This is a genomic window from Buttiauxella sp. AC142, from assembly GCF_979253435.1.
In genome coordinates, this window is sequence record NZ_CEEDCH010000004.1 from 1 (window position 1) to 57,671 (window position 57,671).

54 protein-coding genes, 1 tRNA gene and 10 pseudogenes (1 of these 65 running past the window's edge) are annotated in these 57,671 nt (G+C 48.4%); 22 read left to right on the plus strand and 43 right to left on the minus strand.

Annotated elements, in window-relative coordinates; genetic code table 11:
• The 7 genes and pseudogenes from AC0IWZ_RS23520 to AC0IWZ_RS23550 all read right to left on the minus strand — a co-directional run.
• A partial coding sequence (locus AC0IWZ_RS23520; RefSeq protein ID WP_471680545.1) for a FimD/PapC N-terminal domain-containing protein occupies positions 1-571 on the minus strand: 571 nt, incomplete at its 3' end.
• Between the two features lie 12 nt (positions 572-583).
• Entirely contained in the window at positions 584-1,258 is a 675-nt protein-coding gene (locus AC0IWZ_RS23525) for a fimbrial biogenesis chaperone (RefSeq protein ID WP_471679169.1), read from the minus strand.
• Positions 1,259-1,344: 86 nt separating this feature from the next.
• Positions 1,345-1,887, minus strand: coding sequence for a fimbrial protein (locus AC0IWZ_RS23530; RefSeq protein WP_471679170.1), 543 nt, complete (start codon positions 1,885-1,887; stop codon positions 1,345-1,347).
• Between the two features lie 22 nt (positions 1,888-1,909).
• Entirely contained in the window at positions 1,910-2,461 is a 552-nt protein-coding gene (locus AC0IWZ_RS23535) for a fimbrial protein (RefSeq protein ID WP_471679171.1), read from the minus strand.
• A 367-nt stretch (positions 2,462-2,828) separates the two neighbouring features.
• On the minus strand, positions 2,829-3,371 hold the full coding sequence (locus tag AC0IWZ_RS23540) for a fimbrial protein (RefSeq protein ID WP_471679172.1): 543 nt from the start codon (positions 3,369-3,371) through the stop codon (positions 2,829-2,831).
• Positions 3,372-3,393: 22 nt separating this feature from the next.
• Complete coding sequence (locus AC0IWZ_RS23545; RefSeq protein ID WP_471679173.1) at positions 3,394-3,948, minus strand: fimbrial protein; 555 nt, start codon at positions 3,946-3,948, stop codon at positions 3,394-3,396.
• A 318-nt stretch (positions 3,949-4,266) separates the two neighbouring features.
• Positions 4,267-4,675 (minus strand): annotated as a pseudogene (locus AC0IWZ_RS23550) (DDE-type integrase/transposase/recombinase); the annotation flags it as partial.
• Between the two features lie 14 nt (positions 4,676-4,689).
• Between AC0IWZ_RS23550 and AC0IWZ_RS23555 the strand changes: the two are divergent.
• Positions 4,690-5,229: pseudogene (locus AC0IWZ_RS23555) on the plus strand (transposase).
• Between the two features lie 124 nt (positions 5,230-5,353).
• Here AC0IWZ_RS23555 and ydiK read toward each other — a convergent pair.
• The 18 genes and pseudogenes from ydiK to AC0IWZ_RS23645 all read right to left on the minus strand — a co-directional run bounded on the left by ydiK (position 5,354) and on the right by AC0IWZ_RS23645 (position 20,985).
• Positions 5,354-6,445 (minus strand): AI-2E family transporter YdiK, encoded by a 1,092-nt coding sequence (gene ydiK / locus AC0IWZ_RS23560; protein WP_471679174.1) that lies wholly within the window; start codon positions 6,443-6,445, stop codon positions 5,354-5,356.
• 370 nt (positions 6,446-6,815) lie between these two features.
• Positions 6,816-7,058: pseudogene (locus AC0IWZ_RS23565) on the minus strand (transposase); the annotation flags it as partial.
• 23 nt (positions 7,059-7,081) lie between these two features.
• Positions 7,082-7,971: pseudogene (locus AC0IWZ_RS23570) on the minus strand (transposase); the annotation flags it as partial.
• A gap of 300 nt (positions 7,972-8,271) precedes the next feature.
• Positions 8,272-9,306 carry an IS110 family RNA-guided transposase gene (locus AC0IWZ_RS23575; protein WP_471679175.1) on the minus strand — a complete coding sequence of 345 codons (1,035 nt, stop codon included), beginning with the start codon at positions 9,304-9,306 and terminating at the stop codon, positions 8,272-8,274.
• Between the two features lie 82 nt (positions 9,307-9,388).
• A pseudogene (locus AC0IWZ_RS23580) lies at positions 9,389-9,715 on the minus strand (transposase); the annotation flags it as partial.
• A gap of 79 nt (positions 9,716-9,794) precedes the next feature.
• Positions 9,795-10,463, minus strand: a complete 669-nt coding sequence (locus tag AC0IWZ_RS23585; RefSeq protein WP_471679176.1) for a helix-turn-helix domain-containing protein — start codon at positions 10,461-10,463, stop codon at positions 9,795-9,797.
• 266 nt (positions 10,464-10,729) lie between these two features.
• Positions 10,730-10,807: transfer RNA gene (locus AC0IWZ_RS23590), tRNA-Arg, on the minus strand.
• A 782-nt stretch (positions 10,808-11,589) separates the two neighbouring features.
• Positions 11,590-13,326: a PglL family O-oligosaccharyltransferase gene (locus tag AC0IWZ_RS23595; protein ID WP_471679177.1), complete on the minus strand. Its 1,737-nt coding sequence runs from the start codon at positions 13,324-13,326 to the stop codon at positions 11,590-11,592.
• Positions 13,327-13,330: 4 nt separating this feature from the next.
• Complete coding sequence (locus tag AC0IWZ_RS23600; RefSeq protein WP_471679178.1) at positions 13,331-13,954, minus strand: fimbrial biogenesis chaperone; 624 nt, start codon at positions 13,952-13,954, stop codon at positions 13,331-13,333.
• A 64-nt stretch (positions 13,955-14,018) separates the two neighbouring features.
• Positions 14,019-14,540 carry a fimbrial protein gene (locus AC0IWZ_RS23605; protein ID WP_471679179.1) on the minus strand — a complete coding sequence of 174 codons (522 nt, stop codon included), beginning with the start codon at positions 14,538-14,540 and terminating at the stop codon, positions 14,019-14,021.
• 9 nt (positions 14,541-14,549) lie between these two features.
• A complete protein-coding gene (locus tag AC0IWZ_RS23610) occupies positions 14,550-15,134 on the minus strand; it encodes a fimbrial protein (protein WP_471679180.1) in 585 nt (194 codons plus the stop codon).
• A 96-nt stretch (positions 15,135-15,230) separates the two neighbouring features.
• Positions 15,231-16,121 (minus strand): fimbrial protein, encoded by an 891-nt coding sequence (locus AC0IWZ_RS23615; protein WP_471679181.1) that lies wholly within the window; start codon positions 16,119-16,121, stop codon positions 15,231-15,233.
• Complete coding sequence (locus tag AC0IWZ_RS23620) at positions 16,121-18,121, minus strand: fimbrial biogenesis usher protein (protein ID WP_471679596.1); 2,001 nt, start codon at positions 18,119-18,121, stop codon at positions 16,121-16,123. Before AC0IWZ_RS23620 ends, AC0IWZ_RS23615 begins: the two co-directional genes overlap by 1 nt.
• On the minus strand, positions 18,100-18,702 hold the full coding sequence (locus tag AC0IWZ_RS23625; RefSeq protein WP_471680546.1) for a FimD/PapC N-terminal domain-containing protein: 603 nt from the start codon (positions 18,700-18,702) through the stop codon (positions 18,100-18,102). The genes AC0IWZ_RS23620 and AC0IWZ_RS23625 overlap by 22 nt, the downstream gene beginning before the upstream one ends.
• Positions 18,703-18,782: 80 nt before the next feature.
• Entirely contained in the window at positions 18,783-19,517 is a 735-nt protein-coding gene (locus AC0IWZ_RS23630) for a fimbria/pilus periplasmic chaperone (protein ID WP_471679183.1), read from the minus strand.
• Between the two features lie 84 nt (positions 19,518-19,601).
• On the minus strand, positions 19,602-20,153 hold the full coding sequence (locus AC0IWZ_RS23635) for a fimbrial protein (protein WP_471679184.1): 552 nt from the start codon (positions 20,151-20,153) through the stop codon (positions 19,602-19,604).
• Between the two features lie 341 nt (positions 20,154-20,494).
• Positions 20,495-20,644 (minus strand): annotated as a pseudogene (locus AC0IWZ_RS23640) (IS3 family transposase); the annotation flags it as partial.
• Positions 20,645-20,709: 65 nt separating this feature from the next.
• Positions 20,710-20,985 (minus strand): hypothetical protein, encoded by a 276-nt coding sequence (locus tag AC0IWZ_RS23645; protein ID WP_471679230.1) that lies wholly within the window; start codon positions 20,983-20,985, stop codon positions 20,710-20,712.
• 85 nt (positions 20,986-21,070) lie between these two features.
• Between AC0IWZ_RS23645 and AC0IWZ_RS23650 the strand changes: the two genes are divergently transcribed.
• Positions 21,071-21,832, plus strand: a complete 762-nt coding sequence (locus AC0IWZ_RS23650; protein WP_471679185.1) for a tyrosine-type recombinase/integrase — start codon at positions 21,071-21,073, stop codon at positions 21,830-21,832.
• 20 nt (positions 21,833-21,852) lie between these two features.
• Here AC0IWZ_RS23650 and AC0IWZ_RS23655 read toward each other — a convergent pair whose 3' ends face one another.
• The 3 genes from AC0IWZ_RS23655 to AC0IWZ_RS23665 form a co-directional block, all read right to left on the minus strand.
• The gene (locus AC0IWZ_RS23655; protein WP_471679186.1) at positions 21,853-22,209 is read right to left on the minus strand and encodes an RES family NAD+ phosphorylase; all 357 of its coding nucleotides are present in this window, start codon (positions 22,207-22,209) and stop codon (positions 21,853-21,855) included.
• A 96-nt stretch (positions 22,210-22,305) separates the two neighbouring features.
• Positions 22,306-22,749: a type II RES/Xre toxin-antitoxin system antitoxin gene (gene parS / locus AC0IWZ_RS23660; protein ID WP_471679187.1), complete on the minus strand. Its 444-nt coding sequence runs from the start codon at positions 22,747-22,749 to the stop codon at positions 22,306-22,308.
• 589 nt (positions 22,750-23,338) lie between these two features.
• Positions 23,339-24,346, minus strand: coding sequence for a RepB family plasmid replication initiator protein (locus AC0IWZ_RS23665; protein WP_471679188.1), 1,008 nt, complete (start codon positions 24,344-24,346; stop codon positions 23,339-23,341).
• Between the two features lie 836 nt (positions 24,347-25,182).
• Between AC0IWZ_RS23665 and sopA the strand changes: the two genes are divergently transcribed.
• Together sopA and AC0IWZ_RS23675 are read left to right on the plus strand one after the other, a co-directional pair.
• Positions 25,183-26,349 (plus strand): plasmid-partitioning protein SopA, encoded by a 1,167-nt coding sequence (gene sopA, locus AC0IWZ_RS23670; protein ID WP_471679189.1) that lies wholly within the window; start codon positions 25,183-25,185, stop codon positions 26,347-26,349.
• Positions 26,349-27,311 (plus strand): ParB/RepB/Spo0J family plasmid partition protein, encoded by a 963-nt coding sequence (locus tag AC0IWZ_RS23675; RefSeq protein ID WP_471679190.1) that lies wholly within the window; start codon positions 26,349-26,351, stop codon positions 27,309-27,311. The genes sopA and AC0IWZ_RS23675 overlap by 1 nt, the downstream gene beginning before the upstream one ends.
• Positions 27,312-27,717: 406 nt before the next feature.
• On the opposite strand, the gene AC0IWZ_RS23680 is transcribed toward AC0IWZ_RS23675, so the two are convergent.
• The 3 genes from AC0IWZ_RS23680 to AC0IWZ_RS23690 form a co-directional block, all read right to left on the minus strand.
• The gene (locus tag AC0IWZ_RS23680) at positions 27,718-28,992 is read right to left on the minus strand and encodes a Y-family DNA polymerase (RefSeq protein ID WP_471680547.1); all 1,275 of its coding nucleotides are present in this window, start codon (positions 28,990-28,992) and stop codon (positions 27,718-27,720) included.
• Entirely contained in the window at positions 28,992-29,420 is a 429-nt protein-coding gene (umuD, locus tag AC0IWZ_RS23685) for a translesion error-prone DNA polymerase V autoproteolytic subunit (protein WP_471679192.1), read from the minus strand. The genes AC0IWZ_RS23680 and umuD overlap by 1 nt, the downstream gene beginning before the upstream one ends.
• A 174-nt stretch (positions 29,421-29,594) precedes the next feature.
• Positions 29,595-30,275: an SOS response-associated peptidase family protein gene (locus tag AC0IWZ_RS23690; protein WP_471679193.1), complete on the minus strand. Its 681-nt coding sequence runs from the start codon at positions 30,273-30,275 to the stop codon at positions 29,595-29,597.
• Between the two features lie 411 nt (positions 30,276-30,686).
• Between AC0IWZ_RS23690 and AC0IWZ_RS23695 the strand changes: the two genes are divergently transcribed.
• The 9 genes and pseudogenes from AC0IWZ_RS23695 (at position 30,687) to AC0IWZ_RS23735 (ending at position 36,052) form a co-directional block, all read left to right on the plus strand.
• A complete protein-coding gene (locus AC0IWZ_RS23695) occupies positions 30,687-31,451 on the plus strand; it encodes an N-6 DNA methylase (RefSeq protein ID WP_471679194.1) in 765 nt (254 codons plus the stop codon).
• A 355-nt stretch (positions 31,452-31,806) separates the two neighbouring features.
• Positions 31,807-31,992, plus strand: coding sequence for a hypothetical protein (locus tag AC0IWZ_RS23700; protein ID WP_471679195.1), 186 nt, complete (start codon positions 31,807-31,809; stop codon positions 31,990-31,992).
• Between the two features lie 202 nt (positions 31,993-32,194).
• Positions 32,195-32,749 (plus strand): annotated as a pseudogene (locus AC0IWZ_RS23705) (DGQHR domain-containing protein); the annotation flags it as partial.
• A gap of 17 nt (positions 32,750-32,766) precedes the next feature.
• The gene (locus AC0IWZ_RS23710) at positions 32,767-33,492 is read left to right on the plus strand and encodes a hypothetical protein (RefSeq protein WP_471679196.1); all 726 of its coding nucleotides are present in this window, start codon (positions 32,767-32,769) and stop codon (positions 33,490-33,492) included.
• A gap of 53 nt (positions 33,493-33,545) precedes the next feature.
• Positions 33,546-34,262, plus strand: coding sequence for a plasmid SOS inhibition protein A (locus AC0IWZ_RS23715; protein WP_471679197.1), 717 nt, complete (start codon positions 33,546-33,548; stop codon positions 34,260-34,262).
• Positions 34,263-34,439: 177 nt separating this feature from the next.
• Positions 34,440-34,541: pseudogene (locus tag AC0IWZ_RS23720) on the plus strand (DUF5431 family protein); the annotation flags it as partial.
• A complete protein-coding gene (locus AC0IWZ_RS23725) occupies positions 34,498-34,656 on the plus strand; it encodes a type I toxin-antitoxin system Hok/Gef family toxin (RefSeq protein WP_209439646.1) in 159 nt (52 codons plus the stop codon). The pseudogene AC0IWZ_RS23720 and the gene AC0IWZ_RS23725, both read left to right, overlap by 44 nt.
• A gap of 504 nt (positions 34,657-35,160) precedes the next feature.
• Positions 35,161-35,667, plus strand: a complete 507-nt coding sequence (locus AC0IWZ_RS23730; protein ID WP_471679199.1) for an antirestriction protein — start codon at positions 35,161-35,163, stop codon at positions 35,665-35,667.
• Positions 35,668-35,749: 82 nt separating this feature from the next.
• The gene (locus tag AC0IWZ_RS23735; protein ID WP_471679200.1) at positions 35,750-36,052 is read left to right on the plus strand and encodes a hypothetical protein; all 303 of its coding nucleotides are present in this window, start codon (positions 35,750-35,752) and stop codon (positions 36,050-36,052) included.
• A 44-nt stretch (positions 36,053-36,096) separates the two neighbouring features.
• Here the strand turns inward: AC0IWZ_RS23735 and AC0IWZ_RS23740 are convergent, their stop codons facing one another.
• The gene (locus AC0IWZ_RS23740) at positions 36,097-36,366 is read right to left on the minus strand and encodes a helix-turn-helix domain-containing protein (RefSeq protein ID WP_471679201.1); all 270 of its coding nucleotides are present in this window, start codon (positions 36,364-36,366) and stop codon (positions 36,097-36,099) included.
• A 730-nt stretch (positions 36,367-37,096) separates the two neighbouring features.
• Between AC0IWZ_RS23740 and AC0IWZ_RS23745 the strand changes: the two genes are divergently transcribed.
• From AC0IWZ_RS23745 to AC0IWZ_RS23775, 7 genes and pseudogenes are all read left to right on the plus strand, one after another.
• Positions 37,097-37,522, plus strand: a complete 426-nt coding sequence (locus tag AC0IWZ_RS23745) for a hypothetical protein (protein ID WP_471679202.1) — start codon at positions 37,097-37,099, stop codon at positions 37,520-37,522.
• Positions 37,523-37,609: 87 nt separating this feature from the next.
• Complete coding sequence (locus AC0IWZ_RS23750; RefSeq protein WP_471679203.1) at positions 37,610-37,855, plus strand: hypothetical protein; 246 nt, start codon at positions 37,610-37,612, stop codon at positions 37,853-37,855.
• Positions 37,856-37,926: 71 nt separating this feature from the next.
• A protein-coding gene (locus AC0IWZ_RS23755) for an IS3 family transposase (RefSeq protein ID WP_471678448.1) occupies positions 37,927-39,284 on the plus strand; the annotation gives its coding sequence in 2 pieces (ribosomal slippage) (positions 37,927-38,389 and positions 38,389-39,284; 1,359 coding nt in all).
• Between the two features lie 122 nt (positions 39,285-39,406).
• Positions 39,407-39,970, plus strand: a complete 564-nt coding sequence (locus tag AC0IWZ_RS23760; protein WP_471679578.1) for a DUF5983 family protein — start codon at positions 39,407-39,409, stop codon at positions 39,968-39,970.
• A gap of 444 nt (positions 39,971-40,414) precedes the next feature.
• Positions 40,415-40,558: pseudogene (locus AC0IWZ_RS23765) on the plus strand (DUF932 domain-containing protein); the annotation flags it as partial.
• Positions 40,559-41,207: 649 nt separating this feature from the next.
• On the plus strand, positions 41,208-42,920 hold the full coding sequence (gene ltrA / locus AC0IWZ_RS23770; RefSeq protein ID WP_471679205.1) for a group II intron reverse transcriptase/maturase: 1,713 nt from the start codon (positions 41,208-41,210) through the stop codon (positions 42,918-42,920).
• An 82-nt stretch (positions 42,921-43,002) separates the two neighbouring features.
• Positions 43,003-43,695, plus strand: a pseudogene (locus AC0IWZ_RS23775) (DUF932 domain-containing protein); the annotation flags it as partial.
• An 89-nt stretch (positions 43,696-43,784) separates the two neighbouring features.
• On the opposite strand, the gene AC0IWZ_RS23780 reads toward AC0IWZ_RS23775, so the two are convergent.
• Positions 43,785-44,123, minus strand: a complete 339-nt coding sequence (locus AC0IWZ_RS23780) for a molybdopterin-guanine dinucleotide biosynthesis protein MobC (protein WP_471679207.1) — start codon at positions 44,121-44,123, stop codon at positions 43,785-43,787.
• A gap of 280 nt (positions 44,124-44,403) precedes the next feature.
• On the opposite strand from AC0IWZ_RS23780, the gene mobA reads away from it, so the two are divergent.
• Together mobA and traI are read left to right on the plus strand one after the other, a co-directional pair.
• A complete protein-coding gene (gene mobA, locus AC0IWZ_RS23785) occupies positions 44,404-44,748 on the plus strand; it encodes a plasmid mobilization protein MobA (protein WP_064556358.1) in 345 nt (114 codons plus the stop codon).
• 1 nt (position 44,749) lies between these two features.
• Positions 44,750-46,666, plus strand: a complete 1,917-nt coding sequence (gene traI / locus AC0IWZ_RS23790) for a TraI/MobA(P) family conjugative relaxase (protein ID WP_471679208.1) — start codon at positions 44,750-44,752, stop codon at positions 46,664-46,666.
• Positions 46,667-46,799: 133 nt separating this feature from the next.
• On the opposite strand, the gene AC0IWZ_RS23795 is transcribed toward traI, so the two are convergent.
• The 10 genes from AC0IWZ_RS23795 to AC0IWZ_RS23840 all read right to left on the minus strand — a co-directional run.
• Positions 46,800-46,994, minus strand: a complete 195-nt coding sequence (locus AC0IWZ_RS23795; protein ID WP_064556360.1) for a hypothetical protein — start codon at positions 46,992-46,994, stop codon at positions 46,800-46,802.
• Positions 46,995-47,203: 209 nt separating this feature from the next.
• On the minus strand, positions 47,204-47,731 hold the full coding sequence (locus AC0IWZ_RS23800) for a phospholipase D family nuclease (protein ID WP_471679209.1): 528 nt from the start codon (positions 47,729-47,731) through the stop codon (positions 47,204-47,206).
• Positions 47,664-50,000, minus strand: coding sequence for an F-type conjugative transfer protein TrbC (trbC, locus tag AC0IWZ_RS23805; protein ID WP_471679211.1), 2,337 nt, complete (start codon positions 49,998-50,000; stop codon positions 47,664-47,666). Before trbC ends, AC0IWZ_RS23800 begins: the two co-directional genes overlap by 68 nt.
• Positions 50,001-50,012: 12 nt before the next feature.
• Positions 50,013-51,011, minus strand: a complete 999-nt coding sequence (locus tag AC0IWZ_RS23810) for a thioredoxin domain-containing protein (RefSeq protein ID WP_471679212.1) — start codon at positions 51,009-51,011, stop codon at positions 50,013-50,015.
• 2 nt (positions 51,012-51,013) lie between these two features.
• Entirely contained in the window at positions 51,014-52,273 is a 1,260-nt protein-coding gene (locus AC0IWZ_RS23815) for a secretion/conjugation apparatus DotM-related subunit (RefSeq protein WP_471679213.1), read from the minus strand.
• Between the two features lie 94 nt (positions 52,274-52,367).
• A complete protein-coding gene (locus tag AC0IWZ_RS23820) occupies positions 52,368-53,039 on the minus strand; it encodes a hypothetical protein (RefSeq protein ID WP_471679214.1) in 672 nt (223 codons plus the stop codon).
• A 67-nt stretch (positions 53,040-53,106) separates the two neighbouring features.
• Positions 53,107-55,248 (minus strand): DotA/TraY family protein, encoded by a 2,142-nt coding sequence (locus AC0IWZ_RS23825; RefSeq protein ID WP_471679215.1) that lies wholly within the window; start codon positions 55,246-55,248, stop codon positions 53,107-53,109.
• Positions 55,249-55,305: 57 nt separating this feature from the next.
• Positions 55,306-55,812 carry a conjugal transfer protein TraX gene (gene traX / locus AC0IWZ_RS23830; protein WP_471679216.1) on the minus strand — a complete coding sequence of 169 codons (507 nt, stop codon included), beginning with the start codon at positions 55,810-55,812 and terminating at the stop codon, positions 55,306-55,308.
• Positions 55,809-57,005 carry a conjugal transfer protein TraW gene (traW, locus tag AC0IWZ_RS23835; RefSeq protein WP_471679217.1) on the minus strand — a complete coding sequence of 399 codons (1,197 nt, stop codon included), beginning with the start codon at positions 57,003-57,005 and terminating at the stop codon, positions 55,809-55,811. Before traW ends, traX begins: the two co-directional genes overlap by 4 nt.
• 13 nt (positions 57,006-57,018) lie before the next feature.
• Positions 57,019-57,671: the final stretch of an ATP-binding protein gene (locus tag AC0IWZ_RS23840; RefSeq protein WP_471679218.1), read on the minus strand. It continues 2,425 nt past the right edge of the window; only the last 653 of its 3,078 coding nucleotides appear in the window; its start codon lies off the right edge, out of view; the stop codon is at positions 57,019-57,021.

Here is a 57,671-nt window from a genome sequence, read left to right on the forward strand (position 1 = left end):
CCTGGCTATCTCCATTGCTATCAAGATCTCGTGTTTGTGAACCGTTATAATGATAATTAAGCAGAAAAGCGTTAACACCATCGTCCCATAATTCAGGCGAAACGCTGCCTTTCGGCACCCTATCCATATTGACCTGCGGAACCGAGATCTCAAGCCTGAGATTTTTCACACTAAAGTTAGTTGTCGACGCTGGAATATATTTTTCCAGACCTTGAGGCAACGGTTCACTTGAATTTGCAGATGACACAGGAACGGTCAGACGGATCCCCATAGCCGAAAGTTGTTCAGGTGTGAATTCGGGGCGGATCGCTCCCTTATTATTTTCGTCCGCAACAAAGTTCAGTCGACGAGTATCGACATAGTTCTGATTCAAATATACGTCAACATCATAAGCACCTGGGACTTGACCACCTTGCTGTGAGAAATAATCTAGATCAATATCTTGTACGCTATCACTACCCAAACCTAGCATTCTGGGATTAAATTTTACGTCTTGTGCATGGCTAACAAATGAACTAAAGACAGTGCACATAGATAGTAACACATGAAGTCTTATATATTTATTTTTCATATGTGATTCACTTTATAGATTCACTGAAGATTCATTTGTAACACCACCAAAATCATTGATCCCTGACCACGTAATTCTCGAATTGGCCGTTTGCTGAATATCCAACCCTCCCATAGGTGGAATAGTAATCGCTTTATTTTTGACTTGTATATTATCGAATTTCATCTGAAAAACATTAATAAAATAAGGTGTTGGGTTTTCCACATGCACTGAATTTGCTTTTTTAGTAAATTTCAGCTGGGTGTAAGCATTCTGGACTACATTTTTGTTATCAATACTGGTTGGCCTATAAATTAACTTAATCTTAGTATTCAGAGAAAATTGGAGTTTATCCCCTTTTTTTCCTGACTGTGGGGGTACAGCCATAACATTCAACCAAAATAAGGACTCTCTGTCTTTTGGCAGCGCTGAGGTGTCAGTTTTCGAGATACGGATAGCATTTTCCTGCCCACTGTCAATTCTGAACAGTGGTGGCGTGATCGTGAAAGGGGCATTGCCCTTATCTTTATCAATCCAACTACGTATTAAATAGATGCTCCCATCATCAGTATTATGAACAGTTATAGGTGTTTCTTTGTTACTTTCTTTATAGATAATTCGAGTTCCACTTATTGAAATGGCAGCTTGAGTACTAATTGAGAATAAAGTCGATAACGAGAATACTGCAATAGCTATTGATTTACGCATTATGTTTTTCCAGATAGTGGTATGACAATTTAAAATGGGGGAGTACTCTGACATACTCCCCCATTAATACAAAAATCAACTATAATTTAGTTATATACAATCGAGAAACCAGTCACGGCAGAGAAGTCACCACCAATCAGGGTGTCACTGCTCTGCACCACAGAGGCACTCAGGTTGATATTCGCTGCACCACTGGTCACCGGATAGGTTGCGGTCGCAGCGCTGTTCGGCAGAATTTTGGCACCGGCTGAAGCCGCATCATAAATAGCAATACCCACACCTTTAGCCAGTGAAGCATCATCCAGTTTATAAAGGGTGTTATCGTCACTGTCTGCAGTGCCGTGTGTCACACCTGCGGTCGTGAAGCCCACCGAGGTGGTGGCCGCCGGGCAGTCCACCAGTTTAATGGTGAACGGCACACGCGCGGACTCGGAGCCTTTACCGGTCAGCGTGCCGCGGGCAATTGTGCCCATATCCACCGTCATGTCGCGGGTGTCATTGCTGACAGTACAGGAATTCGCCTGCACCAGAGCATGAAGGTGAACAGAGCCGCCGTCGGCCATGGCCATATTACTGAACCCTGCCAGAACGGTACCGGCAATTAACGTTGTCGCAAAAATCTTTTTCATTTTAATTAATTTCCGGTAAGTATTAGTTATAAGTCACAGAATAGGTAGCATCGCCTGTCAACTCGCCGACCGAAATATTCGGATATGCACTTGAAAACGCTGCTGTATAGGTCAGGGCATTGTCACCAGCAACAATAGTGTGTGCAGTCACCTCTGGAGTTCCGTCAAAGGAGACAAAATCGTCGGTACCGACGCCATTGGTAGTATCCACGCCAGGATAAATTTGCCAAGATACAGTGCCGTTAGTAATCGGCACGCCGTCCATATAAACCATAAGATTCCTAACACCACCCACTTTTTCACCAGTCCATGAAACGACTGCTGAAGTGACAGATGATGGGCAATCAGTTAGATTGATATCGAAATGTTTCTTAACATTATTCCCCGAGCCTGCAAGTGAAGAATTGATACTTCCGAAGTCCACATCAATAGCCTGGCTGTCTGGCGCAATAGCACAGGTCCCGTCTTCAATGGCACCCGTGAAGGTGATGGTCCCGTCTTCCGCCTGTGCACCACAGGCAGCTCCTGCCAGCAGGGCCGACAGCGTAAAACTTAATAGAGTTTTGCGGTTCATAGTATTACCTGATTCTGTGTTAATGATTGAATAACTTACTGTGTGAGGGCTAATCCACTTATCAGTAAGTACGGTTCTCTGAATTACTGTGGCTGAACGTTACATTATCTCTAGAATATAAGCGTAGCTCAGAAGGCGCGCAGTATATTCACCGGCCAATAAAAATAAAGTCTCATATGAGAGACGATAAATATTGCCGTGATAAAAAACTCAATATGTCAGGAACTTAGCAGTCCTGATTTTATCGCAGCCCTGTGATATTTTTTTGCCGCAGCGCGTATAAACCCCGGGGGTCAATTCACTGACATAATAATTACAGCCAGAAATATAAGCCTACTTCGATTATTCACACACTCATTCAGGATTATTAGTTATATACAATCGAGAAACCGGTCACGGCGGAGAAGTCACCGCCAATCAGGGTGTCACTACTCTGCACCACAGAGGCACTCAGGTTAATATTTGCCGCACCACTGGTCACCGGATAGGTCGCGGTCGCAGCGCTGTTCGGCAGAATTTTGGCACCGGCTGAAGCCGCATCATAAATAGCAATACCCACACCTTTAGCCAGTGAAGCATCATCCAGTTTATACAGGGTGCTATCGTCACTGTCTGCAGTGCCGTGTGTCGCACCTGCGGTCGTGAAGCCCACCGAGGTCGTGGCCGCCGGGCAGTCCACCAGTTTAATGGTGAACGGCACACGCGCGGACTCGGAGCCTTTACCGGTCAGCGTGCCGCGGGCAATGGTGCCCATATCCACCGTCATGTCGCGGGTGTCATTGCTGACAGTACAGGAATTCGCCTGCACCAGAGCATGAAGGTGAACAGAGCCGCCGTCGGCCATGGCCATATTACTGAAACCTGCCAGAACGGTACCGGCAATTAACGTTGTCGCAAAAATCTTTTTCATTTTAATTAATTTCCGGTAAGTATTAGTTATAAGTCACAGAATAGGTAGCATCGCCAGTCAGTTCACCAACCGGTGGCATGGTCGCTCCAGAATGTCGAATCATTGCAGTATATGGTATTGAGTTATCGCCTGGGGTGAGTGGCAGCGGCGTTCCAGGAGTGTTATCAAATAAAACGTATGTACCACCAGATCCTCCTGTACTTGCCACATCCCCTTCTTTAATACTCCAAGCGTTAAATCCTCCTTGTAGAGCAGTACCATCCTGATACATATTTAACTTCTGAGTATTGCCGGTTGCTGAGGTATCTCCAGCCCAAGAAAACACAGCAGCAGTCACACTTGCCGGACAATCACTAAGATTTATCTTAAACAATTTTGATACAACGCCATCAGCATTGTTTGTAGTACTTACCGACCCGAAATCCACATCAATGGCCTGGCTATCGGTTGCAATGGCACAGGTACCATCTTCAATGGCACCCGTGAAGGTGATGGTACCGTCTTCCGCCTGCGCACCGCAGGCAGCTCCTGCCAGCAAGGCTGACAGCGTGAAACTTAATAGAGTTTTGCGGTTCATAGTATTACCTGATTCTGTGTTAATGATTGAATAACTTACTGTGCGAGGGCTAACCCACTCACCAGTAAGTACGGTTCTCTGAATTACTGAAGTTTATCGTTACATTATCTATAGAATATAAGCGTAGCTCAGAATCCGCGCAGTATATTCACCGGCAGATATAAATAAAGTCTCATATGAGAGGCGATAAACATTGCTGAAATAAAAACACAATATGTCAATAGATTAGCTAACCCGAACTTACAGCGGTGCTGTGACATTTTTCTGCCGCAGCGCGTATAAACCCCGAGTGCCAATTCCCTGACATTGAAGTGGCCAACAAAAACTGGCCACAGCTTTAGAGTTTTCCAGAACAATCGCTCTGATTCATTGGGTGTTAAGCCACCGTTATATTGGTGGGGTCTGAGTTGGCTGTAATAACCAATGATGTAATTCGTTATTGATCTATTTGCTTCGCTAAAATTAGCGTATCCACAGTTCGGTACCCATTATGATTTCAGGCTGCGAAAAAATCGTTCCATTGGGCTGATGTCCCAGCAGTTCCCGTGTCGACTTATGCTTTGCTTTATACGATAACGCCACAGTAACCTTCTGAATTCCCTGCTGGTATAGTGACTTTCCTGGTCAGAATGATACATAACGTCAGCCGGTTTTCCCTGGCTTCCCAGGCCATCGTGAATGCATTTCCTGTCAGTCCTGAGTCCGGAGAAAACGACATCGCCCAGCCTGGAGAGGTGACTAATGACAAAATCAGCATCAACCAATAAGAAACCCCGCAAACAGCATACGCCTGAATTTCGTAACGAAGCCCTGAAGCTTGTGGAACGTATCGGTGTTGCTGCTGCTGCCCGGGAATTCAGCCTGTACGAATCCCAGCTCTACGCATGGCGCAGTAAGATTAACAATGCCCCAGATCTTCCGAACGTGAGCAGGAAATGTCCGTTGAAATTGCCCGTTTTAAGCGCCAGCTGGCAGAACAGGGATACTTACAAAACGACCACAGAATGTTATCGTTTACACCGAGCGTGGCGGGCGGTACTGCTCAGCGGACTATCAGGGGTTGCTGAGGAGGCATAATCTGCGTGGGAGTGTGAGTCAAAAGGCTGCTGTTATGACAATGCCTGCGTGGAAAGCTTCTTTCATTCGCTGCAGGTGGAATGTATCCACGGTGAACGCTTTATCAGCCGGGAAATAATACGAACGACGGTGTTTCGCTGGCACCGACACAGTGCGTGTGGTGGCCTCAGTCCGGAACAGTTTGAAAAACAGAACCTCGCTTAGGGCCGTGTCCACTATTCGCGGGTAGGATCAGACCGCTGTATTATCAGGCTTTCTGCCTGAATTAAACGCAAACAGCAACACCGCGTATAATTCATTGATAATACAGGTGGTCTTATGGGTACTCTTACCGTACCTGACGCTCAGGCTCTACGACCAAAGACGCCGGGACGGGCACTTCACTGACCCAGGCCGACATCAGACGATAGGCCACGGCTAACACAGCGGGGCCAATAAACAAACCAATCATACCAAACGCCAACAACCCACCAATAACACCGGTCAGGATCAGCAGCATGGGCAAATCTGCTCCCATCCGGATAAGTGCCGGGCGAAGGAAATTATCGAGCCCTCCGACAATAATACTCCACACGAGCAATACGCTGCCCCATGTAGTATCACCATGCCAGAATAACCATGCCGTTGCGGGTAACATCACCAGCACCGGTCCTATCTGGGCCAGGCACAAAATAAACATCAGCACCGTCAACAATACGGCACCCGATACACCGCAAACAGCCAGGCCAATACCGCCGAGAACTGACTGCACGACTGCCGTGACGACCACGCCCATGGCAACTGCCCGAATAGACTGGGCCGCCAAAATCACCGCTGCATCACCACGCTCTGAGGCAAGCCGTGTCGCAAAGTGGCGTATGCCCTGACTCACCGACTCCCCTTTGGCATACAAGAGTGCGCTAAATAACAACATCAGAATGCCATGAATCAAAAGCTGTCCAAGATGGCTCAGCTGGACGATTGCCAACGCCGCCCATTGACTCAGGTGGGGCTGCAACGTGGTGAGCAATGCATGACCATGATCAACCACAACAGATTGCCACTGGGCATACAGCTTTGTACCAATAACCGGAATGGATTTCAGAACAATCAAATCCGGCAATGCCTGGCCTTTGAGTGATGCAATTTTGGTCATGACCATTGAACTGCTGTCTATAATGGTATTTGCCATCAGGACTAACGGCAGAAAGAACAGTACAATCAGTAGTAGCGTTAACACGGTTGCAGCAAGTCGACGGCTACCGTGCAGCCAGCGCTGGAGCATCATCAGCAAAGGCCATGTGGCAATCACCACTAACCCCGCCCAAATAAAACTTAACATAAACGGCCTGGTGACCCACAGGCACGTGATGATCATCAGTAATATAAATAGACATCCGAACATAATACGGGGTAAATCATACTTTGGAAAGTTATCCATTATTTAAAAAAGTTCCTTTCAGATCACTTCATTCTCGCTGATACTTACGTCGTAAGTTCGCTTCCAATACAATACCACTATGGCACTGATACGAGGAAGTATATAAAAAACAGAAAGTGTTTATTTGGCTAAAATGATACAAAACGTTTATTTATCTGAATTATGGATTTGTTGAAATAGGATAATAGATCCAGTGAATATGTTCTGTAGGCATATGAAAATAAAAGCGTGCTTATCCTGTTAGCGTAAAGCTACTGCCGCTTGTTGTTCATATCCCGGGATCGCTAATTAAGAAGGAACTCTATTGATGGACAATATCACCGGATGGCAACCGAGAACCTGTCCTTAATTCTGTGTAACTGCCACCTTATTAAAGGTGATCGCTCAGGTGGTCACAGAACTCGATAATAAAACGACTCATCGCCAGATAAATAACCTTTCGCACGGACTCGTCTGTCGGGAACACTTTGCGTTTCTTTATCGCCTGCCGGGCCACGCTGTTCAGCGATTCGATGGTATTGGTGGTGTAGATGGCTTTGCGGATATCAGGTGGGTAGCCGAAGAACGTATTGAGATTTTCCCAGTACGCGCGCCAGCTTTTGCTGTGTAGCGGATCACAAAATCAGGACACCGGAACCACTTTTCTTCATGCAGGTAAAGCGATAAACCACCATTGTTCGTATGAGGGCGGTACATGTGGTAATAGCCATTTATCCACTGGTTTATGTCGCGTACCGCATGGCTAAAATCACCATAACCACCTTTGGGAAGCCATTAACTTTTAAGGCTGCGAAAGACTCTTTCCATCGGCGAATTATCCAGGCAATTACCTCTGCGACTCATACTTTGCATTACCCCATAGCGCCAAAGTAACTTCTGTATTTATTACTTTTATATTGAACCCCTTGATATGAATGAAACAGAAGACGTTCATTACGCGGTCGTGTTTCCAGAGCATTACGTAAAGCCCGGCACACCAAATCAGCATCAGCGGTTAATGAGAGGGCTGAACCGATAATCCGGCGTGAATAGAGATCAACGACAAGTGCGAAGCGCCACGACTGAGAGCATGGAATGCTCTCACCCGACTTCGTAATGCAATTCTTTGCACATTAACCGGATGCTTCACCAGCGCGTAATAAACGCTACGGTGAATACCGAATAAATGACAAAGAACCTGCACAGGCCACTTTGCTTTCAGCCGTGTGATTAGCGCGATAACTTTCCGGGGCTTCGCTCATCAGCACGGCAGCCTGCTTTAGTATTTCTTTTTCCATCTCAAGACGATTTAACTGGGCTTTAAGCTGCTGAATTTCGCGTTGTTCAGGAGTAATAGCATTGCCGATGGGCTCAATACCCAGAAGTTCCTGCTTATAAAGCCGTATCCATTTGCGCAAATGGTCAGGGTTGAGTTCGAGCGCCTGAGCGACTTCCCGGGCAACGCGTTGGTATTTAACAACCTGCTCGATAGCTTCGAGTTTAAACTCCGGGGAAAATGTGCGTTTAGTCCGACGAGTTTTGATCATGCATCACCTCATGTTCACTGTTTTAACATTAACAGGATTAAGAGGTGTCCTGAATTACTGACCCATATATGGACGCCCCGGGTATTACAAGTACTGGTTCGATACGGTTTGCGACCATATATCCGGCGTCATTAGTAGGTTAAGTTACCCGCGCCATGATGTTATCCGAACCCTGTTTCCTTATCACTACACCGGTATAAAATTACCCAGGATCACTTCAGGCTGTTACAGGGACGGTAGCCGTTTTCTCATCAGTGCCTGCAAACTCAGAGAGACATGTTTCCTTTAACACTGTATTAGTTAACTCACAGCGAAAGCCTTGTTCATATTAAAATCAACACCATCGGTCAGTATGCGCCAGATAATCCGGGTCAGTTTGTTCGCTAAAGCTACTGTGGTTTTCAGAAAACCTCGTCGGGCCTCCAGCCTTTTCAGCCAATGACCCATGTTGTCATCACGTTTTTTCACGCATCGCATCACTGAGCGTGCGCCATGGATGACCAGTGTTCTCAGATTGCGATTGCCATTTTTTGTCACAGAGGACAATTTTTGTTTTCCTCCCGAACTGTGCTGCCGGGGAACCAGACCGCACCAGGCGGATAATTCTCTGCCACTGGAAAACTGCACTGCATCCACTTCACTGATAAAAGCAGCAGCAATAAGCGGGCCGACACCCGGGATCGTTAATAAATGACGATAGGCTGTCTGTTGTGAAGATAATGCCGCAATTTCTTTATCCAGACAGGTGACTCGTTCATTCAGTGCCTGCATATCTTCCCGTAATGAAGAAAGTAAACGGCGAAGCGTGAAAGTTAAGTCATTAGATGCATCTTCAATAAGTTCAGGTAGCTGCTGCTGGAGGCACTGAATTCCAACAGGAATAATGAGACCATATTCAGCGAGCAGAGAACGAAGCTGGTTAGCCAGCGCGGTTCTCTGCTCAACCATAAGCTGACGGGTATTTCGTAGTGCTTTGCTATCCTGCTGTTCAGTGGTTTTGACTGGAACAAAGTGGATGCCCGGGCGGCATGCTGTTTCACAAATTGCCAAAGCATCGTTGGCATCGTTCTTCTGGCTCCGGACAAATGCTTTCACGTGCTGGGCGGGGATAAGTCTTACGCTATATCCCATGGAACCGAGGGTTCGCCCCCAGAAATGAGAAGTTGAACAGGCTTCCATCGCAATTAAAGTACCGGGTTCAAACTGGCGAAGCGTACCCAGCAATTTCTGACGCGATATTTTTCTATTCCAGGCCACGGAACCATCAACCATCCAGACACATACCTGAAAAACTGATTTAGCAATATCGATACCAACAACTCTGATCGTGTTCATGTGATGTTACTCCCGGATTAATGCAGTCAGTAAAAGTATGGCACTGGCTACTTCAGGAAGGGGCGTCCATCACATCACTACATTTGGCGTACAGGGCTAAAATCTGGTTGTCCATCTGCGTGATACGCGTCTGGCTTTTCTTTATCAGCTGCGGCTCGAAGGTGTTCTCACGGTCGCGTGGTGTGTTCAGTTCAATCCTGTCATCATCGCATGACGAGTATCCGTTACGGGTATTTGAGCCTGTTTTAGGGGCGTTTTTCTCGTGTCCGCGATGGTCAGTCAGCTCTGCATTGAGAGCGGTTTCGACGGTTAACTTCGTCAGCATTCGGGAAAACGCATTTAGGTCGGCTTCGGTTTTAAGGTCTTTGGCCAGTTCAGCCGCAAGGGCTTTGAGTTTGTTTTCATTCATAGTTTGCCTGTCTCCGTTAGTGGAGTGAACATATCAAAAACAGGCAATTACACAATTTTTATTACAGTCTCTATTTAAATCAATATCTTTCAGGTAACTTGTTCAGGTTAATCAGTTTTCCAGAGGAAATTTCTATATATTCGCCTTTTCTTAACTCTGCGAGGATTTTCATTATTTGTGATCGTGAAATACCACTACGGCGATTGATGAAATCCTGAACATTCACCTGACAGCGATAGTTCTCCGGATATGCCCATAATTCAACCAAAAGAGCATGAATGGTTAAATATGCATCAGTACCGACAAGTTCCTGAGCCTTCGCACTCATGACTAATAATCTATGAGCTAGAATTTTAGCTATATCATGCCAAAGACAGAATTCGTCAGTTTTCTCGACAAATAATTTAAGCGGAAGAAAATAACCTAAACAATCTGTTTCAGAGAAGATATAGTGCCCCGGTCTAAAGGGAACATCGTAAAAAAGACTATAATTATCTACCAACCCAATGACTGTTGGTGCAAAACCTGTCCCCATATGAGAGTAGTTCTCAATGTGACATATGGAGTACACACCCTGGGTAATTAAAACAATCCCGGCATTTTCCTTTTTTGTGCCGAAGTGAAACTCTCTATTTTGGGGTAAAGAAAATGGTTTACTAAATGGGATCAACTTATCATGTAAGTTTTGAATTGCATCATATGGCGTTGTTTGTAATGCAAAGATAAAAGAATGAAGTTTATCTACCATAGATGTTAACCCTTACGATTTTCTTTGAATTTGATACTGTAGTATAGTCTATTATTAACATTGCGCACAAGATGAAGAGATAAACATGTAATATAAACAAAAGGTTAGATGAAGATCAATTTCATCTCCACTGACCATAAACTTGCCTATAGGTATTAGACCCACAACATATTCCCACCTAAAAAAGAATACATGGATGGGTGAACAATCTGTATAACCAGGAAAATACAACATCCTCGGGAAACATATAAATACAATAAAACAATTGGACCGCCATCGAGGTCTCGAACCCCGAACCTACAACTCGAAATAGTTGCTTGCTCTTCCTGCTGAGCTAATGGCGGTAACAATATAGGTATAATAGAAATTAACGTTTATAATAGATGAATGGCTCGAGAAAATTGTGGTGAAGTAATTATTCGATGAAGTATAACTTTGTTCTTTAACTCTAACTTCTTGATGATACAGTATTTTTTATGACTCATTCTACTCCTTTCGTTTTCTCTAAGTTTTAATATTGTTTCTTGACAGAAATCGTTACGATGAAGTTCACATGCAAAAAGTTTTTCCTTCTTAGATAGCAGTCGTGACTTTCCCCTCATCGGGATAATATCCCTCCAGTCGTTCAGGTTGTCATATGCCTCCATGAAAGTATTAATAGCTGCGTTTTGGGGGAGGCAAACAAAACGACACTCTTCGTTAATAAAACGTCTGGCTATTTTTTCAGTAATTATACTTGATAGTATAATTATCCTGTCATTAAATTTGTTGAAATTCTTATCTTTTACGTATAGTAATGCTTCCAACGGGTTTGAATCATTAGCAATGATAAAGTTGATCTTGGGCTCCGGAGATTTAACGCAACCACTAATACCCCGACTCGAGAAAAACTCACGCACGGAACACACCAAATGATTGTTTTGAGTTAAAGGAATTATATTCAACATAATAACCAACCAGTAATTTATGACGAAAAATTAAAAACTTACAATCCAGTTAAAACCTGTTATTCCATATGCAATTCCTTTATATGACTTACCCCTCCCGAAGTAATCCCAACCACAACACTCTTCACATATAAAAAAGTCGTGACCTGTAGAAATCGTACCACACACGGGAGTTATTATTAATTAAATCGACCATCCCATGGAAACATACCTCTTGCTTTAACCCTATATTTCTCAGCTAATTCATTTTCATTAAAATATAGACATACTACGATTTGATTATAGTATGCATCAGGGTCAGCATGAATTGATAACCACGCAGCATTTTCTTTCTCAAATAAATGCAGCGTGAGATCATTTTTATTAATTCGAAAATCAAGCAGGTTTAATAAATTAAGGTCATGTTCCCAACGTAATTTCTCGAATAAGGAAACATCAATTTTCACGATGCTATGAGGATCATCTAATTTCGAGAGCTCGAATTTCGAAAGTAGTAAACTAGTATATAGTGATGTCCATGACAAGTAACCCATGGTTAGCAACATACAGAACATAACTCCCTTCATAACAGGTATTGCTTTCAAAAAGATTAACTGCTCGAGCCTGTCCCGCACAATACTCGCTGAAGATACAGGTTTAGTTATTGCCATTATTATTAACAATATAAACAAATGCGGTACAGAATAATATAATGGGTATTCAAATTGCGTATGTAAGATGATCGGCATCATGCATAGCAGTAATACATATTGATAGGCATTAGTTGCTTGAAGAATTCGTAATAAATAAAATGCCATCCATAATAAAAGTCCCACAACTGCAGGAATCCCCCCTTCTATATATTGAAACAAGAATTCATTATGGGGGAAGTTCATTACCTCAGCCCCGGGATTCCCGCCAGGTAAAGCAGCCAAAAAATTCTGGTAGGCAACTTCGTACACACCTGCTCCATAACCTAAAAAAGGGTGAAGTGATGCCATACGTAACCCGTACAATAGCGTAATTATTCTCTGTTGGTTTGAAGCTGAATGTTCCTGAAGAGCCTGACTAAAAGATACGTCCTGAAAAAATACCCCACAGAATACACCAAGGGCTACCAGCAGGAGCAACAGCAATCTTCTATGCACCTCTCGTTGAAATGAGGATAAAGTAAAAATCCATAGCGTCCCTGTTACAACAAAACAGCCGCCTAACCAACCAGTGCGTGACTTAATTAACACAAGTAAAGCACACAACATTATAATTATACTAGACAGGAAAAAACTGCGTAATTGCTCATAAGCTTTATTCGTTAATCGTGCAGAACGAAGCCCCAGTAAAAGCATTGATGTTCCGAGTGTCGTTGCAAGAAAACTTGCTGTAACATTCACCTGTTGAAAAACACCAAGACCAGCCCTTCCATTTTCATCTATGAGTAATTTCCAAATAGGAGGCAACACTGATGCATCTCCATACAACTCAAATAAAACCACAATACACTCAACAGCACCTGCAAGTGAAAACAGATATAAATAATAATATTTTGTTTTATTTAAATTAAACTGCACAAGCGAAAAATATATCACCACTGCTCCACACATACCGCCAATACGGGGTATTGCGTTATATTTTGCTTGTAAGGATGGTGACCATAGTACTGGTGAAACCATCAGCACCGCACCAATAATAATAATTACAAATTCATTCTCAAGCTCAGTATTGTTATTCTGTTTGAGAATCCAGCACACACAAAGTGTACTACTGAACACTCCCCATGCAATATAATTAAGAGGTAGATCAGTACCCCACCCTCCATTATTCATTATCGGTAAATGAATTATTATTAGCCAATATGCAGCCATAATCATGCTCAACAATGCTTCACTAGCATTTCTGGCAAAATAATCTCTGAATACTTTCCAGGCTTCTATTTTCATGATTTTAATTCAGAACAATACTAAGGGGTGATGAAACACGCCCATAATCATTAATTATCTTCCAGTTAACCTCACATTTAGATCTAATCTTACACCAGTTTGTAATCTTACTACTGTAAGGAGTTAGCATCTTTACGTTAGGAATTTTTATACCATTCACGACTAAATCCGCAAACGTTATGTAGTAGGGTGTTGGATTAATTACTTTCAGCCCAACCGGTGTATTTTCCCATTGTAATTTTTTATATGCCTCTTGGGCATTTTCAGTAAGATTATCGGGTCTGAAAAATATTTTGAAGTTTGATCGATAAGCAATCTGTACAGAATCGCTGTCAGTATTGCCAGGTGGTATGGCCGAAATTACGAGTGTAAAAACACTTTCTCTATCATCAGGTAAATCACCGTCTAAACGAACAATCCTGATTTTATTCTCACTATTGGCCGGGATTTTAAAGAGTGGTGGCGTTGGAATAAATTCAGATGTCGATTGCGATTTTTCTTTGACCTCAGACCATCGATTTCCAATCTTAATTTCCGCTTTTATCAGATATGGATAATCTTCTGTATTTTTAACAGTCACCGAAAGGCTGTGCTGTGACTCATCATAAATAAATCGGGTACCTTTCACTACCACACCTGCATTTGCAACTTGCGTGAGTACAGGTTGGAATAATACTAACAGAAGAAATATTCTAATCATAATTTATTTGAAAAGTGGCAGTTGAATTTGCAATGCCAGGGTGCAACGATTCACCAGTTGACATATATTCGGCATAAAAGTTCAAAACATTGTCTTCCTGACTAATATCAATTGGATATTCTGTACTTCTTTCTCCTATAGGCACAATCTGCTTCTTATCATTAAGAATTGCTATACCGATTCCACTTGCTGAATTTATCTCGCTGGTTATTTTAAGAATATCCGGGTTAACCTCATTAGATACTCCACTAAACGTTACATTAGCATTGCTGACATTACTGTCACAATGTTCTAAATGTATTGCAAAATTTCTTGGCGAAGATGTACCTCCAACAGTAGTAAAGTTAGAAGCGGAAACATCTCCCATGTTAACCGAAATATTTTCTGAATCTTGTGAAATCGTGCATGAACTTTCCGTTATCGTACCAGTAACACTTACATTTCCATCATGACAAAAAACTGAAGAACAAGTAATAGATGAGACAAGAAGAATAATACAATTATATAATTTCATTACCCACCCTTATTGATAGCTTAGATCAAAATACATAACACCAGTTGCATTGCCCGCTGTAACTTTGCTTCCTGTAGCTTGATATCTTAGCTTGAAACTAAGAGTATTATCGCCTGGTATAAGTACATAACCAGACGAATCCTTATTAAGATCAACTGGCAATTCGGTTACAGCATCAATTATTTGTATCCCTACGCCTTTAGCCAAATTACCGGTAGCACCAGTGTCACTTAACGCTAACAATGCTGCATTTGTACTATCGCTAGTGCCGCCAAATTTAACAATTGTACCCTTTACACCATCACCACAGTTTTTCAAATTTATATCAAATGGTGCTGAAGGACTAACACTACCAGTTCCCGAAAATATTAATGAACTGAAATCACCTATATGCACCGTCTGATTGATACTATTTGTGTCAACATCACATGATTCGGAAAGGAAGCTTCCATAAAAGTTAATCGTGACATCCTCATCCTGCACATAACGTTTTCGACCTCCTTTTGCATGACTTTGCTCCAAAGTCATGCAGAAGCTTAGTAAGACGAAAATAGAGATTACTAATAATTTGCCTGTATGCTTATATGTGTTCATTTCCCCAACCATGTAAATAATGATAACTTATGGGCTTAAAATAATTCCTATTAACAAACGTAGCTCTTTAGACAGTGTAATTTGTCTTATACTCTTTTAATCATATGAAATCGCTACTGAAATCCCTGCATTTGCTGCACCTTCTGACATATTATCAGCAACTCGTACATATTGAGCAGACCATCCTAAATCGTTGTAACCCGATATTGCAGACACTATAGCTGTAAATTTTGTGTTCAGTTGCAACGGAATGTCTTTGTCATTTTTTATAACAATAGCCATTCCGCTAGCTTCATTTGGTAAGCCTGAGTCTAATGCTATGTAATATAGTGGATTTCTACTATCACCTATGGCGTTAATTTTGGTTGAAATTTGAGCGCCATCCCCTTCACAATATATTCCCAACGGGAGTCTTTTTTTCGTTGTAGATGATCCAACTTCAGGTAGATCACTCAAAAACCAATCACCCAAACTTACATTTGCTGATGATATACTTGCTTCACATGTCGTCGGAACAGGCAAAGGAGGTATAGGTACGGTACCACTTTCCTCACATTTTCCCCCTCCGCTAGCTGTAGATCCTGACGAATGCCAGTTAAGAGTCCCTGGCTGTCCAAGCGCAACCAAACCACTCAGTTCTGCTGTTGCAGTATAATTCAGCCCTTGCGCCCACCCACCGCTCCCTGCTGCACTTACCCCGATCTCATTTCTCCACATGGAACAACTACCACCCGGTTTTACATTCCCTGTTTTTGACACACTGCATCGTATAGCATCAGCATTGATCATTGTTCCCAAATCTAAATATGCTGAATGCTCCGCACATTCACCGGCATAACTATACTTCCATGTCATCTGGAAAGTACCATCTGCATTTGGCACAATTTTGTCTACTGTCATATTTGACATTCCGGCAATCGCGGTGCTGGAAAGTATTATTAATGAGACGAAAGAAAATAGTCTTCTTGCAGAACTAATTTTATCCATTATTCACAAACCCCAGAAATTTTTGCTATAGACTTTTTAATTTCAGATGCAGGTATAGAGTAATTCCTGACCTCACACTGTGAGTTTTTGTCTTTCCCCCATACAACAGACACATCGCCATTTTCTTTCATACCAGAAAGATAAACTAATCCTTCATCGTCTACGATACCCACCGTATTTCCACTTGTGGCAATGGCGCCAAATGGAATTGGTTTCCCATGATATGCAAGATTTAAGAGTATGCGCACACCAACATGGGCCTTATAAGTTGATTTAACTACAGCTCCTTTAGTCGGAACAACTATAGATACTGCATCATCGATATCAATACGGTCGCTTAAAGAATTAGTATCAAGAGCTATACGATTCCGTCGATAATTTGTAACATACGGAACCACTGTATAACCTCTCCAGTCAGTTTTAATCCCTGTACTATTTTCTATTTTTACGTCATTAGCACCTGGAATAGCTATTAAAACATTAGTTTCGCCTAAAGGCTGACTGAAGGTCACACCTTCTGAATGCGCAATAACCCCACCTGAGAGCCCATAGTTGATTTGCTGATAATCCCCATTATCATCATAGTTAAAACCGATATTAGAATTCCCATAGCCTCCTTCATAGCTGAGGTTTATGTTACCGTTCGACCCTTCTCCATGATTTGCATAACCTTGTTGCACACTGTAATTCAAATTATTATTTTCGAGTAAAGTACCATTTACTCCTGTCGTTTGAGAAGAGTTCCCATGTTTATCCGTATTAATACTATACGTAGCATATGCATTGTTATTCTCGTGATTTACACTCTGCTGTCCATATAGCCACTTACTTAATGGTAAAGAAATACTCAGAGATAATAATTGATCTCCAGCACCTTGCCCTGTGGACTTTGTATAGCTATAGCTAATATTATAATTCACATCGAACAGTGTATTGTTATAGCCTGACTGAATCGTTATGTCATTTTCATCAGTATTCCAATATGTTTGCTGGTTTCCTGTCAAGTACAGCGAACCATAGACACCAACATCCTGACTGATATTTACCTGGAATTTTCCTTTTTTGGTATAGTGTAAATTATAATAGTCTATCCATAATGGTTCATCGTCATTATCGTCATTAGCATCTTCCTTGTAGCCATCCATATGTTTATAGCTTGTATCTTCGAGCGTGTAAAATCCTGAAGTAGAGTATCTATAGCCCATGATCTGAAAATCAGTGCCGGTTGAATTCAAATTCTTATTATATAAAAACCGAACTGATTGACCATGGTATTTATTATCATCTGCAAGAGTACTATATGCCTGTGTCACATCTGTTGATATTGCCCCTAACGATCCAATATTGACCCCGCCCCCAACGGCAACAGATGTATAATTATTTGCAATTTGTGTTCCTGCGTAGGTTGTTACATCATGTGGTAAACCCCAGAACAATGTTCCCTGTGCAAAACCTATATCATTTTGGTTGCTGTCATTACCTCTATATTCGCCTGTAACAGCTGAATATTTCACGCGCCCTTCCCGCTGCAACATAGGTACTGCCGAATATGGTAAGGTGAAATGACTTTCAGAACCGTTACTTTCTTTTACTTCCACTTCAAGATCGCCGCTTGATGATGTTGGAAATAAGTCATTAATAGCGAATGCCCCTGGCGGAACATAAGTTTGGTAAATAACATAGTTGTTCTGTCTTACGGTTACCTGTGCGTTACTTTTAGCAATCCCACGCACTGTAGGTGCAAATCCTCTTAGACTATCAGGCAACATATTATCATCTGATGATAATTGGAAACCACGATAGCTGAGACTGTCAAAGATTTCATTGGGAGTATAGCTGTCACCAATTGTTAACTCACCTTTAAGTGCAATAATATCTCTTTGAAGATAAGTGCTTATGTGCTCCCACTCAGATTTTCTACCTTCAGAACTGTTGTTATTATAATTAAAAGTTGAGTGATCTCGTAAACGCCAGGCGCCTAAATTCCCCCCCCACTTAATCCGAGAAAGTAATTATTTTGCGCATTGCCTTGGTCATTACGATCGCTACTATTTGAACCGCTAAAGTTATAGTTCATTAAAAATGCAGGGATACCCTCATCCCATTGACTTGGTGGTATATAACCTCGACCATTATTAACTATGCTTGCCTGAGGAATACTGATGTCCAGTTTCTGATCGTTAAAATCGAATTCGGACTTGGCATCTGGGATTACACTTAGATCTATGCATCCATTTTCCTTTACATCCTTAAACCGGGGATATAAATCAAGATTTACACCTAAACTCTGTAAATACTCTTTAGTCATGCAAGCTTCAAGGCCAGTGTCATCAGTATGACTGGATTTTTTTCCTGCAGCCTTAAAGTTAATGTTGTCTGTACTTACAAATGTTTTGTTTAAATAAATATCTACAAGGTAAGTACCGGGTGATTGATTGTTGCCGTCTGTGAAGCGAGATAAGTCGGCGACAGGAGAAGCCGAGTCCAAAGCAATGAACGCTGGGTTAAAATAGTTATCAGCATAAACCTTGCAAGATGATATGCCGATAACGATAATGATTGAGGAATAACTGATCTTCATACTCATTTCTCAATAAATGAACAAATAGCTAATCGTCAGGTCGTTAACCCGCATGATGATTTCTTTTTTAGAATAAATTATTATGACTTACATATCTGGGTCGCGGTATTTCCACCGAAATCATTTATGGTCTGAAATTTTATAGTTCCTTTCGCCCCGTTAGATACTTTTACGTTTAACTCACTCTTAGGAGCAACCATGGTATTCTTAATAGCAGATTCGCCGATTTTGAAGTTCACCAAGGTAACGTAATAAGGTGATGGGTTCTGTACTTTTATAGTGTCATCTGCAGCCTGGCATCGGATAGTGCTCGGCGCTTCTGTAGATTTCGATGGCAGATTTTTGGGTCTGATAAATATTTTAATAATACTTTGCGTTGCAATTTGTAAATTATTACCCGACATCTTATCCTTATCAATTGAAGGAATGGCTTTACTATTCAGATAAAACACGCTCTCTTTGTCCGTAGGTAATTCTGCACCTACATACATTATTCTAAGGATATTTTCTTTTTTTGATTTTAAAACAAATAACGGTGGAGTAACAACGAAGTCACTTGATTTTTGACCGTTCTCTTTCGCAACCCAAGATTGAATCAGATATGTATTATTTTCATTTGAATTGATTATGGGTAATGATGCTTGCTTATTACCTTGTGTATATATAACTCTGGTTGAACCTAGCGCAATACCACCTGCATGTGCTAAAGGGCAAAATGCTGATACAAAAACAGTTGTTAATGCAATAATTGATAATAATTTTAAATAACGGTCTTGACGTGTAATGGAGATTCTTTTATTTAGTGAGTTCGGCATTATTATTAACTCTAAATTAACTTTTACCAGCTGTGCGCAAGCACAGCTGGTAATTTATGTATTACATAAGATCTGAACTAACTATTAAGAATAGTTAATAGAGAATGTTGCAATAGAAGAAACTGCACCAGGAGTCGCAGCAGCTTTAGTTGCAACATAATCAACGCTCAGTGGAATAGTTGTATCACCTGTTAATAATTTAACAGTTGCAGAATTATCACCCAATGAAAGCTCATTACCATCTGGTCCATACAACTGGAGCGCAACATTACCTGCAGAACCCGCACCAGCAGTATTTTGCAGTGCAGTCGTGACATCCTTGTCTGCTTGACCTTCGAAAGTAACGCTTGCATTTGTACTTACCGAAGTATCACAGTCTTTCAGTAAAATATTGAAAGACTTCTGCTGCCCCGCAGCTTGGCCTGCAGTAGTCAGCTTATCGGTACGTACTTGATCCAAAGTTACTGTTTGATCCTGCGAATCAGCACTTACCGAACATGCTGCATCTACAACTGTCCCGATAAAGTTAATAGTCCCACCAGGAACAGTTGTTGCTGAAGAGGCAGCCATTGCGCTAGCAGCAAAACCGGTTGTCATTAAAGTCGCCACTGTCATTGCCAATAAATGTTTTTTCATTATTTCATTCCTTGTTAAATAATTATGTATATTGAATTTATCTATTTGTATTGATAGACACACATCCCTACGAAATAAATTTTAATCCTTTTGTACTCCGATGCAATGAACGTGAAATCTCATTTGAGACTATATATACTTCCTATTATCGATTGACATATGTCAATCGTTGATTTATCAGCTCGCTGTGGCACCTGATTTTTACTTCAAAAGGGAATAGTGTAGGGTTGTTATTGCAGAGAATATTTAGCAGGAAATATCCTTTTTCGATAATAAGGTGGAATCCATCTCCTTCCAAAAACCGGTGCTGACTGGCAGCGACAGAAGTAATATTGAAGTGGTCAACAAAAACTGGCCACAGTTTTAAAGTTTTTCCAGAACAATCGTTCTGATTCATTGGGTGTTAAGCCACCGTTATATTGGTGGGGCCTGAGCTGGCTGTAATAACCAATGATGTAATTCGTTATTGATCTATTTGCTTCGCTAAAATTAGGTTCATCGCGGTTAAGTGTGAACCAATAGAAAACAGCAGTAAGAAGGTTGAGGTTTGACTCGGTTATACGGCCTTTCCGTTTTCTGTCATTCCCGGCAGCCTGCACCATCCGGGGGATTTACACCCTTTTCCCCAGGATGTTGTGCCCTTCCCTGCTTTCCACCCCATCATCCAGGCTAAAAGGATCACATCAGGATCCTTTTCCGATCCGGCCTGCCATTTTTCTTTTTCCGCTTTCTGGTATATTGCTGGAAAGCGGAAATACTTCCTGCCTGCCTCTGCGGGTTTATTCAGTGGCGCAGCGGCGTCATGGAGGCGAAAATAGACGCAGTTTTTCACCAGATTGCGCTACGTGAATTCTGAAAGGTTTCCGTGGTTGGCACCCGTCAGATTTTACGTAGCGCATCCTTTACCATGAGGTGTCATGTCCCTGCATCCTGTCACCCTGAATGCCCCGGTTCTGTCCGGTGGAATGCCCGATTACGGTCGGGCAATCACCCTGCGGCGTATGGCCCTGCATTACACCGAGCTGCCGAAATATCTGCTGGCACCGGAAGTGGCCGCCCTGCTCCACTATCTGCCGGACTGGACACAGCACGGTCTGGTCAACACGCTGTGGAACACCGGCGCACGCATCAATGAAGCGCTGGCGTTAAGGCGGCGTGACTTCAGGCTGAACGATGACATTCCGCATGTGGTGATCCGCACCGCCAAGCAGCGACGCACCGGCGGTGGTCGTCCGCAGAAAGGGAAATCTGCCAACCGGGTGGTAGTCCTGTCCGATGGGGATTATGTGCGGGAGATGCGCAATCTGTTTGCCAGTACCCGGGAGAAGTTTGAGATTGATACGCTGACGGGAGAAAAACGCGCCATGCCGGTGTGGCGAGTCACGGACCGGACGGTGAGGAACTGGCTGAAAGGCGCGGTCAACGCCGCGTCGCGTGACGGCGTCACTTTTACGGTGGAGATCTCCCCGCACACGTTCCGGCACAGTTTTGCGATGCATCTGCTGTATGGCCACACGCCACCCAAGGTGCTGCAGTCCCTGATGGGGCATGAAAAGTATGAGAGTACCGAGGTGTATACGAAGGTGTTTGCGCTCGATGTGGCCGCCAGTCAGAACGTGACGTTCACCCTGCCGGTGGGTGACGCCCTGCAGCTGCTGCGCGATAACCGCTTAACCTGAAGTGGCTAAAAGAAAAATGACTACTTCAGACGTTCATCAAAGCGGAAATCTACCGGAACAACCTGGCTGATAATTTTCGCGTACTCCGGATGTACCGGATTAAGCAGATAATTGTACTCCACCGGAGAGAGCGCACTCGGGATGCGCAGCGCCACCGCTTCACCCCTTCTGGCCCACTGATCGCCGATGTCGGCCAGGGCCGACGGGGCTTCCGATGCCGACCAGCTCTGCGGCAGGCTGTCTTTTTCAGTCACCTGAATGAGTTCATCCGGCACGTCCACCGACAGCTGGTTAAAGGGATCGAGCCGATTTGCGACATGCAGATGCACCAGGTTCCCGGCCAGGGTCAGCGAGGCGGCTTCCGGGGTACAGACCATGGCGGTGCCGACACTGTTCCAGCGGCCCCGGGTTCTCTGGCGCCCTGCCCTGTCCAGACACTCATCAGGTAGCGGGTTCTGGTCAGACCCAGAGCTTCAGGAGTACACCCCGTGTTCGAGGCGGGTGATGAGTTTCATCACCTCCCAGGCGCCGGACTCGGACGCCAGCAGGTCGGCCGGTTTTTTCCAGCCCAGTGCGCGGCTCGGTTCATTAAGCCACTGCTGGGCCGCCGCTTTATCCCCTTCAAACAGATCCACCGCCTTATCCAGCACGCGGATGAACCGCACCAGACGTTCGCTCTGTGCCGGACTGAAACGGGTTTTACTGTTGCGGTTAAACGTGGTGCCGGGAATACCGGTCATGCGGCGCAGATCGGCCTGGGTGATGTGCGCCCAGGAGACGATGCGGCTGGCCACTTCGCCTTCCAGACCTTTATCAATCTCGTCAACCAGCATCAGGCTGTCGGATACGTTCAGCCCGACGTGTTTCCACAGATTATCAGGGCTGTGACCAGATGTTGTGGGTGTAAAGATTTTCATAAGCGCCTCCGGATGGTATTTTTATTATCACCATATGGTGGTTTTCGGGCAAATTATGCACGGTTCTTCATCTTCAGCGATGACCTGTGGGAAATGCCTAAAGTTTTAAGATGAGTACCGTAAGACTGGCAATCGCTCCTTACTTCACCGCCGTAACTGTGACAATCGACCCTCAACTTCGGGTATTTCCCATATCTGCCGGAACTGTGTCTATCAGGACAAGTTATGCACAGATTCTCACCTATAATTATGGATGAACTAGGAGTCCGTAGTTTCTCTTGGCTTTGATATAAACCAGATGATGAACACCTTACTCTCGGCATAGTACATACCACTGTAGTGAGTAAGAACCACTATAGAGAGTGATAATCTGAGGGACCTAACAATTGTCGCAACTAAATGCGACTCAGAAACCGTTATCTTAGGTGTGTAAATGAAACTGTGGTTAGAAGTAACCACTATAAAGAGAGGAATAGCTCATTACAGTGGTTGCAGCTATCAATTGAAAGAGTGATATTGCTCACTACAGTGGTTAGTCCTCATTATTGAGGTTTAAAGACTCACTACAGTAGATAGCAATGAATGAAGGTTATTTCTTACTTCCACGAAGACTTTCCAGAAGCGCCAGTTCTTCTTTGGTCAGAGAAGTCACAACTAGCTCTTCTGTTTCCATGGGAAGTTCATCTTCTGGATTTTCTGGTAATCCCATGGGTATTGATGCAGGTCGTAGTTTTGGCCTTCTATAGTGGATATGAAAATACACAGCTCTACCACGTTGATACTCCGTATAGTCCAGATATCCAATCTCTTTGAGCTGTGCCATCGCCTTACGAACTGTTGCATTCTGGGTTATTGCCCTGGACGTGAGATTTAAGCGCGCCCTGAAGCGCGACATTGATATGGGCTTGATATCCTGGGGCAAGCTCTCAATATAAGTATAAAGCGCCTGTGCGCTCTCTTTACGAGCCAATTCGTTGATAGCTTGCAACTGGAGGAGTACCTTCCGGTCAAACTGATATAATTCAAATAGTTTTGGGTCTGCCTGCAGGACAACAACATCCTCTTTCATATCGAAGTAAGCAGATTGTACAAGGTGTGTGTGATAGGTCTTATCTTTACTGGAGAAAGATAATGTATTTGTTGTTATCCTCTGTAATGAGGAGTCAATGCGTTTACGTAATGCCGCCGAAGAACGGCTAGAGGGTATTCCACACAGCTTGGTGAATTCAACAAACGGCAGTGTGACCTTGTCTCCGATTATTTTGAATTTTGTAAAAGCATGAATAATCCCAACCCACGTTTTGAAATCATTATCCATGTCTAGTCTGGCCCCGGTTATCTGAATATTTTCAAATCCTTCAGATGTTACGAGGCTAAGCTGTTTCAATTCTTCTGTGGCGTCCATTGTTGACATCTGTCCCTTTCTACCACGAGCAGTAGATTTCAGGGTCGGGACAAACAGCCCAAGACGCATTAAAGCAACAGGCTGTACGGTATTATTACTGTTAGGAACAAGGTTAACAACTTCACCAGTTCTTTTATTAATCTCTGTGAAAGCCTTAGTTATCTCTTTGATAGTTTTGCCTTTTTCACTCATAAAAATATCCCGATGCTGTTCACAGCTAAAGTCACTCCCTACTTACTGTAGTGGATACTATCACTTACTATAGCGGTTATCATACTCTGCATAGTGGTTGTTTTACTGTGTACAGTAGATACTTTACTCTCCATAGTGGATAACGATCACCATCAAAGCCTTGTCTCATAAGGCCTCAGACGATCCGGTGATCTTATTTGGGCTTTGATGACCATTTTGGATCTTATTATTGGATCTATCCTGTGGATAAGTGGATAGAATGAAAAACGACTCATAAAATAAACAATCATCAAAACTATTCACAGCCTAATCAGCAATCACTCTTTATAGTGGTTATTCATAGCTGCATATAGTGGTTTGTCTACTATCTACAGTGGTTGATGAGCTACTTGTAGTGGTTCCTTTACTCATCGTAGTGGATAGTGACAGGTCTTTAAGCCCTGTGGTGTAAGGCTTTAGACGGATCGGTGGTCTTTATGATCCTTAATATGATCTTTAACTGATCTATTTATTGGATCTAACCAGTGAATATGTGCATAACTCATTCGCTTATCTGAGAGCAGTTTGCCACTAATCTCTGGATGAAATGAATGGCCTTGCTATATTCGACATCTCCTTTATTGCGCTTCCTCGCTTTGACAGACTTCGCTAGTCAAAGACTGCGGCGAGCGCTGCGTTCTGTACCAGATTTATCTTTTTGATAAGCGATTCTTTCACTGCTGATTAAGTGACCAACTTTGCAATATTTAAAGGACTTTGCAATTTTTATGTTGCTTTGCGTTAAATTCCAAGATTTAATTAATTATTGCAAAGTAAAACAATAAAGGATTAATGACATGGGTTTAATGGACACTCTGGATCAGTGCATTTTCGCTGGTCACGAAATGACAAGGGCTATTGCAGTTGCGCAGTTCAATGATGATAGCCCCGAAGCGCGAAAAATTACTCGTCGCTGGCGTATTGGTGAAGCATCAGACTTGGTTGGTGTATCGTCGCAGGCTATTCGTGACGCTGAGAAAAGTGGCCGACTTCCACATCCTGATCTGGAAATGCGTGGACGTGTGGAACAACGTGTTGGATACACGATTGAACAAATCAACCATATGCGTGATGTTTTTAGTACCCGCCTTCGTAGACCTGAAAACACCCTCCCTCCTGTTGTCGGTGTAGCAGCCCATAAAGGTGGCGTTTATAAAACATCGGTTTCAGTCCATCTTGCACAACATCTTGCACTCAAAGGGTTGCGTGTTTTATTAGTTGAAGGGAATGACCCGCAAGGCACTGCTTCGATGTATCACGGCTGGGTGCCGGATCTACATATACACGCTGATGACACCCTTTTGCCTTTTTACCTGGGTGAACGTGACGATGCCAGTTATGCGGTCAAATCTACATGCTGGCCCGGCCTCGATATCATCCCTTCATGTCTGGCGCTTCATCGAATTGAAACAGAAATGATGGGACGATACGACGCAGGTAAACTACCGACTGAGCCCCATATGATGTTGCGTCTGGCCATCGAGACAGTTGCACATGATTATGATGTGGTTGTCATCGATAGTGCTCCTAACCTGGGTATCGGGACTATCAATGTTGTCTGTGCTGCAGATGTACTTATCGTCCCTACCCCTGCGGAATTGTTCGATTACACCTCCGCTTTACAATTCTTCGATATGCTACGTGATCTACTTAAGAACGTGGACCTGAAAGGCTTTGAGCCGGATGTACGAATTCTGCTGACCAAATACAGTAATAACAATGGGAGTCAGTCGCCATGGATGGAAGAACAAATCCGTGACGCATGGGGAAGTATGGTTTTAAAAAATGTTGTCCGTGAGACCGATGAAGTAGGTAAAGGACAAATTCGTATGCGTACTGTGTTTGAGCAAGCCATTGATCAGCGCTCATCAACAGGTGCATGGAGAAATGCCCTGGCTATCTGGGAACCCGTGTGTACGGAAATATTTGATCGCCTGATCAAACCTCATTGGGAGGTTCGATAATGAAACGTGCACCTATTATTCCGAAGGTCGTGACTACGCCTACTTCAAAATATGCTTCTGAAACACCCGCTGCACCAGTGGTTGACTCTTTGATTGCGCGAGTCAGTGCGATGGCCAGAGGTAATACGATCACGCTACCAGTTTGTGGTCGGGATGTAAGATTCACGCTGGAAACAATCTCTGGTGAAAAAATTGAAACGGAATCAAAAGTCTGGGTCAATAACGAACGTGACCAGGCGCTACTGACAGAAGAAGCATTGGATGACCTTATCCCTTCCTTCCTTATTTCTGGCCAACAAAATCCAGCGTTTGGCAGAAAAGTTGCTGATGTCATCGAGGTTGCTGATGGCAGTCGACGTCGTATGACGGCGATATTAATAGCCTGTGACTTCCGCATTCTGGTTGGCGATCTGGATGATGAGCAGATGGATTCGTTAAGCAAGCTGGGGAATGATTATCGCCCTACCAGTGCTTACGAGCGTGGTCATCGTTACATGAAGCGGCTTAATAATGAATTTGGTGGCAATGTATCGGCTCTCTCAGAGGCAGAACATATTTCCCGTAAAATCATTTCCCGATGTATGAATACAGCAAAATTACCGAAAGAGTTGGTTGCCCTTTTCTCTCATCCCGGCGAGTTATCAGCCCGAGCTGGGGAGGAATTGTCCAAAGTTTTTGCCAGCCATGAAGCTACTCTGCTCGCACGTGTTAAAGAAATTTCGAAACGAAAAGCTGGCGGTGAAAAACTGGATGCGGAAGTCATCATTACCGAATTGAATGGTGTAAAGGTAAAATCAAGTTCTGACCGTACACAGACGACCAAGCGTCAATATGCCCCGGGCGCAATAAGTCGGGTCAAAGGAAATCAGTTTATCCTCAGCCTGGATACTTCAGTACTACCAGCAGATGTTGTCAAACGTATAGAAGCTGTTCTGCTGGATCTTCAATCTTCCGCTAAGTAGTACCAAGATTAACTTCAATCATTAAGTGGGACCACGGTCCCAACCTGTCTCTGAGACCACGGTCCCAACCTGTCTCTGAGACCACGGTCCCAACCTGTCTCTGAGACCACGGTCCCAACCTGTCTCTGAGACCACGGTCCCAACCTGTCTCTGAGACCACGGTCCCAACCTGTCTCTGGGACCACGGTCCCAACCTGTCTCTGGGACCACGGTCCCAACCTGTCTCTGGGACCACGGTCCCAACCTGTCTCTGGGACCACGGTCCCAATTTGCCATTGTGAATTGTTCTCGATTTATGGAGAGATGCAGTAACCAGAACGCAGTTAGAGGATGAGCTGTGATTAAGTTAGTTTCTCTGATTTAACGTTATCTAATCCAGCGATATGTTTACTAATACTTTAAAGAATTATCTAAGTGCTGCTACAGGTAACTCAGCCCAGCGAGTGGTATAAGCCGGGCTTAGCATCTCTCGTTTCATCTTCCATTCCGGCGTAATCCCCCTGCCAGCAAACCACACTTTTCCCAGACCTGAATGATTAATTCTATCCAACACTTTCATCAGTTCATCGCTGGCGGGGCGTGGCTGGATTTCATCAAAAAGATTCAGTTGTGAAACGCCACTAGGGGTAAAATCGTTAAGCATAATTCCGGCCTTCGCGTACCGATGCCCGTCCTGCCAGATACGATCAAGTGCCTTCATGGCGGCAGCAATAATGTCACGCGTATCTTTAGTTGGGGTGTGCACTTTTTCGCTGGCCAAATTGCCGTAGTAAGGCTCATTGATGGCAAACGGCGAGGACTTGATGAATACCGCTATGTGCCTGCAATATTGCCGTTCCTCCCGTAGCTTCTCCGCTGCTCGTTCAGCATACTGGCAGACAGCCTGGCGCATTGCTTCATAAGTTGTGATCCGTTCCCCAAAAGAGCGACTGCAGACAATTTGTTGTTTTGGAGGAGGAGCTTCTTCCAGACTGATGCAGCTTTCACCGTTCAGTTCTCTGACCGTGCGTTCGAGTACGACATTAAAGTTCTTTCGGATAAAGGTCGGGTTCGTATGTGAAAGCTGCAAAGCAGTCATGATCCCCATGCTGTTCAGCTTCTTCGAAATCTTTCGGCCAACTCCCCAGATTTCCTCCACCGGTTGAAGAGATAGCATTTTCGCGGTCCGCTGACAATTACCCGAAGTCAGTGCCAGAACGCCCCCAAACTGCGGCCATTCTTTGGATGCCCACTGCGCAGATTTGGCCAGGGTTTTAGTCGGCCCCATACCTACGCCAATTGTCAGGCCTGTACCCATTCTGACATGCGTACGAAGCTGTCTGCCGAAGTATTCAAAATCAATACAGTTGTCAATGCCGCGAATATCAAGGAACATTTCATCGATGCTGTACTGCTCCACACGCGGCGCCAGTTCTTCAAGATGAGACATCACTCTGTTGCTCATACTCGCGTAGAGCTCGTAATTGCTGGAAAAGCTGATAAGCGGTTCGGCAAATTGCATTGCTTTTAGCTGAAACCAGGGTACCCCCATTTTTATACCCAGCCGCTTTGCTTCTTGCGAGCGGGCGATAACGCAGCCGTCGTTATTACTGAGCACGACGACAGCCTTACCTCTAAGGTCCGGACGAAAGATCTTCTCACAACTTGCGTAGAAGGAGTTTACATCTGCAAGTGCAAACACTATTCGCTCCCTCGGGTTTTATGTACAAAGGCTGTAACGACACCGAATATTTCCAGTTGTTCAGGAATGGGGTACAACGTTGGAAAAGCCGGGTTCATCGCCTGAAGGGCAGGGCGGGGAGTCAGAAGGAGACGCTTAACGGTGAATTCGCCCTCTATTTCGGCAATGACAATGTCACCATGTTTTGGGCGTTCTGCTTTATCAACGATCATCAAATCACCGCTGTGGAGGCCAATATCGGTCATGGAGTTACCCAGGGCTCTGACAAAAAAAGTCGAACTGGGACGGGAAATACAGTATTCGTTCAGATCAAGCTCGGCCTCGACATAATCCTGAGCCGGGGAAGGGAACCCGGCAGGACAGCTCTCTGTAAACAACGGCAATAAAATTTTAGAGGGATCTGAAGCGACGAGGATAGGGCGTAGCATGGATAACTCCGGGAAATAATAGTGTATATATATACAGTATTATTTGTTAATTCTGAGAGGTTGCAAGCCGTATCTTCAATGTTTCCTGTAGTTTCCTGTTTTGTCATGAAAAATAGTTGGATGACTTATCCACATTTTCAGGGGATAACTCTGTGTGGTTCCTTGTAGACCCCGCTATGACGAATTATTGATCGACTCAATCAGCCCGGCACTTTGATTTTTGACATTACCCACTGCTCGGCTGACGGCATGCCACGTAAATTCATCTGCCGACACACTTCCTACCCGTGTTATCTCTTCTGCTTCCTGGCTTGTCGTCTCCTGTCGTAGCCAGCTTCTGGCGGCTGCCGGCGTCAGTGTAAGAGGACGACGATCATGAATATCAATGAGACCTTGATCGGCAGCTGCTGTGACGATAACAAAGCCTTCGTGTTCATCTCCTCGTTCAAACGGTGGATGACCAATAGCGGCAAAAAGCAGAGGATGTCGGTCCTCACGATAAATCAGGTAAGGTTGCTTAGTCCCACCTTCATTTTTCCATTCGTACCAGGCATCAGCAAAAACGATAGCCCGCCCATGTGTCCATAAAGGTTTAAACATTCTGCTGGTTGCGGCAGTTTCGACCCGAGCATTGATCAGGGGTTGTTTGCCCCACCATGCTGGCGCAAACGACCAGACCACCGGATCGAGATGCAGAATGTTATCCCTCTCATTCAACAGCAGAACTTTCGTACCTGGTGCGACATTGTATCGACCGATGGGTTCCGGATCGTAGGGGATATCCCGCTCAGACTCGTCAGCAAGCCAGCTAAGATATTCTTCGCGTGTGTTGTACTGCGTGAACCGTCCGCACATAAGGCCTCCGAATGATATTTTTTAAAGATAGCTCAGAGCCTCATCCGTGCAGTGGCAACCTGTAGTAATTACTGTGTAGTGAAACGTGCAGTAAGGAAAAGCAGCAACTGGTTGCGCTGGAAGAAACCGGAATGCTCAATGTCGATGCTTTTGCACATCAATATCAACGTCGCCCGTCCCCCTGCCTTACCTGACGTTGTCTGCAGTGACTCCCCCCTCCGCTTAACAGTCGCACCGTGCCGGAAAAATTCAAGCCACCGGCTGCGGTGCCCGTTCGCACACTCTCCCGATGGTCGCGCGCTTGCGCTGCGGCCTTGCATCCGGAGCTGGATTTTTTCCTGAAGGCCCGTTGCGTCCTGTGCGGTATGGCGGGAGCACATCGCAGACTGCCGGAATGGAAGGAACTCCAGAATGACGCAATTGACCCTCGATATCGCCCCACTGACGGTTCAACGAAAAAATGCCGCCAGTAATACCGGTTACCAGAAATTCCAGCGCAGTTTTATCCGCCTGTTCGGGGAAACGGCGCGTTACCATCACCGGCATGAAGTGTTCCGTGATCTGGTTGCCATGGGGACTCTGGCCATGCAGAACGCGTTTCTGCGCTCGCCGGTGCTGGAAGAGGAATATCTGGCCATCGCCGGGCGCTACCAGGCAGAGGACATGACGCGGATGGCGCAACTCATCGGTTGTATTGCCGGGGCCCTGGACTGTCGTGCGGGGGACTTCCTCGGGGAAATCTTTATGGAGCTGGAAATAGGATCGACGCACATGGGACAGTTTTTCACGCCTTATGCCGTGTCCCGGCTTATGGCAAAACTTACCTTCAGTCAGGTGGCGAAGCAGCTGGAGCGGCATCCTTTCATTACGCTGGATGAGCCCACCTGCGGGGCGGGCAGTATGGTGATTGCGGCCTGTGAGTTGATGCTGGATCAGGGGATTAATCCACAGCAAAAACTGTATGCGCGCTGCACCGATATTGATGCGGTTGCTGCGCATATGTGTTACCTCCAGCTTTCCTATCTGGGCGTGCCGGCGGAAGTGGTGGTCGGCAACTCACTGACGCTGAAGGCGTACCGCTCGTACCGGACCCCCATGTGGTATATCGGCAACTGGGGCCAGCAGCTTGCGGCCCGTGATTTGGTTGACGGCTTCCGGCGTTTTCTTCCTGACTGAATGACCCTACGGGGCCAAAGCCCCGTGACTGCTGGCGCTTCCAGGGAGCTGAAGCTCCCGGCGCCCCGGACGGGGCCCGCCAGAGGCTGGCCCTGAAAAGGATACCCCCTCCCGTCCACCCTTCCTGCAGACGTTATCTCCTGCCATCGCTTAAACGGTTACACCGTGCCGTCAAAATTCAAGCCGCCGTCTGCGGCGCCCGTTCGCACGCTCTCCCGATGTTCGCGCGCTTGCGCTGCGGCCTTGCATCCGGGGCGTGATTTTTGCCTGAGGCCCGTTGTTGCCCGTCGCTCATGGCGGGAGACAACGACTCGCCCCTGAAAAGGGGAACGCCAGAAAGAGCTGGTTTTTCCCGATGACACGTCACCCACAGGAGAATGAGATGAACGATCGCCAGGCTGTCACCCAGTTGATGCAGTATCTGTCCGACAAGCTGCTGACATCGTCAGACGCGTTTGCGCAGACATTGCGCCACTTTGATATTCAGACTACTTACGAGGGGATACCCTGTGTGTTCCGGCGCAACCCCTCTCATTGCTGATGCAGACTGACAGCGCACCTCCGCGCAGCAAGGGCCGCTCGCGCTTTCCGGTCAGATTTTCTTTCGCCGGCTTCAGAAAATCAGCCCTCCACCCCTGCTTTTCGTCGTTTCGCCGTCAAAAAGTCTGCGCAATGAGGGGCGTTCCGCAACCGGAAATAAACCGGAAAGGAGGACGCCAGAATGAAGCCGGAGGAGACTAATGATGACCACCCAGACCCATGAGTACTTTTTTGAATTCCCAGCCATTCGTGGCCGTCAGGCAGGCCGCGAGCAGTATGTGCTGTTTGTGCCGATGAATATGCTCAAACGCATTCTGGCCAGCGATAACAGCGGGGATGTGATGTCCCGTTCGCAGCGCGAACATAACCAGGTCCGTTCACGCAAAATCACGAACTATCTGACCGGGGGGATGACACAAAGCGTGACTGGATCCTGGGTACGCTGACCGGAAATATTGATAAAGCGGTCATCTTTAACGCCGCCGAAGGCACAAAAGGCGACGTGGGCATGTTGTCCGGATATCAAGCTGTTCGATGGCCAGCACCGCAGCGGGGGCATTTATGGATATATCGATGCCCGCCCTGATGCCAATGACATGATCACCCTGCTGCTGAGCGTGGGTCTGCCGCTGGAAACCCGCCAGCAGTTTTTCTCTGACACCAACAACAACGCCACCAAACCGGCGACGGCCATTTCAATGGCGTACAACCATAAAGATCCGGTCAATGACCTGGTGCGTCACATTGCGTCAGCGTCCGCGCCCTGGCGATGCGGGTGGACTACGAACACAACGTGGTGCCGGGAAAAAGTGACCTGCTGGTCAGCTTTAAGGCGCTGCATGATGCGACCCGGAAAATGTTTGGCCTGCGTGCCGGTGATGAGGTTCCGGCCGCGCTGCGCCATGAGGCGGTGACGTTGCGGAGTGCCTGGGCGGACGCGCTGCACTGGGAATGGGTGGCGGAAATGCTGGGTGCTTCCACCTACCGCACGATGGCCATCGGTACGCATGGGGTGATGGTCAATGCCATTGGTCTGGCCACGGCTATGATGCTTGAACACCATGATGCGGAGGCTATCGCGCAGCAGCTGCGTGCGCACCGTCAGCAGGATACAATCTGTGAGGACCGCTCTCAGACTTTCCGTCACGAATGCTGGCACGGTATCTGTGTTGATGCGCAAAGTGGCACGGTGAAATGTGATGCGGCGGCACAGAGCCGGGCGGCCATGCACCTGCTGGCGCTGTTCGGTCTGGATCCGGCCAATCCCCATGCGTGGCTGCGAGAAGCCTGTGACGAGTCAGTCAGTGATGACGCCATCGCAGAGATGATCGGCAAGGTGGAGAAGGTGGTCGCCGAGAAAAATCTGTCCATGGACAGTCTGAAGGTCGACATCCCGCTGATGATTGCCCGCAACGAAGGGGCATTCTTGCAGACGCTCAACCATATGCGCAAGCTGCGTCAGGGGGCAAAGGAGCAGTATCCGGAGGATGTGCAGGCGTAACGGATAAGGCCGCCCTGACGGGCGGCCAGACTCTACCGGCCCACCTTGCCCTGGTGTGCTTACGATCTGAGCAGCAGGCGGCCACTGGCGCCATTATCGACGTTGAAGAATCCCCACGTCGTTCCGGTTTGGAGTTTTACCCGTATGCGGCGGCATTCTTTCGCAGGCTGACCGGGCGCGGGAAAGCGTCGGGCAGGGGACTGCGACTCATCCCCTGCATCCGGTGGGATCCGGCGGAACGGCTGGCCACGCTGAGTGATTATGACATGGCATTTAACACACTGATCCGTACCCGTGGCGAATACTGTCCGTCACCCCTCTCCACCTCTGACGGCGACTGGCTGTTCCCGGAAACGGCGTTTCGCCGCCGCGAACGTAACAAACACCGGGTGAGACTGGCCGCGCATAAATACCATTCGACCTGGAGCCGCCAGGACGCCCGGCGTCGTGCCCAGGAGGCATTGCAGTATCAGCATTATGCTGAGCGGGCGCGCATCGAGCTGAATTTTCAGAGTCCGGATACCTTTGTGCAGTGGCATGATCGCCATCCGGAACTGAAAGAACAGGACTGGCTGGCCATGTTCTGGCACTGGCAACGGCGGTTCCCGTCGCTCAGGTCGCTGGCGTGGTTTCAGTACAGCCGTGATCAGCCGCAGGTGATTGCCATAAGTTTGCAGGTACTGGTGCAGGACACCCCGGCGGTCATCCGGGCGCAGGAACGGTTGTATGTTCCGAACAAACTGACGGTGCAGGCCTCAAAAAGTGTCTGACTTTTCGACAGTTTTTAGCGGGTATTCCTGGTCAGAGTGAGGCGGATAGCAGTATAATAGGCGTGGCGCTTGAGGCTTTTTGCCTCCTGCGACTGGCAGAAATGTTGGAAGGTAGTGAGGCAGAAAGAGAAAAGCCCCAAAGGTAATTTTTCAATTAACCAATGAGGCTAAATCTGCATGCTTCGACAACATCAGATTAGCCGCTTATCCGCCGAAAGGCAAGGAGAAGTCAGCTATGAAACTGCCGCGAAACGCCCTGATCTGGTGCGTATTAATCGTGTGTTTAACGCTGTTAATATTCACATTCCTGACCCGGAAATCGCTGTGCGAAATCCGTTATAAGGACGGAACGCGGGAGGTGGCGGCTTTTATGGCTTACGAATCCGATAAGTAGCAACCTGTAGCGGGGGGGACCCCCCGCTTTTCAGGAGGCTGATAGTGTTGAAGGTCTGCCAGCAAGCGCCTTTATGAAGGGCTGTCCGGGTCACCGGGCGGCCCTTTTTCCGTACTGGGATCCCTTCTGCTCCGGCCCCGGAGTTGCGTGCGCTTGCAGCTGCCTGACGGCAGTGCCGCTTCCACTGGCCGCCGCTGGCGACCGCTAAGGAAAGCCGGTCAACCGGTTTTTTCCGGCGTCTCCTTTGCACCCTGTTCTGCGGTGTTCACTTTTGCTGTGACTGACGCTGCCCCGTTCCGGTTCATCAACAAGGGTGAAGGCTGACGCCCGCTGTCCTCACCCGTTCGCACTCCCTCCCTGTGGTCGTTCGCTTGCGCTGCGGCTTCCGGCTGCGCCCTTGTTTCTTCCCCTGATGGAACGGGGCGGCTGGGTGTCACAGCAACGTGCTCCCCGCCTCCTGAAAAATGGAAAAGGGGACACCAGAAAGAAGCCGAAGGAGAAAAAATGACTACGCCAGATCAAACCACTCAGACTGACACCGCCCAGGTGACCCGTACTGAAATTACCGATCCCCGTCGCCGCCTGGCCTTTGTGCCCCGGTTGTTTGCGACAGCACTGGGGGAAAGCATGGCCGCGACCTTCCTGCGTAAACACAGCGATTACGACGGCGGGATGTGGAATTTCTATGAAGTCCCGCGCGGTATCAGTGGGCAAGTTGCGGCGTGGACCGATATGGCCACCACCTGCCCGACCGGCTACATCGCCCCGCCAGACGGCACGTATCAGATGACGAACCCGGGAAACTATTTTGATGCAGAGGTTTCAGCCGATGCGGCCGGGATTATCGCGACGCTGTTTGTGCTCAACCAGCTGTGCTGGAAAGTGTCAGAGATGGGGAGCCAGTATGCGCAGACCTGTCAGGGGCTTATCGATCGTCAGGATGCGCTGAAGGATTATGTCAGCATCATTAATCACCCGGAAAGCAGTCTGATTTTCCGCGCAATCGACTGACCCGCCGCCGGACGCCACGCGCCCGGCTAAAAGAAAACCATGATAATGGCTACGCTGTGGCCATTTAACACAGGATGAGAACGTGATGACCCCTGAAAACACCATGGCTGGTATGGATGAACTGGTGAGAATTGCAGGTGAGGGAGGCTATCAGCCGGGGCGCGAACCGGACAACGCGGATCGTGCCGCCATTGCCGCGCAGGTACTCTGTCAGTTTGCGCTCGCAAGTGGGCTGGATAAGAGCGGCGAATCCGCCGAGACAATGTTAGTTGATTTACTGGCCAATCTGATGCATCTGAGTGATCGTCTGGAGACGCAGGGTGTTGCCTGTCTGCTGAATGTGGCCGCGATGCATCACAATGATGAAGTCCGGGACCCGGGTTGATTTGGCCGCCCTGCTGAAAACCCCGCGCATCGAGCGCGGGATCTTCAGTGCCCGGCCTGTGACCCCGGCGAACGACTGGCGTTGTGCATCGTCCACAGGAGGGTGAGCAGCGGCTCCTGATGCTTCTTTTGCACCATAGTGGACAGTAAATTTTCGCTACTCAGTGCGAGGGCGGCCAGCGCCACCATGCGTTTTACCTGATAACTGGTTTCATAATCTTTGTAAGTTCGCAGGCTCACGCCCAGCTCTTCCGCCGCTTTCTCGCGACTCCAGCCAAAACTTTTTCTCCATAATCGCAGATCATAACCGGTCATTTGAATGTCCAAAAAAGTGCAGAAATTGTACTTGATTTTAATCGTATATGAGGAAAATTAAATATAAAAGGTGCAATAACTGCACTTAATTAGATGTATTTATTGAGTGTTGGGTCTCATGGGAAGGGGCAGAAACTGCACTTTATGTTCACTGTATTAATTCGCGAAACCTGGCTGAATGAACAGCAATAAGAGCCTGAAAAAATTCATGCCACCCCGTGGCCCCTTCGGCTCCCCGTCCGGAGGCCGGGTCGTCGCCTGCACTCCAGTGGGTGGCGCGCTGCCCCGCCCACTTCCGCAGAGCCACCGGGGTGTCTCTGTCCTTGCGGATAGCAAGCGATGCCTGAACTGCCCGCTTGCAGCTGCCCACGGGCAGCTGCCGCTTTCACTGGCCGCCACGGCGGCCGCTCAGGATAACGGGCCTGCAGCCCGCTTCTGTCGCTCCCTTTTATTCCTGTGTTGCGGTGTACCTGTGGCCGTGACAGACGCTGCCCCGGCCCGTGCCATTCACAAGGGTAAAGGCTGACGCCCGTTTCCTCCCCCGTTCGCGCGTCTTCCCGATGGTCAGTCGCTTGCGCTGCGGCCTCGGGCACGCCCTTGTGCCTGTCACTGATGGGACGGGGCGGTCTTGAGTCACGGCCCCAGGCTCCCCCGCTTCCGAATAAGGAAAGAAAAGGGAAACGCCAGAAAGAAGCCGGAGAAAATTCAACACACTGTCGGAGATAACGTTATGAGCGCACTGGTTTTTTATCCTGTAGGCGGTTTTCACTATGAAGACGCGTACCTCGATGGCGACGTCTACAAAAACGGCTGGGGTCAGACGCTGGAGACACTGAACTCCTTTGGCGGGAATTACGTTCTGATCTCCCTGAATGAAGCACGTGAATGTATCCGTGCCGCTGCCCGCAAACCGGTTCGCGAAATTACCGAAGCCGAGTTTACCGAAAAACTCTACATGCTCCCGCCGATGAACTGGCGCGCCGGTGTCAGCTCGCAGTCATTCAAATTCATGGAAATGATTTGCCAGGATGTCACCGATATTTTTGCGGAAGTGGACGGGCGTTTTTTCACGCTGGCGGATAAAAGCAGCCTGAGCCATGAGCAGATCATCAACCGGATCACTGAGGAGGTGCTGAAAACCGAAGAGAAAGGGTAATAAAAAAGCAGAGCGGGCGCTCTGCTTATTCACTCCGGCCTGTTCGAGCAGGTCGGATAATTCAGATGTCAGTTATGAGGACAAATCATGAAAGACAAATTCATCGTCGCATGTCAGGAATATTTTGTAAAGCAGAAGGGAGTGAGAAGGGCACAACAGCGGCAGATCCGCGAAACCCTGCCAGAGGATGCCATCACGCGACGTCTGCGCATACTGGCCAAAATAATTGCCCGCTGTGAGCGCCGTCATCAGCCGGTGCGTATACCGGCACTGAATGGGGCTGAGTGGGGTCAGGTACTCCGGACGCTGGAACTGAAACGGGCGTATGCCTGACAGGTTGCCGCCCCCGCAGTTGAACTGCACCCCAAAAGTTGGACACCCAACTGATTAAGGTGCAGTTTTTTATGAGCAAGTATTCTCTCAGCTTCAAGCTTGAGGTCGTGCAGCACTATCTTTCCGGGCCCGAAGGGTACAAGGCGACAGCAAAGCGTTTTGGTATCGATCACAGTGCCGTTCGTAAGTGGTCTGCCGCCTGGAAGTTTCATGGCAAAGCCGGACTCACTACCCGGCATTTCACTTATTCCCCGGCCTTCAAAGAGTCCGTTATCCTGCATATGCGTGAACACCATCTGTCTGTTCGCGAAGTCTGTGCAAAGTTCACTATCCCTGCTTTTTCCTCGGTTTGTCAGTGGGAACGATTGTATGATGAAGGGGGTTTGGCAGCCCTCGCAGACAACCGCCGCAGGAAAAAAACGATGCCGGATACCCCTGAAAATAAGTCAGTCCCCCCTTCTCAAACGCCCCTTAACCCGGACGAACGTGAGGAGCTCGAACAGCTACGCGTTGAAGTGGCTTATCTAAAAAAGCTTCAGGCCTTACTCAGGGAAAAAAACATGGCGAAACGCGGGATAAAACGCAGATTGTGAATGAGTTAAGGCCGCAGTATCCCCTGACTCGCCTGCTAAAAGCGGCGGCGCTGGCCAGAAGTACGTTTTACTGGCAGCTGGCTTGCGCTAAAAAGCCGGACAAATATGCCGATGATAAGCAAAGGATTTTAACGCTGTTCCATAAGCATAAAGGGCGATATGGATACCGGCGGATCACGCTGGCTGGTCGCAGGGAAGGGAGTTTACTGAACCATAAAACGGTTCAGAGGTTGATGCAGCAGTTAGATTTAACATCCTGTATCAGAAGGAAAAAATATAACTCTTACAAAGGGCGATACGGCAAAGCTGCGGGTAATGTGCTGAACCGCCAGTTCAGTGCAGACAAACCGAACCAGAAGTGGGTAACAGACGTGACAGAATTTAAAATTGCCGGGGAAAAGCTGTATTTATCCCCGGTCCTTGACCTGTATAACGGTGAGATCGTGGCGTATCAAATGGAGCATCGTCCCGTGCTGTCGATGGTAGACGATATGCTGAGTAAGGCGCTGTCAGTCCTGAGTGAAGGTGAATATCCGCTGGTGCATTCAGACCAGGGTTGGCAGTATCAGATGGGGCACTATCAGAAGCGACTCAGGGAAGCAGGGCTGAAACAGAGCATGTCACGCAAGGGAAACTGCTATGACAATGCGGTGATAGAAAGCTTCTTCGGCACGCTGAAAACGGAATGCCTGTATCTGGAGGAGTATAGAAGTATCAGCGAGTTACGGGATGCTATTGACGGATATATCTACTATTACAACCATGAAAGAATAAAACAGAAACTAAAAGGCCTGAGTCCGGTAGAGTACCGAACCCTGGCCCAGATAGCCGCCTGATGTAAACCGTCCAACTTTATGGGGTCAGTTCACAGGGGGCGGTTTTTTAAGTGCTGCTGTTTCCGACCGGCATTGAGCCGGACGGAAACAGAAAGGCGACGCAGACAGACCGGATAACGATGATGAAATACACCTTAAATGCCCCTTATGGCGTCACCGCTATTCAACTGGACAACGGTGATGAAGCCCTGTATCTGCACGGCGAGTGCCTTGTCCTTGCCGATTTTCATCTGCGTGATGATTCCGTGATTGCCACAGGTGAACGTATGGCTGAGGTGCTGGGCATGCCGTTCACGTTTCTGACGCTGCCTGAGCCGGAGAATGAAGAGTGGTGCTGGAATGAGGTGGTGGAGGCGCTGGGCTGGGGTAAATCAATGAAGCTGGGCCGTATGGTGATGCGTCCGGTTCTGGAGTGCTGTATCTCGCATATCACCGCTGATGACAACACGCTGCTGACGGAGCTGTGCCGTGAAAAATTTGAAGGGGAGTGGATCATGGATACCGGCGTCGGGTATCTCATTCGCCTGGATGCACGGATGCACCCGCTGATGCATCTGAAGCGCTTTGGTTTATCCCGCGACGCACGCTGGCTGATTGCCTGGTGTATGAAACACGCGGATATCAGCATGATCCACTTCTCACAGGCAGGGGACGAGCTGGAGCCGTTTACGACCTTTGACTGGTAACATCGGCCCGGCAGAGGCCGGGCTGTTTTGTTGTCCGATCACCGTTCCGGTATTCGCCCTCACCACCGACCGGGCTTGCAGCAGGACACAGGCCTGCGCCGCCCCGGCACTGCCGCTACCACGTCAGTGTAAGGCCGGGGTGATAACACTCCGATGATTTTCTTCCGGCGTATTCCTTTTCATCTGTCGCTGTACCCGCCTGCCTGCTTCGTGACAGAACGTATCCCGGACCGGTTATGCCACAAGGGTAAAGGCTTGCGCCCGCTGTCTCCCCCGTTCGCACTTTCTCCCTCCGGTCGTGCGCTTGCGCTGCGGCCTCGTCATCGCCCCTGCGTCATTCCCTGAAGGCCCGGGATGTTCTTGTGTCACGGCAGGCGGCCACAGCGACAGACACACTGAAGCAGCCCACGCCAGAAGAAACCCGAAACCACAAAGGAGAATATGATGACCCGTTTAGCGTCCAGCTTCCGTGCAATGAACGTAATCCGCAAAGAACGCGCCCTGACCAATGAAGAGCTGATGAGACACGTTCCAAGTGTGTTTTCAGAAGAAAAACATGAATCTCGTAGCGACCGTTATACCTACGTGCGACACGTATAAGTGTCTATTTTATTGAAATAATAGAGCTTTAGCTCTGGTTATCATTGTCCAGCCATTGCTACCTAGCGATGGAAGCGGACTCGCTGCACGACCAGCGGTAGCCTAAGAAGACATGCATTGATGGTAACAACTTTGTGTGAAGCTCTTCTGACAATGTAGCCCCTGAATTACAGGCGTTGTTTTGCTGCGAGGCAGAAAACGGAAACTCGGAGCAGTACCGGGTCGAGGCGCTAGGCTGGCTGGCATGGGCAACATATGTGAACTGCTGATAAATATCGTTAAGCGCAAATGCCAAAACTGCTGACAGGCATAGACCAAAAGGTATGAGAGCGGTTATCTCGCTGTAAGTTCGGGATACGTCGTCAAAGCCTCTCCGGTAGATAGGCAGGCCCTAACCCAGTTGTGTGATAAGCAGAGAACGTGGTAAGCCCGTATTACCGCCGCAAGGCAGGCAAACCGTAAGGAATGTTGTTGGTGGTGCGGGTAAAGGATTGTGGAAAAAGCGAATGCGGTTCTGTAATGGAACTGACAGGAATTGCGCCAAAGCAACATTATTCCGCGCGAAAGCGGGCTGACTTCCACATGGTCTTTCTTCACAAGAAAATTTGAAAAATCTTACCTAAGGAGATAACAGCAGATGACAACGCAGCGGTTTTGCGCGGGTGCGATCTCCCACAACACGATACATTGGCACAATATTGATTGGGCAAAATGTCATCGGGAAGTGCGTAGACTCCAGATGCGTATTGTGAAGGCAACACGGGAAGGCAGATACGGCAAAGTTAAAGCTTTGCAGTGGATTCTGACCCACTCGTTTTACAGCAAGGCAATTGCCGTTAAACGGGTTACTGAGAACAGAGGTAAGAAAACACCTGGTGTGGATAAGGTTACATGGTCTACGCCGGACACCAAATCACAAGCCATGATGTCATTGAAAAGACGAGGATATAAAGCACAACCATTAAAGCGTGTTTATATTCCCAAATCCAATGGTAAGCAGCTACCACTGGGCATTCCTACAATGAAAGACAGGGCTATGCAGGCTCTCTATCTGCTCGCTCTCGAACCTGTAGCAGAGACAACAGCGGATCGACATTCATTTGGATTCAGACCCGCAAGATCCACTGCCGATGCTATCGAGAAATGCTTTACAGCACTGTCACCGAAGCGTGCAGCAGTATGGGTTCTGGAAGGTGATATCAAAGGGTGTTTCGATAATATCAGCCATAACTGGCTATTGGATAATGTACTGACAGATCGTCAGATCATGAACCAATGGCTAACAGCTGGATATTTTGAAAAACAACAACTTTTCCCCACTCACTCAGGAACGCCACAAGGAGGGATTATTTCCCCCGTACTGGCAAATATAGCTCTGGATGGTATCCAGGCTGCCCTGAGTGATGTGGCCAAAAGGCGCTGGAATAACGGGAAGTCTTTCTGCCCTAAAATCAACTTTGTACGATATGCAGATGACTTTATTGTAACAGGCTCAACCAAAGAGCAACTGGAACATAAAGTTTTGCCAGTGATCACGGAATTTATGGAAAAGCGAGGATTAACGCTGTCGCCAGAAAAGACCAAGATCACGCATATCGATGAAGGTTTCGATTTCCTCGGGCAAAACATTCGGAAATACAACGGAAAGCTTCTTATTAAACCGTCTACTACGAATGTTAAGGCCTTTCTGGGCAAGGTCAGAGCGACGATCAAGGGAAACTGGATGCTGCGTCAGGACAAACTGATAGGGCTTCTCAATCCGATGATTACTGGCAGGGCAAATTTCCATCGCCACGTTGTATCCTCCGCGACATTTAGTCGTGTGGACTATGAGATTTGGTTGTGTTTATGGCAATGGTCTACCCGCAGGCACAAGCATAAAGGGAGAGTTTGGATCAAACGACGTTATTTCCATACCGTGGGCAATCGAAATTGGGTATTTGCGGCTTATTCAGGGAATAGATCTCCTGATGAAACGCCGAAGCTTATGACTCTTCGTAGAGCATTCGATACCAAAATCGAAAGACACCGGCAAATAAAAGTAGATGCAAACCCGTTCGACCCTCAATGGGAAACGTATTTTGAGGCCAGAATTAATCTCAAGATGCAAAACTCACTGAAAGGTAGAAATAAACTCATCAACTTGTGGTTGCAACAAGGACGACGCTGTCCATGTTGCAAAGAACTGATTACGTCGGAGTCCGGGTGGCATGTCCATCATATTGTCCGACGAGTCGATGGTGGGAACGACGGGCAAGCAAATTTGGTCATGCTACATCCTAACTGTCATGCACGGGTTCATTCTCTCGGACTTTCAGTAGTGAAACCGGTTCCTGCAAGGGGACTTTGAAAGGCTTGAGCCGTATGCGGGGAAACTCGCACGTACGGTTCTTAGGGGGGAATGGGTCAGTAATGGCCTGTTCCTACCCGACATTCCGACGATCACCCTGCTGGATAATCTCCGCCGAGAGGGATTCCAGCCATTTTTCGCGTGTCAGACTCGTGTGCGCGATACCGGAAAACGTGAACACACCAAGCATATGCTTCGCCTGCGCCGTGAAGGTCAGATCATGGGAAAAGAAGTGCCGGAAATTATTCTCCTGAACAGTCATGATGGCAGCAGTAGTTATCAGATGATCCCAGGTATGTTTCGATTCGTTTGTGCGAACGGTATGGTGTGTGGTCAGAGCTTTGGGGAAATTCGTGTGCCACACAAAGGGGACGTTGTCGGGAAGGTCATCGAGGGTGCTTATGAGGTGCTGGGAATTTTTGACCGTGTCACTGAGTCGTGCGAAGAAATGCGCGCTATCACGCTGAAGCCCGATGAGCAGAGGATTTTTTCGGAGCTGGCACTTGACTGGAAATATGACGGGAAAGGTGACGGTAAGCATATTCCAGTGACACCTGATGCCGTGTTGAATGTGCGTCGTCATGAGGATAAATCAGATGATTTGTGGACAACGTACCAGCGCGTGCAGGAAAACATGATCAAAGGTGGTATCACGGGTCTCAGTGCGCAGGGTAAGCGTCAGAGAACCCGAGCGGTGACCGGCATTGATGGTGATATGAAACTGAATCGGGTGCTGTGGGAAATGGCCGAAAGAATGAAAAAACTGAAATCATGATATGAAACTGGCAGGGATAATCCCTGCCTTTTTTATTGTGCAGGAGTGTGACACACAGGTATTGAACCTACATGTCACACTTTACCGTTTCAGTTAGTCTGCTGACTGTTTGCTGCCGGTTTCTCTGCCGTGGTGGTAACGGTTCTGGTCTGTCGCACTTTCTTCCCGATTTTCTTTTTGCTGTTCAGGATGTCGCGAACGGCTTTAATACCGACAGTGATCCCCACCGATTCCAGTGCCGATTTGATATCTTCCGCGCTATATCCCTTCGATTCTGACAGCATAATGATTTGCGGCATGAGCTGTTCGAGCACGCTCGACTTTGTCAGTCGTTTTTCTGTCAGATCTGGTAGGTTATCCAGCGCCGATTTTGCCAATTCCACATCATCTGCGGTAAACCATTTCTTATCTGTTTTTGTGTCCATCATTTTCCGTTTCCTGCTACTCAGAGGGGCATCATTTCAGCAGGATTATAAACCTAACTGGGGATGCAAGCCAAACACCCACTTTTCTGGCGTAAGCCGGTGACGGAGAAGAAAAAAACACATATACTTCTGAGCAAGAATCGAAATCGTGTGTAAAACATGGGACAGGGTATGTTTTGTTGAACCGCCTGCACGCAGACGGTCCCCCAAAACGGCCTGGTCAGGACTCCGTCCCGACACCCTATGAATCGTGCCCACCTCAGAAGTGGTGGTGGAGTGGATTATGAGTAAGAGTGAAAAACGCCAGCGTGGGGTGTTATTTCTGGGAATACGCTGGTATCCCGAAGAGAAAGAACAGGTAGTGGAAAGTGCACGCTCAGCAGGTCTGAGTGCAGGAGAATATCTCCGGCGTTGTGCCCTCGGTCGTCGCATTGTGGCCAAAGGGGATTCACGCCAGATGAAAGAAATTATGAAACTCGGTGGCCTGCAAAAGCATCTGTATCTGGAGATGCAAAAGCAGGGGATGATGACCACCGAGCTGAGCAAGCAGTTTGCAGAGACACTGACCGCCCTGCAGATTGCCCTGATGAAGTTTGATGCGAAAAGCCTGAATAATACTGAGGACTGATATGCTTGCAGTGGTTCCACCTAAACGTCGTGACGGTCACTCCAGCTTTGTGAAGCTGGTGTCGTATACCGTTTGTCGTGAGGATGTGAACCTGAGCGAAACGCTGTCTCCGGATAACCCGACTTTCCGTCGCCCGCGCTCTGAAGAAGCTATCTTTAACAACCTTGTCAGTTATGCCACCCGTAACGCATTACCGGACTCTGATGATGTGATCGCGATGTTCCCTGATGGTCGCCAGCAGGTGAAATTCGACAAGGTCGTGTGTGAAACCAATTGTTTTTCTCTGGTGTCTGCCGCCTCAGAAATGAACATGGTCGCGATGCAAAATGCCCGCTGTAAGGACCCGGTTTACCACACTATTCTGTCGTGGCCTGAAGGTGAGCGTCCGACACATGACCAGATTTTTGAGTCTGCCCGACATTGTCTGAAAGGACTGGGTATGGCTGACCATCAATATGTTTTTGCCATTCACGATGACACCGATAACCTGCATGTTCATCTGTCGGTTAACCGTGTGAATCCGGTGACCTATAAAGCGGCCTCGTTATATAACGACCACTTTGTGCTGGACCGTTGTTGTCGTGAACTGGAGCTGAAGCACCAGTGGAAACATGACAACGGACCGTATCGTGTCAATGACCAGGGTATGGTTGTTCGCAATAAAAACTTCTATAAACCGGCACCGGCTGCGGCCCGTCGTCTGGAGTTTTTCAGCGATAAAGAAAGCCTGCATACCTACGCTGTTGACCATTGTCGTGGCAAAATTGAAACGCTGCTTATGTCTGACCAGCAGTATCAATGGGATGATATTCATGATGTGTTTCATGCGGCGGGGCTGGAGTTACGGCAGAAAGGGACAGGGCTTGCCATCTATGACATCAATGATGATTCACAGATCCCATTGCGTGCCAGTCGCCTGCATCCTGAGCTGACACTTGCCGATCAGCAGGAACACATTGGCGCTTTTGAGCTGGCACCGAAAAGGGATGATGCCCCCGGTCGACTGGTTCAGAACTGCGTCCCTGTTGAATCCCTGTATGACAGTCTTCTTCATTGTCGTGACCGTGGCGCGCGTGCAGAACGTCGCATTGCACGTGCTGAAGCGCGGGAAGATTTGATTGGCCGTTACAAGTCTTATAAGAATGGGTTTGTCCGTCCGGATCTCTCAAAAGATGACATGCGCACGCGTTTCCGTGAGGTTGCAGCAGAGTACCGTGTCAGGAAAAATCAAGTTCGCCTGGTGCAGCGTGATCCGTTGCTGCGCAAGCTGATGTATCGTGCGCTGGAAGTCGATAAGATGAAGGCCATGTCCGCGCTGAAAATCCAAATCCGGACAGAGCGCGATGCCATCAAGGCTTCGCCTGATGCCCGACCATTATCGTACCGGGCATGGGTGGAAGTGCAGGCGAGCCAGCTGGATGCCGCAGCTGTTTCCCAGTTACGTGGCTGGGCTTACAGACAACAACGTCAGAACAGAACCGCGCCGATTTCAGGTAATGTTTTCCTTAATGCTGTCGCAGATGATGTGAAGCCTGCCACTATTCGTGGCTATGAAACGACGGTGAAACGTGACGGTGCAGTGGTCTATTCGTCCGGGGGGAAACCTGTACTGATGGACAGAGGTGTGCTGATTGAAGTGGCTGATGCTCCCGAAGAGCGTGGAAAAAATCTCGCCATGGCGATGCATATTACTGCGCAGAAGAGTGGTGAGCGGTCGGAAATTCGTGGGGACACTGCATTTGTCCGGGATGCCATTGGGCGTATACCGCACTTTAATTCCTCGTCGGGTAAGACCGTGCCGTTGACCCATCCCGTACAACGTCAGTGGGCGGGCTATGATGCGCCTAAACCGGCTGAAGAGAAACAGGTCGCGCCGCAAAACGCTGCGCCGCGCTACACACCACCAAAACCGCAATGACGGGGTGGTGATAACAGGATCAGGGAGTACGGGGGCTTGCATACCTTCCGGATGCCAAGGCAGTGTGGCTTGATACTGATCCTGGCATTTCCCTGATACCCAGCAGGACTCGTTACATCATGAATCTTCCACCTTAGTGGATGTCATCATCTCCGCTAAACCTGCCTTCTTCAGCGGCCGCCATATCGGCCATAAAATCCAGAAGCAGCGTGACCGCCTGGGGTCGAGTGATAGCACCGGCTTTATAACGGTCGAGGATAGCGGCCAGATAGTCCGTCATATTAAACATCGGACTTTCCATTGGGATGAGTTCATCAGGATCTTTCATAAGATTTTATGCTTTCAGAGGGCGGATTAGCGGGATATTGCATCAAGCATATGCGAGTTAAAATTCCCTGCAAATATTTCTGTTACAAATTCCGCGTTACATCATGAAATTCGGGAAAATTCCTAATACTTTCCAGAAGAATATTCCGCCCACCTTTCTGGTTATCCACGTTATTGTCACACATGGTGATCATTACCGGAAACTTCTGGCTATTTCATGGGGTTATCTGGCTCAAATGATTCTCCCCAGAGGCGTTCAAATTCCTGCTGATAGGCTGTGGCGGTGGCCCGATGATCCCACACAACCAGGGTGTTTTCTGCATTTCTCCGGCTGGCGCTGGAGGTGTAATTAAACGAGCCGGTTTGCGTTGTCACACCATCCGCCACCATGAATTTGTTGTGCTGAATAGCATATTTCCCGTTAAGCCGGACGGGGACTCCCTGCCTCTGAAGCCAGGTCACGGCGGAATACTTTCCACCGTTGTCTTTCGCATCTGCCAGTACCCGGACTTTTACGCCCCGCCGTTGTGCCGCCAGCAGGGCTTCGGCAACCTGTCGGCTGGTAAAACCATACGCTGCGACATCGAGCGAACTGCGCGCGCTATTTGCCACGTTCAGGACGTTCAGTGTCGCGCTGTTGCCGGGTGAAAATCCGACGGTAATGCGTGTTTCAGTAGCGGTTGAAGTCAGGGGAGTGATTAAAATCGTCAGTAAAAGCGTTTTGCGCCAGATTTTCATAATAGCTGTCCTGAATTTGGTCATCGCCAGCCTGTGCCGGTGTGAACGAATGGGAAGAAGCAGGCGAGGGTTCGACGGTGTGGGGTAAGGTTTCCGCATTGCCTGTTGTGGTCTTTATGCTGTTGTTGTTCTTGTGTGCCTGTTCCACGCGTTTTTTCGAGATGCGCACGCGTGCCACTTCGCTGACACACCCATAACGACCCTGTGTTTTTTCCAGCACCTGAGTGGCTGTTTCAAAGAGCAGGGCCGCTCTTTCTTCCGGGGTGCAGGTAAAGTCATTACGGTTGTCCAGATCGGTGGCCAGTGTGGCCAGCGCGCTGAGGGTTTTATCTTTGATCCGTGCGCCTGGTTTGCTGTTCCATGCCTCCGGTGACGTCATGAGGCAGACATCGAGGATGGCGCGGATATTTTGCTGGGATACCGGGCGACGTCGTTCAGCGGCCGGGACTTCCTTGCACAAATCATTAAAGTCAGGGCGGCGGAGCGGCACATAGCGGTTAATTCTGACCTTCAGCTTTGAGATTTTGTCTTCATCCGGAATGTGGATGGAGTTGCTACGCACCTGGCGGTCTTCAAAAACGATAATGCCTTCCCCTGCGGCCAGTGCCTTCAGCTCAGACAGCTGGATGTTGTCCCGTTCGCGAAACTCGACGGTACTTGCATCTTCATAACCGCCCATATTGTTCTTATCCATACGGACCTGTTCGGCGTAGTGACCGGTGCCGCCTACCGCACGGATCATCTTCAGGGTGTCTTCCGTATCTTCCGTCTTCATGAACTGTTTGGTGCCGAGGTTGGCATTGACGGAATAGACTTCCTTGCCGTGACGCAGCATCGCCTGAATATCCTGGGCGAGAATAACCAGCATGTATTTCAGGCTTCGCATCTGGGCCGCCAGTTTGGCGAGTCCGGGTGCAAAGTAGTACCCGACTTCATCACAGAGCACCATAAACGGGAACTTGCTGGCGAACTTCTTCACCGTCAGCGTGTGTTCCGGCGAGCCCTCGATATGGTTCCCCAGGTCTTTGGCGATGTTCATCTGGATATCTGAGATAAAGAGTTTACCGAGCGTGGACGCCTCGTTATCGGACAACTCCAGTGCGGGTATCAGAACCACCAGGGTACGGTCATTATGCAGAATATCCTGCATATCGATGTCGCCGCCGGTTTTGGGGAAGATATGGCCATAGGTGTCGTTAAACATGCCGAGCATTCGGGTGAACTGCTGGATAAGAAATCCGTGCTGATCCAGCGCACCCTGTGACCATTCTGCCGGGCGGTTGACCAGACGCATGTCAAAACCTGCCAGGTTCGACAGGTAGTTTTCCATTGGCTTGTAGCCTTCCTCATGCCAGTTCTGCTCCAGTGCCTCCCGGTACAGGCCCACGAACTTCACCAGGGGGAAGTAAGACTGAATGACGTCCTGAGTCAGCGGGATATTGTCCCGGGCCCGTTTGTAACACAGGGCATAAATCAGGGCGTTTCGCATGGCACGGGCCTTATCCTTCCAGCCCTCGTCACTGCCGTTGCTGCTCGGCATCAGGGATTCCATCAGCTGCGTGATGAACGTCGGGCTGCCGTGGGCGAACGGGTTGGTGGAGTTGGTCTGCGGGCGGGATTTGTCCCCGGCCAGCAGTTTCCGGAATTTGTCATCGTTGCCGGTGATGAAGTTGAGCACATGCCAGTCATCTTCCTGTCCGAACCGTCTGGCCATCGACCACGTGGCAACCGCCAGGTCAATCTGCGCCTTGCCGTCCGATATGCAGCAACCCCGTGCCCAGCACAGGGAGTTCAGGTACAGCGAGTACAGGGTTTCCGTTTTACCGCCGCCGGTCGTGGCCATGATTTGCATATGACGCAGCGCATCATCTGACTCCAGCCACAATTCACGGCCACGGTCGCGTCCGCGCCCGGTGCCGAGGCATAACACCCCGGACGCTTTCCGGCGTATCAGCTTTGGCAGGTTCAGATTCAGCCACGGAATATTGCGGCTCAGTTCGCGCTCAGTGGATAAATCCAGACCGCCGACATCCATCGGTATGCGCAGGGGAAGGCGGAAGAGCTGATCGCTGAAGCCGACCAGGAGCACAATGCACACCGGCAGGGATATCAGCAGCGTAGCGGGCCACAGCACACCCAGCGTTAAGGCAAAAACGAGGAAGAACTGGACGGTGAACGGGGCCAGCATAAGCTGTTCAACCATTTCTGTTCTCACCTGTCGGCTGATCAGGCTGTCTTTTACCTGCGTTTTACGTTTACGCGTTTCCATCTGGTGTCATCCTTATGGCTGGCTGTCGAGAAACGCCTTAATGGCTTCATCACTGGTCATGGCCTGTAGTGGGATCATCCGGCCATCGTCACTGATAACCGTCGGTGTGCCGGGAAGCTGGAACATATCCAGTGCCATGTCATTGCGCGCCAGCGCATCGAAGCCCGTATCGCAGCTCACCGGGGCCACGTTCTGTGCCGGATTGAGCATCCCTGCACCGATATCAAACAGGTCGCGCCACAGGCCTGCGCGTTTTTCTGCCGGCGCGCACAAGACTGGCGCCACACGCTCAGCCGTTGTGGCTTTACCCACCATCGTGACCGGGAAAATGACCACGTTGTATTGCCCGGCAATGGCCTGGACAGTCGGTTCGAAAATACGGCAGTTTCCACACTCCGGATCGGAGAACAGATACAGTGTCCGGGCATGGCCGGTAGACAGTGAAACGGTGTAGCTGCCGTTCGCGGCTGCGGTGCTCAGACGCTGTGCCAGTAACTGACGGGCTTCTGCCATTTCCTGCTCAGACAGGCGGCCAGGCTCGTTTATGGACGACTCCGGCGCGGACGGTGCTGCTGGCGCCTGTGCGATAACCGGTGGTGTCGGCGTTTGTTGCATCAGTCGTCCGGTAGAAATGTCAGGCGGCATCAGCAGCTCAGCCGGGGAACTATGGGTTACGTGCCCGGCAATAAAGCCGGCCAGCAGGGTGAGGGTCAGTACCACGGCGGGCACCAGTTTGCGGCGCAGCTGGCTGGGGGTATCCATCTTGCCAAAGGCATCAGCCGTGCTGGTCAGCGCCTGGCGGGCTTCAATTTCACTTGTGGCCAAAAAGAGACGGGTGTGGGCATATTCTTCCATCAACCACAGCCCGTATTTGCCTTCCTGCTCTTCAATGACCAGATGGTAAGGCGCTTTACGCCGGCGGGAGACAGTGAACAGTTCGTCAGTATTTTTCAGTACACGCACCTGGCGGCCAGATGTGTGGGTGGTCCAGGTATCAATTAAATTGGTCATGGTTATCTCATTTTTGGTTTGAAAGTGTGTACGTGGCGGTGAACGTGAGGCTCCTGCTCAGCAGCTGCGGAGGTGTCATCCTCGTCGTCGTCCTCATCCTCTTCACCGTCGTCTTGTGGGGTTGCCGGTGATGTATTCATTTCTTCTGCGACGGCACCGAGATTGCGCAGATCGGCTTCCAGTCCTTCAATGGCCAGTCGCATGATGGGGCGGTCCAGGTGGATGCCGTACTGTGCGGACACGGTTTCCCAGTGGGCCTGACTGACCACCGCCGTTCCTTCAATAAAGGGCCACGGGCGACCCGTAGACGCCAGGGCGTACCAGAGTGTCCGGTCGAGGCCCTTCAGCCAGCGATAACGCCGGATGGGCAGGTGCAGGTCGTTGTCGTGCAGCGCCTGTATTGCGGTTCTGGCATAGCGATAGCGCCGGATCCACTCGATAGCGTCTGGCGTGGAGGTGACGCGCCGGAAGGCGGCATCTGCCAGAGACAGGTTGGGGTATCCCGTTTTGTTACGGTATTTACGGTCGGATTTCAGCGTGGAACGGTTGAGCGTATCGACGAGGGCTTCTGCCTCTTTGCGCTTGTCCAGAAAGTGCTGCAGGCCAAAGATGGCGAACATGGCTCGTTCGTGATCGGAGAACTGTTCAAACCGTTGTGCCGGCGTGCTACCTGATGTAAAGGCCTTCCCCAGCTGGGCAAAAAAACAGGTTTCTGCCAGGTCGTGGCGCAGTTGGCGGTTCACAACCAGTCTGTTTTCTTTTGCAAACTCCTCTGGTGAGGCCGCGCTGCGGTGCTCTTCCGGATCAACGTTGAGCAACTGGGTCTTTTTGTCGCCGTAGTTCAGTGCAGGAATAATGGCGGGTGAAAAGGCCGACATAATGCGCGGGAGTGTCCGGATGGAGATATCGCGTCGCGTTCTGCTGGCCTGATGGCCACGCACGGCGAGTACACCGAACACGACTACCGGCACCAGGAACAACAAAAGAATGCCAGCGGTCAGGTCCATCACCGAGAAGAACTCAGACCAGGAAACGTTCTGCGCATGATTGTGCGTGTTGACCAGAAGGTTGATACGCCAGGCGGCAAGGTGGTGAGTCTGCGGGATGTCAGCCAGACTCCAGAGAAAGTACAGAAACAAGGAGGTGTACTCGACCACGGTTTCCCGGAAGAAGATGGCGAGAACAATCAGTACAACAATCAGGCCGACAGCGGCCAGCGACCAGTCGTTAGAAGACTGGACGTCACGGTTAGGAGGCGCCATAAGAGGTTCCAGTGATGTATTTAAGGCAAAAGAAAGGGCACCAGCGAAGAGGTGCCCTGTACTCAGGAGATTGTCGGTAAGGAGACGTCAGTCGTTAGTTGAAGCGAGACATGACCAGATTCAGGTTGTTTTCGTCCGCGATACGTTTAGCGCAGTGATTCACATAGCCCGGGAAGCTGTTGTCGTAGACATATGGGCGGTTACGCATGGCTGACAGGCTTTCAAACAGAGCTGGCATCTTACGGTGACTGATGACCAGGAACGGGATATCAGGCTTGCCGGTATAAATTGTCAGCTTCTGGCCAGACAGTTCGGCAGATTTGAAACTGTTGACATCAAAACCCATGACCACGATATCTTTTGGTGCCAGCAGGTTTCTCAGTCCAGACTCTGTATGCGCGATAATTAATAAAACACCTTTATCGATATCCAGACCAGCATAGTTCGTTCCAAACAGCGTATTACATTCGCAGCTCTTTAATGGTGAGAAAACCTCAACCTTTTTAAAGTGATTAAGGAACAGAGCTATATGTTTCCTCTGCTTATAAGTTATATATAATATAGTTAATAAACTTATTATTAATATTGATGAGTAAATTGGAAGCCAAAATATCGCATCTTTATTTCCTCGGCCTTTAGCGGTGTAAGCGATGTATGTGCATACCAAAATTGAAGGGATGCCAAAAGCCGCATACATTCCAAAAAAAACAGAAGATAATTTATATAAATAACTGCCTGTATAGGGGTTGCTGTGTTTTATCGCCATACAAATCTCCTTATGTATCCTCTCCGATTATATAACCTTGTGAGAAATAAATAAACAATTCGCCTCACTATTTAAAGCCATTTTCTGAGCTTGATGAGCTATCTCCAATTTTCTTGAGTCCAGGCGCGGAACCCATTTTCCCACCAAAACCAGCAAACATATTCCGCGTGGATTCCACAGCACCTTTCATTATTTGCGCTGCCTCTCTTCCGCCTAGCCAGGCAATGACATAATCCGGCATATACACCTGCAAACTAAATGCAGATGAAACCAACATGGTACAAATTCTGGCATAGATCATGAGGATCCCAATGAAACTCGCCAGACCCGTAACTGAATCCACCTGAACGTTTGCTATTGCAGGAACGATAAGAATATTTAGTAGGGTTCCTATGGCTATCACGACTAAGCTGGCAAAGAAAAAGCCAAATACCATAAGGCCTGGACGAATCGCCGCATCGATAAGGAAGATGTATCCATAGGTGGCCCTGCTACCTTTGTCCGACTCCGTGCCAATGTGTGTCCAGGCCCACAACGTTCCTGCTGTCGTTCCAATCAATACTGTTGCGAGCCAGGAAGTGCAGGCCGTAATCCAGTAAATTAATGGAATAAACGGCAGGAAAATGGACAGTGAAAATCCAATACTTAACAGTAAGAACAAAATGAAATACACAACTGGTGCAATAGCTGACAAAACGCCATTTGCTATATCACCGGCACCTGTTAAAGAGTTAATTGCAATGGCAACCGCGTTTTTTCCTGTAGCTCCACTTGCCAGAGCTTTCGCAGCAGTAAATGCAACTAAAGTCATTTCTGCTGATGCAAGTGTGTAGTCCCCTATGGCTTTCATTTTTAAAAGAGGGTTCACTTGCTGGCCATAATCACTCCCCGTGTCTGACATTATGCTTTGTATGAAATTGGACGTATATTCTTGAGATAAAGGCATTAGCTCTAATAAAACAGAATTTGCAGAACTTGTCGCACCTGCAAAGTCATTAATTCGGTGGTTTATTGATCCAAGTGGTGGAGAGTAAGATGAGTTTTGTCGCTGTGCCGCGACGACCATATTAATTTCTTTATTTAATCCCGTTACTCCAATCTCACCGATATTAGACATCCCGGAGACAATGGGGCTTTTCTTTGCTACTTCATTCACTTTATTATTTGCTGTGGAAAATGACTGATACCATGCGCCCAAAACTATCCAGCCATTCTTTTTAATATAGTCATTCATTTCACTGCGAATTTTATTTTCATCATTAATACCTGATATCGCCCGGTTAATGGTGTTTTCATATTCCTGTGCTGCCTGGTAAACGATTTTCTCGGAGTCGGGCAGTTTAGAGCCGCTGCCTTCCTGGTAGCTCCGGTACGCGCTGACATAGTTTTGTGCCGCAGCAGACAGTGTGGCGTTCATGGTTCTGAAGGCATTTAACTGGGCGGCTTCCACCGGGGCTGTCGTCGCCGTGGTCTTAAAACCATACCAGGTTGCGTCATCTGAAGACTCAGGGATGCGCGCTGTGCCACACTGTGCGCTGCCGTTCGTGACACGAATTTCACGCCCGTCACCGGAGGTTTGTGTCCCCATTGGCGGGGTACTGCTGCTGCCGAACTGGTGCATTTCTGCCTGTTCTGTATTGGTGGCAGCCTGGCAAAGGTACATGCCAAAGATCCCCCGGGATGCGTCCACCGTCTGACCTGCGACGGGTTGAACGATCATCGACTGACCGGCCATGATTGAGTCTGCTGCGCTGTCCACCAGGAGGTTTGCACTCCCCACACCCATGATGCTGGCCGTCCACAGAAACACCAGATTGGAAATGGACCAGCCCGACGGGGTCGGGATGAGGGACATAAAGCCGACAAGGGATGACACGGGCGCCATGACGGTGTTGCCATCACCGAATACACGACCACGGTTACCTGACAATACGGTCGCGCGCAGGGCGATGGCCACAAACCAGACAAAGGCCATGCCGGAGACGATGCCGTTAAACACGCCATACAGCACGCCAATAAAACTGGCCGTGGCGGGCTGAAGCGGGTTGTTTACCACATCACCAAAAACCATCACCATCATCTGTCGGGAGAGGTCTGTGGAACGGGTGGCGGCCGAGTTGATGGAGTCAAAACCAATATTGTCTGCCAGTGCAGGCCATGACAACGCCGCCAGTGCAATGACTGGCAGCAGTCTCAGAAGCAGTTTCATAGGGTGTTTCCTGACGTCATATCCCCGGCAGGCCGGGGCAGGGAAAAAGGAGTGGAATTACCAGCTCAGGATGGATGTCAGCAGGCGGCCTGTTGCGCGCCATTCCTGGAAGGTGCCGAGATGGCCGGTCTGTAACTGCCACAGACGCAGCTGGCATTTGAGGGCACCACTAAAGAGCAGGGCGCAGAAACCGGTCAGCGCAAACAACATGCTGCCCGCCCGCCACAGGATCAGGCTGTCAAGTGTGGTCGCGTTGACCAGCACGGCAAACAGTAACGCCAGGGTGAATATGGCTACCGGGATAAAAAGCAGTAACCACAGGCGTTTTCCGAGCCTGAAACGTGCTGTCAGCTCCTCCCGGGAGCGACCGCTTGCGCTCACCGCTTCATCAAATGTCAGCGCCAGATCCTTCTCTTCACGATACCGGCGGCGGAGGTCTTTGACCTGTGCCATTTTTTTCGTGCCAGCATAGTTCAGGGTTCGCAGGACCCAACGGACTTCAGGTAAAGGCAGAAGGAGACTGGCTGCCCGCCAGGAGTATTTTTTTGCCGTTCCCGGTTTCATTCGCGTGCCGCTCCTGTTGATACCTGTTGTAGTTTCTGCGCCATGCGCGGTTCGTAATAATCTGCGCCGGCAATACTCAGTTGCTGGCCCGCCAGAATGGCGTTCTCCTGCAATTGCTGACGAATACTGAGGAGCAGGGCATTCTGAAGACTCTGAATGCGGATGGATTCGCGTGCCAGATTGTCGCCGTCCATCTCCTGCAGGTCCGTCAGATAATCGGTATTGGCATAGCGTCGGTTGACTTCAAATGCTTCAAATTCACGCTGGGACATCATTCCTGACCGTCTGGCTTCGGGTGAGGCATTTTCATCGAACCAGGCTTTACTGGAGGGTGACTGCAGGGCTTCTGCCAGCACGTCCTTTGTCGCTTCGCTGGGCTGACTGCCGGCAATCATGGCCAGTTGAGGTTGTTCGGCCGCACTCTGGATGGCTTCATGCTGAGTCGCCATGCCCAGATACTGTCGACCGGCATCGGTTTTGATTTCACCCTTTTTAAGTGTGCGACCCACACTTTTACGTACCGAGTTTTTCATGTACATCATGGCGGCATCGGTCTGTTCTGGCGTAAACGTCAGCTCAGGTGCCTTGTCCTCTTTACCCGCCCCGGCCAGTACGGAGCGAAGTTGCTTGTCGCCCCCCGGCAGTTCGGATTCGCGTTTGCATATCTCTCCCCAGGCCTGAACATCCGACGCTGTGCAGTACTGGCTGTGAACATTGGCTGTGGCAAACAGGTCCTGTTCCGGTGCCGCTGCCTTGTTTTCCAACACTTTTTTCACGGCCGTATTGCTCACGGCTTTGCCGCTGGACAATTTTCCCTGCTTAGAGCCGGACTGACGGCTTATCTGTGCGGCCTGACCGGAGCCCGACTCACTGCAGATAGAGGTCGGTACGGTGTAACTGCGGCGGGCGGTTTCCAGATTTTGCGCCTGCTGTGCATAGGTGGCGAACTGCTGCATATTCTCGTTCGACTGCTGGATCATGGCAGCAATCTTGTCGTTCCCGGAACTGACCGCCCCGCCCAGTTCGCGGGTGGTGGTCAGTATTCCGGACAGGGTGCCGTTCGCGGTACTCAGCTGCGGCACGACCTGGGTGGTGATAGGGACACTGCTGTTGACGTTGACCGTGTAGGCCAGAGCCTTGACGGCAGGCAGCATCAGGCTGCCCACACAGGCCGCAAGTAACAATTTTCGCATAGGAATACCTGTATCAGATGTGGAGGCCACGTGAGGCAATCAGCTCGGTGGACAGTCTGTTAATGATGTTGGTGTGATCGGACTCACGGGCTTCTTTCTTGCGCAGGGCGATAAGCCGGGATGCACTGCCCGAGGGGAAATGCTCAGCGAGGATAGCCCTCGCCGTGCGCCCGTCGAGCAGGTCATAGAGCTGATCGCGCAGAGCGGCATCTTCCGGTGTTGAGTTCAGTGCCCAGAGTTCTTTTGGGCCGAGCGTGTTTTTCAGTATCTGTACCATCCTGCCCGTCTTCAGGCGGAAGCACGCCAGAAATGCGGTCCCGCTTCCGTCAGGTGCGGCACCACTTCCCATTCTGCGGAAGGCTTCAGCGGTATGACGGGGGACACCGAAATGCTCCGTCAACAACGGCAGGTCTTCATGAGATACCTGCATCAGGTACAGGGAGTTGGCCGATTTCAGAATGGACGCCGGGAAGTGGTTCAGATACTGCGAACTCAGCACGGTACGGATAAAGAATTTCCTGTTCTCCAGGTCCTGCGTCTCCAGTTTTTCCATGATGAACGGAATGTCTTTAACATTGTGCAGCTCGTCATAGATTTTGGTTTTCACCTCCTGTGCCAGTTGGGTGAGCCGGTCATGATGAAATTCACGGTAGGCCGGTGCGAGCA

Bases quoted from the DNA above. Each gene is read 5' to 3' on its own strand.
- AC0IWZ_RS23740 (WP_471679201.1), bottom strand. From the start codon at position 36,366: ATGACCGGTTATGATCTGCGATTATGGAGAAAAAGTTTTGGCTGGAGT.
- AC0IWZ_RS23795 (WP_064556360.1), bottom strand. From the start codon at position 46,994: ATGAAAGATCCTGATGAACTCATCCCAATGGAAAGTCCGATGTTTAAT.
- AC0IWZ_RS23530 (WP_471679170.1), bottom strand. From the start codon at position 1,887: ATGAAAAAGATTTTTGCGACAACGTTAATTGCCGGTACCGTTCTGGCA.
- AC0IWZ_RS23690 (WP_471679193.1), bottom strand. From the start codon at position 30,275: ATGTGCGGACGGTTCACGCAGTACAACACACGCGAAGAATATCTTAGC.
- AC0IWZ_RS23545 (WP_471679173.1), bottom strand. From the start codon at position 3,948: ATGAACCGCAAAACTCTATTAAGTTTCACGCTGTCAGCCTTGCTGGCA.
- AC0IWZ_RS23825 (WP_471679215.1), bottom strand. From the start codon at position 55,248: ATGAAACTGCTTCTGAGACTGCTGCCAGTCATTGCACTGGCGGCGTTG.
- mobA (WP_064556358.1), top strand. From the start codon at position 44,404: ATGAGTAAGAGTGAAAAACGCCAGCGTGGGGTGTTATTTCTGGGAATA.
- AC0IWZ_RS23540 (WP_471679172.1), bottom strand. From the start codon at position 3,371: ATGAAAAAGATTTTTGCGACAACGTTAATTGCCGGTACCGTTCTGGCA.
- umuD (WP_471679192.1), bottom strand. From the start codon at position 29,420: ATGCTACGCCCTATCCTCGTCGCTTCAGATCCCTCTAAAATTTTATTG.
- traI (WP_471679208.1), top strand. From the start codon at position 44,750: ATGCTTGCAGTGGTTCCACCTAAACGTCGTGACGGTCACTCCAGCTTT.
- trbC (WP_471679211.1), bottom strand. From the start codon at position 50,000: ATGGAAACGCGTAAACGTAAAACGCAGGTAAAAGACAGCCTGATCAGC.
- ydiK (WP_471679174.1), bottom strand. From the start codon at position 6,445: ATGGATAACTTTCCAAAGTATGATTTACCCCGTATTATGTTCGGATGT.
- AC0IWZ_RS23760 (WP_471679578.1), top strand. From the start codon at position 39,407: ATGAAATACACCTTAAATGCCCCTTATGGCGTCACCGCTATTCAACTG.
- AC0IWZ_RS23700 (WP_471679195.1), top strand. From the start codon at position 31,807: ATGACACGTCACCCACAGGAGAATGAGATGAACGATCGCCAGGCTGTC.
- AC0IWZ_RS23695 (WP_471679194.1), top strand. From the start codon at position 30,687: ATGACGCAATTGACCCTCGATATCGCCCCACTGACGGTTCAACGAAAA.
- ltrA (WP_471679205.1), top strand. From the start codon at position 41,208: ATGACAACGCAGCGGTTTTGCGCGGGTGCGATCTCCCACAACACGATA.
- AC0IWZ_RS23610 (WP_471679180.1), bottom strand. From the start codon at position 15,134: ATGAACACATATAAGCATACAGGCAAATTATTAGTAATCTCTATTTTC.
- AC0IWZ_RS23745 (WP_471679202.1), top strand. From the start codon at position 37,097: ATGAGCGCACTGGTTTTTTATCCTGTAGGCGGTTTTCACTATGAAGAC.
- AC0IWZ_RS23650 (WP_471679185.1), top strand. From the start codon at position 21,071: ATGTCCCTGCATCCTGTCACCCTGAATGCCCCGGTTCTGTCCGGTGGA.
- AC0IWZ_RS23630 (WP_471679183.1), bottom strand. From the start codon at position 19,517: ATGCCGAACTCACTAAATAAAAGAATCTCCATTACACGTCAAGACCGT.
- parS (WP_471679187.1), bottom strand. From the start codon at position 22,749: ATGAAAATCTTTACACCCACAACATCTGGTCACAGCCCTGATAATCTG.
- AC0IWZ_RS23575 (WP_471679175.1), bottom strand. From the start codon at position 9,306: ATGAACACGATCAGAGTTGTTGGTATCGATATTGCTAAATCAGTTTTT.
- AC0IWZ_RS23525 (WP_471679169.1), bottom strand. From the start codon at position 1,258: ATGCGTAAATCAATAGCTATTGCAGTATTCTCGTTATCGACTTTATTC.
- AC0IWZ_RS23815 (WP_471679213.1), bottom strand. From the start codon at position 52,273: ATGGCGCCTCCTAACCGTGACGTCCAGTCTTCTAACGACTGGTCGCTG.
- traW (WP_471679217.1), bottom strand. From the start codon at position 57,005: ATGCGAAAATTGTTACTTGCGGCCTGTGTGGGCAGCCTGATGCTGCCT.
- AC0IWZ_RS23750 (WP_471679203.1), top strand. From the start codon at position 37,610: ATGAAAGACAAATTCATCGTCGCATGTCAGGAATATTTTGTAAAGCAG.
- AC0IWZ_RS23730 (WP_471679199.1), top strand. From the start codon at position 35,161: ATGACTACGCCAGATCAAACCACTCAGACTGACACCGCCCAGGTGACC.
- traX (WP_471679216.1), bottom strand. From the start codon at position 55,812: ATGAAACCGGGAACGGCAAAAAAATACTCCTGGCGGGCAGCCAGTCTC.
- AC0IWZ_RS23800 (WP_471679209.1), bottom strand. From the start codon at position 47,731: ATGAAAATCTGGCGCAAAACGCTTTTACTGACGATTTTAATCACTCCC.
- AC0IWZ_RS23820 (WP_471679214.1), bottom strand. From the start codon at position 53,039: ATGGCGATAAAACACAGCAACCCCTATACAGGCAGTTATTTATATAAA.
- sopA (WP_471679189.1), top strand. From the start codon at position 25,183: ATGGGTTTAATGGACACTCTGGATCAGTGCATTTTCGCTGGTCACGAA.
- AC0IWZ_RS23665 (WP_471679188.1), bottom strand. From the start codon at position 24,346: ATGAGTGAAAAAGGCAAAACTATCAAAGAGATAACTAAGGCTTTCACA.
- AC0IWZ_RS23585 (WP_471679176.1), bottom strand. From the start codon at position 10,463: ATGGTAGATAAACTTCATTCTTTTATCTTTGCATTACAAACAACGCCA.
- AC0IWZ_RS23675 (WP_471679190.1), top strand. From the start codon at position 26,349: ATGAAACGTGCACCTATTATTCCGAAGGTCGTGACTACGCCTACTTCA.
- AC0IWZ_RS23635 (WP_471679184.1), bottom strand. From the start codon at position 20,153: ATGAAAAAACATTTATTGGCAATGACAGTGGCGACTTTAATGACAACC.
- AC0IWZ_RS23605 (WP_471679179.1), bottom strand. From the start codon at position 14,540: ATGAAATTATATAATTGTATTATTCTTCTTGTCTCATCTATTACTTGT.
- AC0IWZ_RS23625 (WP_471680546.1), bottom strand. From the start codon at position 18,702: ATGAAGATCAGTTATTCCTCAATCATTATCGTTATCGGCATATCATCT.
- AC0IWZ_RS23810 (WP_471679212.1), bottom strand. From the start codon at position 51,011: ATGACCAATTTAATTGATACCTGGACCACCCACACATCTGGCCGCCAG.
- AC0IWZ_RS23595 (WP_471679177.1), bottom strand. From the start codon at position 13,326: ATGAAAATAGAAGCCTGGAAAGTATTCAGAGATTATTTTGCCAGAAAT.
- AC0IWZ_RS23655 (WP_471679186.1), bottom strand. From the start codon at position 22,209: ATGGTCTGTACCCCGGAAGCCGCCTCGCTGACCCTGGCCGGGAACCTG.
- AC0IWZ_RS23535 (WP_471679171.1), bottom strand. From the start codon at position 2,461: ATGAACCGCAAAACTCTATTAAGTTTTACGCTGTCGGCCCTGCTGGCA.
- AC0IWZ_RS23780 (WP_471679207.1), bottom strand. From the start codon at position 44,123: ATGATGGACACAAAAACAGATAAGAAATGGTTTACCGCAGATGATGTG.
- AC0IWZ_RS23615 (WP_471679181.1), bottom strand. From the start codon at position 16,121: ATGGATAAAATTAGTTCTGCAAGAAGACTATTTTCTTTCGTCTCATTA.
- AC0IWZ_RS23725 (WP_209439646.1), top strand. From the start codon at position 34,498: ATGAAACTGCCGCGAAACGCCCTGATCTGGTGCGTATTAATCGTGTGT.